This window comes from Variovorax paradoxus (assembly GCF_024734665.1).
Taxonomy (GTDB): Bacteria; Pseudomonadota; Gammaproteobacteria; order Burkholderiales; family Burkholderiaceae_C; genus Variovorax.
Map to the genome: position 1 here is coordinate 593,589 of NZ_CP102931.1, position 57,671 is coordinate 651,259.

At 64.8% G+C, this 57,671-nt stretch carries 50 protein-coding genes and 1 tRNA gene (2 of these 51 cut by a window edge); 36 read left to right on the forward strand and 15 right to left on the reverse strand.

Features of this window, described 5'->3' with window-relative positions; genetic code table 11:
* Positions 1-2,982 carry the 3' portion of an Hpt domain-containing protein gene (locus NWF24_RS02790; RefSeq protein ID WP_258352888.1) on the forward strand. The gene continues 3,150 nt to the left of window position 1, outside the view, so the window shows 2,982 of its 6,132 coding nt (coding positions 3,151-6,132); the start codon falls outside the window, past its left edge; it ends in the stop codon at positions 2,980-2,982.
* A gap of 49 nt (positions 2,983-3,031) precedes the next feature.
* Here the strand turns inward: NWF24_RS02790 and NWF24_RS02795 are convergent, their stop codons facing one another.
* Positions 3,032-4,531, reverse strand: coding sequence for a cryptochrome/photolyase family protein (locus NWF24_RS02795; RefSeq protein ID WP_258352889.1), 1,500 nt, complete (start codon positions 4,529-4,531; stop codon positions 3,032-3,034).
* On the opposite strand from NWF24_RS02795, the gene NWF24_RS02800 reads away from it, so the two are divergent.
* Genes NWF24_RS02800 through NWF24_RS02825 form a run of 6 tightly spaced genes read left to right on the forward strand, consistent with a single transcriptional unit; the run spans position 4,532 to position 9,105 of the window.
* Positions 4,532-5,131: a YqgE/AlgH family protein gene (locus NWF24_RS02800; RefSeq protein ID WP_258352890.1), complete on the forward strand. Its 600-nt coding sequence runs from the start codon at positions 4,532-4,534 to the stop codon at positions 5,129-5,131.
* An 11-nt stretch (positions 5,132-5,142) separates the two neighbouring features.
* Positions 5,143-5,595 (forward strand): Holliday junction resolvase RuvX, encoded by a 453-nt coding sequence (gene ruvX, locus NWF24_RS02805; protein WP_258352891.1) that lies wholly within the window; start codon positions 5,143-5,145, stop codon positions 5,593-5,595.
* On the forward strand, positions 5,592-6,089 hold the full coding sequence (gene pyrR / locus NWF24_RS02810) for a bifunctional pyr operon transcriptional regulator/uracil phosphoribosyltransferase PyrR (protein ID WP_258352892.1): 498 nt from the start codon (positions 5,592-5,594) through the stop codon (positions 6,087-6,089). The genes ruvX and pyrR overlap by 4 nt, the downstream gene beginning before the upstream one ends.
* Entirely contained in the window at positions 6,089-7,051 is a 963-nt protein-coding gene (locus NWF24_RS02815; RefSeq protein ID WP_258352893.1) for an aspartate carbamoyltransferase catalytic subunit, read from the forward strand. Before pyrR ends, NWF24_RS02815 begins: the two co-directional genes overlap by 1 nt.
* Positions 7,048-8,331, forward strand: coding sequence for a dihydroorotase (locus tag NWF24_RS02820; RefSeq protein ID WP_258352894.1), 1,284 nt, complete (start codon positions 7,048-7,050; stop codon positions 8,329-8,331). Before NWF24_RS02815 ends, NWF24_RS02820 begins: the two co-directional genes overlap by 4 nt.
* Before the next feature lie 27 nt (positions 8,332-8,358).
* Positions 8,359-9,105, forward strand: coding sequence for a lysophospholipid acyltransferase family protein (locus NWF24_RS02825; protein WP_093177416.1), 747 nt, complete (start codon positions 8,359-8,361; stop codon positions 9,103-9,105).
* Positions 9,106-9,285: 180 nt separating this feature from the next.
* Here NWF24_RS02825 and NWF24_RS02830 read toward each other — a convergent pair whose 3' ends face one another.
* Positions 9,286-12,312: a hypothetical protein gene (locus NWF24_RS02830; protein WP_258352895.1), complete on the reverse strand. Its 3,027-nt coding sequence runs from the start codon at positions 12,310-12,312 to the stop codon at positions 9,286-9,288.
* 408 nt (positions 12,313-12,720) lie between these two features.
* Between NWF24_RS02830 and NWF24_RS02835 the strand changes: the two genes are divergently transcribed.
* Positions 12,721-12,894: a hypothetical protein gene (locus tag NWF24_RS02835; RefSeq protein ID WP_258352896.1), complete on the forward strand. Its 174-nt coding sequence runs from the start codon at positions 12,721-12,723 to the stop codon at positions 12,892-12,894.
* A 33-nt stretch (positions 12,895-12,927) separates the two neighbouring features.
* Here NWF24_RS02835 and NWF24_RS02840 read toward each other — a convergent pair whose 3' ends face one another.
* Positions 12,928-13,836 carry a LysR family substrate-binding domain-containing protein gene (locus NWF24_RS02840; protein ID WP_258352897.1) on the reverse strand — a complete coding sequence of 303 codons (909 nt, stop codon included), beginning with the start codon at positions 13,834-13,836 and terminating at the stop codon, positions 12,928-12,930.
* Positions 13,833-14,738 carry a LysR family transcriptional regulator gene (locus NWF24_RS02845; RefSeq protein WP_258352898.1) on the reverse strand — a complete coding sequence of 302 codons (906 nt, stop codon included), beginning with the start codon at positions 14,736-14,738 and terminating at the stop codon, positions 13,833-13,835. Before NWF24_RS02845 ends, NWF24_RS02840 begins: the two co-directional genes overlap by 4 nt.
* Positions 14,739-14,885: 147 nt before the next feature.
* Here NWF24_RS02845 and NWF24_RS02850 point away from each other — a divergent pair, with 147 nt between their 5' ends.
* The 12 genes from NWF24_RS02850 to NWF24_RS02905 all read left to right on the forward strand — a co-directional run bounded on the left by NWF24_RS02850 (position 14,886) and on the right by NWF24_RS02905 (position 25,953).
* A complete protein-coding gene (locus NWF24_RS02850) occupies positions 14,886-15,314 on the forward strand; it encodes a nuclear transport factor 2 family protein (RefSeq protein WP_258352899.1) in 429 nt (142 codons plus the stop codon).
* Positions 15,315-15,358: 44 nt separating this feature from the next.
* Positions 15,359-16,513: an ABC transporter ATP-binding protein gene (locus NWF24_RS02855; protein WP_258352900.1), complete on the forward strand. Its 1,155-nt coding sequence runs from the start codon at positions 15,359-15,361 to the stop codon at positions 16,511-16,513.
* 24 nt (positions 16,514-16,537) lie between these two features.
* Positions 16,538-17,602: an ABC transporter substrate-binding protein gene (locus NWF24_RS02860; RefSeq protein WP_258352901.1), complete on the forward strand. Its 1,065-nt coding sequence runs from the start codon at positions 16,538-16,540 to the stop codon at positions 17,600-17,602.
* A gap of 24 nt (positions 17,603-17,626) precedes the next feature.
* Positions 17,627-19,411 carry an ABC transporter permease subunit gene (locus NWF24_RS02865; RefSeq protein WP_258352902.1) on the forward strand — a complete coding sequence of 595 codons (1,785 nt, stop codon included), beginning with the start codon at positions 17,627-17,629 and terminating at the stop codon, positions 19,409-19,411.
* A 246-nt stretch (positions 19,412-19,657) separates the two neighbouring features.
* On the forward strand, positions 19,658-20,983 hold the full coding sequence (gene fahA / locus NWF24_RS02870) for a fumarylacetoacetase (protein WP_258352903.1): 1,326 nt from the start codon (positions 19,658-19,660) through the stop codon (positions 20,981-20,983).
* A 51-nt stretch (positions 20,984-21,034) separates the two neighbouring features.
* Positions 21,035-21,976, forward strand: a complete 942-nt coding sequence (locus NWF24_RS02875) for a Bug family tripartite tricarboxylate transporter substrate binding protein (RefSeq protein ID WP_258352904.1) — start codon at positions 21,035-21,037, stop codon at positions 21,974-21,976.
* A gap of 23 nt (positions 21,977-21,999) precedes the next feature.
* A complete protein-coding gene (locus NWF24_RS02880) occupies positions 22,000-22,542 on the forward strand; it encodes a cupin domain-containing protein (protein ID WP_258352905.1) in 543 nt (180 codons plus the stop codon).
* Between the two features lie 381 nt (positions 22,543-22,923).
* The gene (locus NWF24_RS02885; RefSeq protein ID WP_258352906.1) at positions 22,924-23,376 is read left to right on the forward strand and encodes a hypothetical protein; all 453 of its coding nucleotides are present in this window, start codon (positions 22,924-22,926) and stop codon (positions 23,374-23,376) included.
* Between the two features lie 39 nt (positions 23,377-23,415).
* Positions 23,416-24,420: an AraC family transcriptional regulator gene (locus NWF24_RS02890; protein WP_258352907.1), complete on the forward strand. Its 1,005-nt coding sequence runs from the start codon at positions 23,416-23,418 to the stop codon at positions 24,418-24,420.
* Positions 24,417-25,157, forward strand: a complete 741-nt coding sequence (locus NWF24_RS02895) for an AzlC family ABC transporter permease (protein WP_258352908.1) — start codon at positions 24,417-24,419, stop codon at positions 25,155-25,157. The genes NWF24_RS02890 and NWF24_RS02895 overlap by 4 nt, the downstream gene beginning before the upstream one ends.
* Positions 25,154-25,477 carry an AzlD family protein gene (locus tag NWF24_RS02900; protein WP_258352909.1) on the forward strand — a complete coding sequence of 108 codons (324 nt, stop codon included), beginning with the start codon at positions 25,154-25,156 and terminating at the stop codon, positions 25,475-25,477. Before NWF24_RS02895 ends, NWF24_RS02900 begins: the two co-directional genes overlap by 4 nt.
* Positions 25,474-25,953, forward strand: a complete 480-nt coding sequence (locus tag NWF24_RS02905) for a YbaK/EbsC family protein (protein ID WP_258352910.1) — start codon at positions 25,474-25,476, stop codon at positions 25,951-25,953. The genes NWF24_RS02900 and NWF24_RS02905 overlap by 4 nt, the downstream gene beginning before the upstream one ends.
* Before the next feature lie 238 nt (positions 25,954-26,191).
* Here NWF24_RS02905 and NWF24_RS02910 read toward each other — a convergent pair whose 3' ends face one another.
* The 7 genes from NWF24_RS02910 to NWF24_RS02940 form a co-directional block, all read right to left on the reverse strand.
* Positions 26,192-29,638 carry an autotransporter outer membrane beta-barrel domain-containing protein gene (locus tag NWF24_RS02910; protein ID WP_258352911.1) on the reverse strand — a complete coding sequence of 1,149 codons (3,447 nt, stop codon included), beginning with the start codon at positions 29,636-29,638 and terminating at the stop codon, positions 26,192-26,194.
* A 329-nt stretch (positions 29,639-29,967) separates the two neighbouring features.
* A complete protein-coding gene (gene aroQ / locus NWF24_RS02915) occupies positions 29,968-30,411 on the reverse strand; it encodes a type II 3-dehydroquinate dehydratase (RefSeq protein ID WP_258352912.1) in 444 nt (147 codons plus the stop codon).
* 24 nt (positions 30,412-30,435) lie between these two features.
* A complete protein-coding gene (gene aroE, locus NWF24_RS02920; RefSeq protein WP_258352913.1) occupies positions 30,436-31,257 on the reverse strand; it encodes a shikimate dehydrogenase in 822 nt (273 codons plus the stop codon).
* A 10-nt stretch (positions 31,258-31,267) separates the two neighbouring features.
* A complete protein-coding gene (locus NWF24_RS02925) occupies positions 31,268-32,497 on the reverse strand; it encodes a CaiB/BaiF CoA transferase family protein (RefSeq protein WP_258352914.1) in 1,230 nt (409 codons plus the stop codon).
* Positions 32,494-32,946: a MaoC family dehydratase gene (locus NWF24_RS02930; protein ID WP_258355227.1), complete on the reverse strand. Its 453-nt coding sequence runs from the start codon at positions 32,944-32,946 to the stop codon at positions 32,494-32,496. The genes NWF24_RS02925 and NWF24_RS02930 overlap by 4 nt, the downstream gene beginning before the upstream one ends.
* Before the next feature lie 45 nt (positions 32,947-32,991).
* Positions 32,992-33,375, reverse strand: coding sequence for a VOC family protein (locus NWF24_RS02935; RefSeq protein WP_258352915.1), 384 nt, complete (start codon positions 33,373-33,375; stop codon positions 32,992-32,994).
* Positions 33,372-34,301 (reverse strand): ketopantoate reductase family protein, encoded by a 930-nt coding sequence (locus tag NWF24_RS02940; RefSeq protein ID WP_258352916.1) that lies wholly within the window; start codon positions 34,299-34,301, stop codon positions 33,372-33,374. Before NWF24_RS02940 ends, NWF24_RS02935 begins: the two co-directional genes overlap by 4 nt.
* A gap of 102 nt (positions 34,302-34,403) precedes the next feature.
* On the opposite strand from NWF24_RS02940, the gene NWF24_RS02945 reads away from it, so the two are divergent.
* The 4 genes from NWF24_RS02945 (at position 34,404) to NWF24_RS02960 (ending at position 38,153) form a co-directional block, all read left to right on the forward strand.
* Positions 34,404-35,348, forward strand: a complete 945-nt coding sequence (locus NWF24_RS02945) for a LysR family transcriptional regulator (RefSeq protein WP_258352917.1) — start codon at positions 34,404-34,406, stop codon at positions 35,346-35,348.
* A 183-nt stretch (positions 35,349-35,531) separates the two neighbouring features.
* Positions 35,532-35,891, forward strand: coding sequence for a hypothetical protein (locus NWF24_RS02950; RefSeq protein ID WP_258352918.1), 360 nt, complete (start codon positions 35,532-35,534; stop codon positions 35,889-35,891).
* Between the two features lie 481 nt (positions 35,892-36,372).
* Positions 36,373-37,617: a hypothetical protein gene (locus tag NWF24_RS02955; RefSeq protein WP_258352919.1), complete on the forward strand. Its 1,245-nt coding sequence runs from the start codon at positions 36,373-36,375 to the stop codon at positions 37,615-37,617.
* A gap of 191 nt (positions 37,618-37,808) precedes the next feature.
* Positions 37,809-38,153 (forward strand): hypothetical protein, encoded by a 345-nt coding sequence (locus tag NWF24_RS02960; protein WP_258352920.1) that lies wholly within the window; start codon positions 37,809-37,811, stop codon positions 38,151-38,153.
* A 555-nt stretch (positions 38,154-38,708) separates the two neighbouring features.
* Here the strand turns inward: NWF24_RS02960 and gspD are convergent.
* Complete coding sequence (gene gspD / locus NWF24_RS02965; RefSeq protein WP_258352921.1) at positions 38,709-41,282, reverse strand: type II secretion system secretin GspD; 2,574 nt, start codon at positions 41,280-41,282, stop codon at positions 38,709-38,711.
* A gap of 70 nt (positions 41,283-41,352) precedes the next feature.
* Positions 41,353-42,270, reverse strand: a complete 918-nt coding sequence (locus NWF24_RS02970) for an amino acid ABC transporter substrate-binding protein (RefSeq protein ID WP_258352922.1) — start codon at positions 42,268-42,270, stop codon at positions 41,353-41,355.
* Between the two features lie 607 nt (positions 42,271-42,877).
* Between NWF24_RS02970 and NWF24_RS02975 the strand changes: the two genes are divergently transcribed.
* The gene (locus tag NWF24_RS02975; RefSeq protein ID WP_258352923.1) at positions 42,878-44,740 is read left to right on the forward strand and encodes a tannase/feruloyl esterase family alpha/beta hydrolase; all 1,863 of its coding nucleotides are present in this window, start codon (positions 42,878-42,880) and stop codon (positions 44,738-44,740) included.
* Between the two features lie 429 nt (positions 44,741-45,169).
* Here NWF24_RS02975 and NWF24_RS02980 read toward each other — a convergent pair.
* A tRNA-Arg gene (locus NWF24_RS02980) sits at positions 45,170-45,244 on the reverse strand.
* Positions 45,245-45,474: 230 nt separating this feature from the next.
* On the opposite strand from NWF24_RS02980, the gene NWF24_RS02985 reads away from it, so the two are divergent.
* The 4 genes from NWF24_RS02985 (at position 45,475) to NWF24_RS03000 (ending at position 49,559) form a co-directional block, all read left to right on the forward strand.
* A complete protein-coding gene (locus tag NWF24_RS02985) occupies positions 45,475-46,494 on the forward strand; it encodes a Bug family tripartite tricarboxylate transporter substrate binding protein (protein ID WP_258352924.1) in 1,020 nt (339 codons plus the stop codon).
* A gap of 124 nt (positions 46,495-46,618) precedes the next feature.
* Positions 46,619-47,140, forward strand: a complete 522-nt coding sequence (locus NWF24_RS02990) for a tripartite tricarboxylate transporter TctB family protein (protein ID WP_093057508.1) — start codon at positions 46,619-46,621, stop codon at positions 47,138-47,140.
* Positions 47,141-47,164: 24 nt separating this feature from the next.
* A complete protein-coding gene (locus NWF24_RS02995; RefSeq protein ID WP_258352925.1) occupies positions 47,165-48,700 on the forward strand; it encodes a tripartite tricarboxylate transporter permease in 1,536 nt (511 codons plus the stop codon).
* 22 nt (positions 48,701-48,722) lie between these two features.
* A complete protein-coding gene (locus NWF24_RS03000) occupies positions 48,723-49,559 on the forward strand; it encodes a cytidylate kinase family protein (protein WP_258352926.1) in 837 nt (278 codons plus the stop codon).
* 72 nt (positions 49,560-49,631) lie between these two features.
* Here the strand turns inward: NWF24_RS03000 and NWF24_RS03005 are convergent, their stop codons facing one another.
* Complete coding sequence (locus tag NWF24_RS03005; protein WP_093057638.1) at positions 49,632-50,240, reverse strand: Crp/Fnr family transcriptional regulator; 609 nt, start codon at positions 50,238-50,240, stop codon at positions 49,632-49,634.
* 153 nt (positions 50,241-50,393) lie between these two features.
* Between NWF24_RS03005 and oxc the strand changes: the two genes are divergently transcribed.
* From oxc to sucD, 7 genes are all read left to right on the forward strand, one after another.
* Positions 50,394-52,220: an oxalyl-CoA decarboxylase gene (oxc, locus tag NWF24_RS03010; protein WP_258352927.1), complete on the forward strand. Its 1,827-nt coding sequence runs from the start codon at positions 50,394-50,396 to the stop codon at positions 52,218-52,220.
* Between the two features lie 31 nt (positions 52,221-52,251).
* Positions 52,252-53,514 carry a formyl-CoA transferase gene (frc, locus tag NWF24_RS03015; RefSeq protein ID WP_258352928.1) on the forward strand — a complete coding sequence of 421 codons (1,263 nt, stop codon included), beginning with the start codon at positions 52,252-52,254 and terminating at the stop codon, positions 53,512-53,514.
* A 74-nt stretch (positions 53,515-53,588) separates the two neighbouring features.
* On the forward strand, positions 53,589-54,035 hold the full coding sequence (locus tag NWF24_RS03020; RefSeq protein WP_093079768.1) for a PAS domain-containing protein: 447 nt from the start codon (positions 53,589-53,591) through the stop codon (positions 54,033-54,035).
* On the forward strand, positions 54,032-55,279 hold the full coding sequence (gene frc, locus NWF24_RS03025) for a formyl-CoA transferase (protein ID WP_093057514.1): 1,248 nt from the start codon (positions 54,032-54,034) through the stop codon (positions 55,277-55,279). Before NWF24_RS03020 ends, frc (NWF24_RS03025) begins: the two co-directional genes overlap by 4 nt.
* 235 nt (positions 55,280-55,514) lie before the next feature.
* On the forward strand, positions 55,515-55,832 hold the full coding sequence (locus tag NWF24_RS03030) for a hypothetical protein (RefSeq protein ID WP_258352929.1): 318 nt from the start codon (positions 55,515-55,517) through the stop codon (positions 55,830-55,832).
* A gap of 32 nt (positions 55,833-55,864) precedes the next feature.
* Entirely contained in the window at positions 55,865-57,037 is a 1,173-nt protein-coding gene (sucC, locus tag NWF24_RS03035) for an ADP-forming succinate--CoA ligase subunit beta (RefSeq protein ID WP_258352930.1), read from the forward strand.
* Between the two features lie 316 nt (positions 57,038-57,353).
* Positions 57,354-57,671 carry the start of a succinate--CoA ligase subunit alpha gene (gene sucD / locus NWF24_RS03040; protein ID WP_258352931.1) on the forward strand. Its footprint extends 582 nt past the window's final position, so only the first 318 of its 900 coding nucleotides appear in the window; it begins with the start codon at positions 57,354-57,356; the stop codon falls past the right edge of the window.

Here is a 57,671-nt window from a genome sequence, read left to right on the forward strand (position 1 = left end):
GTCGCGCCGCAGGAAAGCGCCGAAGACCAGGTCAAGGTCATCGGCCCGCTGCGCATCGGCATTCAGCTCTACAACGTCTACCTCAACGAGGCCGACGAGTGGTCGCGCCAGCTCGCCACCGACGTCGGTGAATGGGCGCTCGAATCGCACGAACGCCTGCCCGACTCGACCGTCGCGCTGGCCCACTCGCTGGCCGGCAGCTCGGCCACGGTCGGCTTCCACAGCCTGTCGGGCATGGCCCGCCTGTTCGAAGCCGCGCTGCAGCATCTGCAGATGCAGGGCAGCGGCACGCGTGAGCAGGGCATGGTGCTGGTGGCCGCGGCCGACGAGCTGCGCCGCCTGCTGCACCAGTTTGCCGTCGGCTTCCTGCGCGATCCGGCCGAAGGCACGCTGCAGGCGCTGCGCGACATCGCCAATTCGCCGATGCCGACCGAAGTTGCCATGCGCGCCGAAGTCCGGCCGCTACAGCAGGTGGTGGTCAGCGAATCTGTCGCCGACGTGGCGCTGGACGATTCCGAAGACGCCATCGACCTGGCCGACGCGGTCGACGTCGACCTGTTCCCGATCTTCGAGGAAGAGGCTGCCGAACTGCTGCCCCAGCTCGGCGAGGCGTTGCGCCAATGGGCGCATCACCCCGACGACAGCGCGCCGCGCGCCTCGGTGCTGCGCACGCTGCACACGCTCAAGGGCAGCGCGCGACTGGCTGGCGCCATGCGCCTGGGCGAGCGCGCGCACCGCATGGAGTCCGAGATCGAAGTCCTGGGCTCCCAGGGCGCGGAACGGGCCGACATCGAAAAGCTGCTGACGCGCCTCGACGCCCTGCAGGCCACCTTCGACGCGCTGCGCGCGGCCGACGATGCCACGCAGGTCGAGCTGGCCCAGATCGTGGCCGCGGCCACCGCGACCGCATCCGCCGCCCAGCTGCTGCAGGTGGCGCCCGAAGCCGGCGTGCCGGCGAACGACGAAACCGCCGCCCCCGTGGCGAGCCTGGAAGACGAAGAGTCCGTCGCTGCCGCACCGGCTGCACCCACGACGCTGCAACCGCGCCCCGCGCCCGCACTGCTCACGCCTCTGCGCGCGGCAACGGGCCAGGCCGTGCGCATTCGCACCCAGCTGCTCGACCGCCTGGTCGCGCAGACCGGCGAGGTCATCATCACGCGTTCGCGCCTGGAAGCCGAACTCGGCCAGCTGCGCGGATCGCTGTCCGACCTCACGGGCAATCTGGACCGCCTGCGCCAGCAACTGCGCGACATCGAAGTGCAGGCCGAAAGCCAGATGCAGTCCCGCCTGGCGCAAGCCAAGGACTCGCAGCAGGGCTTCGACCCGCTGGAGTTCGACCGCTTCACCCGCGTGCAGGAACTCACGCGCATGATGGCCGAGTCGGTGAACGACGTGGCCACCGTGCAGCGCACGCTGCAAAAGACGGTGCAGGCGACGGAAGACGACCTCAGCGTGCAGGCGCGCCAGACGCGCGAACTGCAGCGCGGCCTGCTGCGCACGCGCATGGTGGAGTTCGAAGGCATCTCCGACCGCCTCTATCGCGTGGTGCGCCAGGCCTCCAAGGACACCGGCAAGCAGGTGCGCCTGGACATCGTCGGCGGCTCCATCGAAATGGACCGCGGCGTGCTGGACCGCATGACGCCCGCCTTCGAGCACTTGCTGCGCAACTGCGTGGCCCACGGCATCGAAGATTCGGCTGTGCGGGAGAAGGCCGGCAAGGACGCCAGCGGCCTGATCGTCATCGACCTGCACCATGAAGGCAACGACGTCTCGGTGAGCTTCCGCGACGACGGCGCCGGCCTCGACAACAAGCGCATCGCCGAGCGCGCCCGCGCTCTCGGCCTGCTGGGCCACGACCAGGAACTGTCGGCCGAAGAAGCCACCGAGCTGATCTTCAAGCCCGGCTTCTCGACGGCGGGCCAGGTCTCCGAACTGGCCGGCCGCGGCATCGGCATGGACGTGGTGCGCGCGCAGATCGCGGCGCTCGGCGGCCGCATCGAAACGCACAGCAACCCGGGCCAGGGCACCACCTTCAAGCTGGTGCTGCCGCTGACCACCGCCGTGACGCACGTGGTGATGCTGCGCGCGGGCGAGGTGTCGGTCGGCGTGCCATCGAACCTGGTGGAACTGGTGCAACGCGTGGGAGGAACCGACCTCGAGGCCGCCTACCTGCACAACAGCCACCCCTTCGGCCACGAACAGGTGCCGTTCTATTGGGCCGGCGCGCTGCTGCAGGCCTCGACCCGCAGCGAACATGCGGGCGCCAAGAACAACACGATCGTGGTCGTGCGAAGCGCCGCGCAGCGCGTGGCCCTGCACGTGGACGAAGTGCTGGGCAACCAGGAAGTCGTGGTCAAGAACCTCGGCCCGCAGCTCGCGCGGCTGCCCGGTCTGGCCGGCATCTCTGTGCTGGCTTCGGGTGCGGTGGCGCTGATCTACAACCCGGTGGCGCTGGCCGCGGTGCACGGCGAGCAGGCGCGCCAGCGCCAGGCCGCCGCGCTGGTGGCGCCGGCGCATGCCGCATCGGCCACGGCCGAGCAGGGTGGCGCACCGCAGGAGCCGTTGCCGGTGCTGGCCCCGGTGGCGCCGCAGATTCCGTTGGTACTGGTGGTGGACGACTCCATCACCGTGCGTCGCGTCACGCAGCGTCTGCTGCAGCGCGAAGGCTATCGCGTGTCGCTCGCGGCCGACGGCCTGCAGGCGCTCGAACGGCTGCAGCAGGAACGTCCGGCGGTGGTGCTGTCGGACATCGAGATGCCGCGCATGGACGGCTTCGACCTGGCCCGCAACATCCGCGCCGACGCCGCACTGGCCGAGCTGCCGATCATCATGATCACCTCGCGCATCGCCGAGAAGCACCGCGACTATGCGCGCACGCTGGGCGTGAACCACTACCTCGGCAAGCCGTACTCGGAAGAGGAACTGCTGCGCCTGGTGCGTGCGTACACGAGCGAGTCGACAACGCTGGCGGCCGCCGCCTGACGCGCGGTTTTCAGGCAGCGATAAAGAAAAGGGCCTTCGGGCCCTTTTCTTATTTCTGCAGTGCCTTCGCCCGCGCCACCCCGTAGCGCTGCAGTGTCTTCTCGCGCGCCTCGGCGTGGTCCACCACCGGCTTCGGGTACGTCTCGCCGAGCTTGATGCCGGCCGCTTCCAACTCCACCGGCGACGCCAACCACGGCGCATGGATCGCCGCATTCGACAGCCCCGCCAGCTGCGGCAGGTAGCGGCGGATGAACTTGCCCTCGGGGTCGAAGCGCTCGCTCTGCGTCACCGGGTTGAAGATGCGGAAGTAGGGCTGCGCGTCGCAGCCGCTCGAACTGGCCCACTGCCAGCCGCCGTTGTTCGACGCCAGCTCGAAGTCGTTCAGGTGCAGCGCGAAGTAGGCCTCGCCGCGACGCCAGTCCAGCCCCAGGTCTTTGCACAGGAAGCTCGCCACCACCATGCGCAGGCGGTTGTGCATGTAGCCGCTCTGGTTGATCTGCAGCATGGCCGCGTCCACCAGCGGGTAGCCGGTGCGGCCCTGGCACCAGGCGTCGAACAGCTGGTCGGCGTGCTTGCCGTGGTGCCAGGCGATCTTGTCGTACTCGGGCCGGAAGCTCTTCGACTCGCCGCCCCTGTGCACGTGCGGAAAGTGCACCAGGATCTGGAAGTAGAACTCGCGCCAGATCAGCTCGCTCAGCCAGGTCGTCGCCCCGGCGTTGCCCTGCAGCGAGAGCTGGTGCGCCAGGCTGGCCATCTGCCGGATCGACACCGTGCCGAAGCGCAGGTGCACGCCCATGTAGCTGGGCCCGCGCACCGCAGGGAAGTCGCGCGCCTCGTGGTAGCGGTCGATGCGCTCGAAGAAATCCTCGAACAGCAGGCCCGCGCCGCGCGTGCCGGTGGGGATCTCCAGCGCCGAGAGGTTGCTCTTCTCGAAGCCGATCTCCCGCAGCGTCGGCACCGGCTCGCCATAGGCCTGCGGCGAGGGCGCCAGCGCATCGGCATGGCTGCGCACCGGATACGACTTGAGAAAGAACGCATCGACCTTCGCCAGCCAGGCCCGCTTGTAGGGGGTGAACACCGTGTAAGGCTGATCGGTCTTGGTCATGACCTCGTCGCGATCGAAGACGGTGGAGTCCTTGTAGGTGTGGAACGCCACGCCGGCATTGGCCAGCGCGCCGAACACCTTGGCGTCGCGCTCCAGCGCGTCGGGCTCGTCGTCGCGGTTGGCGAACACCGCCTGCACGCCGAGTTCGCGCGCCAGCGCGGGAATCTCCTGCACCGCCGCGGCATGCCGCACGACCAGCCCGCCGCCCAGCGCGCGCAGTTCGGCCTCGAGCTCCACCAGCGATTCGCGGATGAATTCGACCCGCCGGTCGACCGTGGGCAGGGCGTCGAGGATGGCCTTGTCGAAGACAAAAACGCAGACCACCTGGCGGCAGGCCCGCAGCGCGCGATACAGGGCCGCGTTGTCGTCCACCCGGAGGTCACGGCGGAACCACATGAGCCCTTTGGGATAGGTCTTGTCAACGGCCAGTAAAATCGGGGGCATATGGCCGCCGATTCTGCCCCGATGAACCTTACGCATCACTTTTTGATAGCGATGCCCGGGATGGAAGACAAAACTTTCAACCGCAGCGTCGTGTACCTCTGCGAACACAGCGAGCGCGGTGCGCTCGGCCTGGTAATCAACAAACCCAGCGACATCAACCTCAAGGTGCTGTTCGAGAAAATCGAGCTCCACCTGGCCCGCCCCGAGCTGGGCGAAGCCCCCGTCTTCCAGGGCGGCCCGGTGCAGACCGAACGCGGCTTCGTGCTGCACGAGCCGGTCTTCACCCAGGCCGAGAAGCCCGAGGAATCGGTCTACGCCTCGACCATGACCATTCCCGGCGGGCTCGAAATGACCACTTCCAAGGACGTGCTGGAGGCCCTGGCCACTGGCGCCGGCCCGCGCAAGGTACTGGTCTCGCTGGGCTACGCGGCCTGGGGCGAAGGCCAGCTCGAATCGGAACTGGCCGAAAACAGCTGGCTTACCGTGGGCGCCGACCCGGCCGTGATCTTCGACACCCCGATCGAGCAGCGCTACGACAGGGCGCTGCTGCTGCTGGGCCTCGAGGCGTGGAAGCTGTCGCCGGACGCCGGACACGCATGAGCGCAGCCGCCATGCCAGACGCTCCCGCTCCCTCCGCTTCTTCTCCCGTTCCCGCTGCTGCCGCTGTTCCCGTTCCCGCCCATTTCCAGACCTTCCTGGCCTTCGACTTCGGCCTGAAGCGCACGGGCGTGGCCAGCGGCAACCGGCTGCTGCAGACGGCCACCCCGCAGCCCACCATCAAGGCCGAGGGTGACGCCCGCTTTGCGCAGGTAGAGGCGCGCATCAAGGAATGGCAGCCCGACGCCCTGGTGATCGGCGTGCCCTACCACCCCGACGGCGCCCCGCACGAGAACACCCGCCGCGCGCAGAAGTTCGCGCGCCAGCTGCGCGGCCGTTTCAACCTCCAGGTGTTCGAGGTCGACGAGCGCTACAGCACCACCGAGGCTCTGTCATCGGGCGCGCGTGATGCCGACGCTGCTTCGGCCTGCATCATCCTGGAGCAATTTTTGAGGAGTCTCCCGTGAGTTCAATTCCCGATGCCGAAGCGCTCTACACGAAGCTGCTGGCCGGCGTGAAGGCGCTGATGCGCCCTGAGACGAAACTGGTGGGTATCACCTCCGGCGGCGCCTGGCTGGTCGAACGCCTGCAGAAAGACTTGGGACTGCCCGGCGCGCCCGGCATCATCTCGTCGGCCATGCACCGCGACGACTTCGCGCGCCGCGGCCTCTCGGCGAGTGCGCAGACCGTGCTGCCCTTCGATGTGAACGGCACCGACGTGCTGCTGCTCGACGACGTGCTCTACACGGGCCGCACCATCCGCGCGGTGCTCAACGAGCTGTTCGACTTCGGCCGCCCAGCCAGCGTGCGCCTCGCGGTGCTGGTGGATCGCGGTGGACGCGAACTGCCCGTTGCCGCCGACTTCGCCGCTACCACGCTCACATTGCCAAACACTCAACTGCTTGCCCTCGCGCGCGCCAACGATGGTGCCTTCAGCCTCAAGGTGGAGGAAAACAAGTAATGCTCTACAAGCGAAATCCGCAGCTCAACAAGAACGGCGAGCTGATCCATCTGCTGTCGATCGAAGGCCTGCCCAAGGACATCGTCACGCACATCCTCGACACCGCCGCCAACTTCACGAGCGTGAGCGACCGCGAGGTGAAGAAGGTGCCGCTGCTGCGCGGCAAGAGCGTGTTCAACCTGTTCTTCGAGAACAGCACCCGCACCCGCACCACCTTCGAGATCGCGGCCAAGCGCCTCTCGGCCGATGTCATCAACCTCGACATCGCGCGCTCCTCGGCCACCAAGGGCGAGTCGCTGCTCGACACCATCGCCAACCTGAGCGCCATGGCGGCCGACCTATTCGTGGTGCGCCACAGCGAGTCGGGCGCGCCCTACCTGATCGCGCAGCACGTGGCGCCGCACGTGCACGTGGTGAACGCCGGCGACGGCCGCCACGCGCACCCGACGCAGGGGCTGCTCGACATGTACACGATCCGCCACTACAAGAAAGACTTCACGAACCTCACGGTCGCCATCGTCGGCGACGTGCTGCATTCGCGCGTGGCGCGCTCCGACATCCATGCGCTCACCACGCTGGGCTGCGCCGAGGTGCGCGTGGTCGGCCCGAAGACGCTGGTGCCGAGCGACATGGCCGGCATGGGCGTGCGCGTGTGCCACACGCTCGAAGAGGGCATTAAGGACTGCGACGTCGTCATCATGCTGCGCCTGCAGAACGAGCGCATGAGCGGCGCGTTGCTGCCGTCGTCGCAGGAGTTCTTCAAGACCTTCGGCCTTACGCCCGAGAAGCTGCAGCTGGCCAAGCCGGACGCCATCGTGATGCACCCGGGCCCGATCAATCGCGGCGTTGAGATCGACTCCGCCGTGGTCGACGGCAAGCAGAGCGTGATCCTCCCGCAGGTCACTTTCGGCATCGCCGTGCGCATGGCGGTGATGAGCATCGTGGCAGGTAACGAAGCATGAACACACTGATCACCAACGGCCGCGTCGTCGACCCCGCATCGGGCATCGACAAGAAGGCCGACATCGCCATCGCCGACGGCAAGATCGCCGGCATCGGCAGCATCCCCGCCGGCTTCAAGGCCGAGCGCACCATCGACGCCGCGGACTGCATCGTCGCCCCTGGTCTCGTCGATCTTGCCGCGCGTCTGCGCGAACCAGGCTACGAGCACGAAGGCATGCTCGAAAGCGAAATGGCCGCGGCCATTGCCGGCGGCGTCACCAGCCTCGTGTGCCCGCCCGACACCGACCCCGTGCTCGACGAACCCGGCCTGGTCGAGATGCTCAAGTTTCGCGCCGAGAAGCTGCAGTGCGCGCGCCTGTTTCCGCTCGGCGCGCTCACGCGCAACCTCGCTGGCGGCGTACTGACCGAGATGGCCGAACTCACCGAGGCCGGCTGCATCGGCTTCAGCCAGGCCGACGTGCCGCTGGCCGACACGCAGGTGCTGCAGCGCGCGCTGTCGTACGCCAGCACCTTCGGCTACACCGTGTGGCTGCGTCCGCAGGACCGCGACCTCGGCAAGGGCGTTGCAGCCAGCGGCCCGCTCGCCACGCGGCTCGGCCTCGCGGGCGTGCCCGTGTCGGCCGAGACGATCGCCATCTTCACCATCGTCGAGCTGATGAAGGCCACCGGCGCGCGCGTGCACCTGTGCCGCATCTCCAGCGCCCGCGGCGTGGCGCTGGTGCGCGAAGCCAAGGCGCAGGGCCTGCCGCTCACCTGCGACGTCAGCATCAATTCGCTGCATCTTGTCGACACCGACATCGGCTACTTCGACAGCCGCGCGCGCCTGAACCCGCCGCTGCGCCAGCAGGGCGACCGCGAGGCGCTTTCTGCCGCGCTGGCCGACGGCACCATCGATGCGCTGGTGTCCGACCACACGCCGGTCGAGGCCGACGCCAAGACGCTGCCCTTCGCCGAGAGCGAAGCCGGCGCGACCGGGCTCGAACTGCTGCTGCCGCTCGCGCTGCAATGGGGCGAGCGCAGTGGCGCGGGCGTGGCGCGCGCCATCGAGGTCATCACCTCCGCGCCGGCACGCCTGCTGGCCGCCGAAGACGCGGGCACCGGCATCGGCCGCCTGGTGGAAGGCGGCGTGGCCGACCTGTGCATTGCCGACCCCGGGCTCGAATGGCAGGTGCTGCCCGATGCGCTCAAGAGCCAGGGCAAGCACACGCCGTTCGCCGGCTATCCGATGCAGGGCCGCGCGCGGCACACGCTGGTGGCAGGCCGGGTCGTGCACGGCTGACAGACAGAAAGAAAGAACGACGCCCCGATGGTTCATTCGTTGAAAGCCTGCTGGCGCCTGCTGCACGCGGTGGGGCATGCGCTGGTCGGCTGGTGGACGATTCGCTTCACCTTTCCCAGCCTCGAGCAGGCAGAGCGCAATGCGCGCGTGCAGGCGTGGTCGAAGCGCATGCTCGAGATCATGGGCATCACGCTCAAGGTGCAAGGCACTCCGCCGCCCGAGGGGCCGGTACTGCTCATTTGCAATCACCTCTCGTGGCTCGACATCACCTGCCTCCATGCGGCGCGCCATGTGCGCTTCGTGTCGAAGTCGGACGTCAAGAACTGGCCGCTGATCGGCACGCTTTCCAACGGCTCCGGCACGCTCTACATCGAGCGCGAACGCCGCCGCGACGCGCTGCGCGTGGTGCACCACATGACCGAGGCGCTGCGCAACGGCGATTTGATCGGCGTGTTTCCCGAAGGCACGACCAGCGACGGCCGCGGCCTGCTGCCGTTCCATGCCAACCTGCTGCAGGCAGCCATTTCCTCGGGTGCACCCGTGCTGCCCGCCGCGCTGCGCTTTGCCGATGCTGCTACCGGCGAGACCAGCCAGGCTCCGCGCTACATCGACGACGACAGCCTCGCCGCGTCGCTGTGGAACACCCTGCGCGCGCCGCCACTGCTGGCCATCGTGCGCTTCGGCGAGCCGCAGGACCCGCACGGCCGCGAGCGCCGCGCCTGGGCGCAGTCGCTGCATGAAGACGTGCAGCAGTTGCGCCGCGAAACACACTGAAGTCAAAAAAAAGCGCTCCTCGAGGGAGCGCTTAACGACGCAGGAATGCGCCGTGAGGAGGAACCGGGAGCCCTTCGGCAAATGCTGCCTGCCGAAGACCTTCAAGCCTCCACTTTGACCGCGTGCGCGGCCCGTGCCTGCGGGATAAGGCAGGCCGGGCGCGTCGGTGCTTGCCTACATTCAGCCCAGCAGGCCGTGCAGGATGTTGGTGACCGGGCTCACCACGTGGCTCACCGTCTGCTCGACCTGGCTGGTGATCGGCGTCACCACTTCGGTCAGGCCCGAGCCGACGGCATGGCCCGCGCCTTCGACCACGCTGGCCACCGTGTCGACCACCGGCGCCACGACACCCGTGGCCCCGGCCAGGATGTCCGTTGCCGGAGCCGCGGCGTGGGAGACCGTGCTGCCCGCGGTCTCGACTGCCGGAGCGACTGCGTCGCCCGCCGGCTGCAGGACGTTGGCCACGGCGCCGTCGCCGCCCAGTGCGCCGAGCAGACTGCCGACGAGACCGTCCGCGCCCAGCAAGCCGCCGACCAGGCCGTCGCCGCCCAGGAGGTTGCCCACGATGCCGTCTTCGCCGAGTACGCCGCCGAGCAGGCCGCCACCGCTGCCACTGCCGCCGCCAAGTACGCCGCCAAGGAGGCCATCGTCACCCAGGACACCGCCCAGGAGACCGCCGTCGCCGCCGGTCACGCCGCCGAGCACGCCACCCAGCAGGCCGTCGTCACCCAGGACACCGCCCAGGAGACCGCCGTCGCCGCCGGTCACACCGCCGAGTACGCCACCCAGCAGGCCGTCGTCGCCCAAGACACCGCCAAGGAGGCCACCGTCACCGCCGAGTACGCCGCCCAGCAGACCGCCTTCGCCCAAGACGCCACCGAGGAGGCCACCGTCGCCGCTGAGTACGCCACCCAACAGGCCGTCGTCACCAAGGACACCGCCGAGGAGACCACCGTCACCACCGAGTACGCCGCCCAGCAGACCGCCTTCGCCCAGGACACCGCCGAGGAGACCGCCGTCGCCGCCGAGCACTCCGCCCAGCAGGCCGCCATCACCCAGGACCCCGCCGAGGAGGCCGCCATCGCTGCCAAGCAGACCGCCCAACAGACCACCGTCGCCCAGCACGCCACCGAGCAAGCCGCCATCACCGCCCAGCAGGCTGCCGAGCGGGCCTTCGGCGCCGAGAAGGCCGTCGTCGGCCAGAACACCGCCCAGCAGGCCGTCGTCACCGAGAAGGCCGCCAAGCAAGCCGTTATCGCCCAGCACGCCGCTGAGCAGGCCGCCATCTCCTCCGAGCAAACCGGCCAGGGGTGTCTCGCTCAGCAGGTCGCCGACCACGCCGTCGGGTCCGAGCAGACTGTCGACCAGCCCGCCTCCGCCGAGCAGGCCGCCGGTGAGGCCGTCGCTGCCCAGCAAGCCGGCGAGCGAGCCGTCGCCGCCGAGCACGCCGCCCAACGGGCCATCGTCGCCGAGGAGGCCGCCAACACCACCGAGCACGCCGCCAAGCAAGCCACCGTCGCCGCCGAGCAGGCCACCCAGCAGACCGTCGTCACCCAGCACGCCGCCGAGCAGGCCGCCGTCGCCGCCGAGTACGCCGCCAAGCAGGCCATCATCGCCCAGGACGCCGCCGAGGAGACCACCGTCGCCGCCGAGCAGGCCACCCAGCAGACCGTCGTCACCCAGCACGCCGCCGAGGAGGCCGCTGTCACCGCCGAGCAGGCCACCCAACAGGCCGTTGTCACCCAGGACACCACCGAGCAGACCGCCGTCACCTCCAAGCAGACCGCCAAGGAGCCCGTCATCGCCCAGCAGTTGCCCGATCAGACCGTCTTCGCCGAGCACGTTGCCCAGCAGGCTGCCGTCGCCCAGCAGGCCTTCGAGCACCTGTCCGACCACGCCGTCGGTGCCGACCAGTTCGTCCACGAGGCCGTCGATGCCAAGGCCGGTGGTCACGCCGCCGAGCAGGCCTTCGCTGCCGAGCACGTTTTCGAGGATGTTGCTCAACGCATCGGTCAGGTAGTCGACCTGGCCGATCAGCGACCCGACGAGCGCGTCTGTCAGGCCATCGCCCAGCAGGCCGTCCACCACGGGGGTGAGCACGCCGCCGATGTTGACGGCCAGGTTGTCGACGGTGTTGTCCAGCGGATCGAAAGCGTTCGGGTCGTCCGGCCTGAACTCGTTGCCCGCGATCGGCGAGAGCACGTCGTCCAGCAGATCCGTGAGGCCGTCGGCCGCGGGCATCAGCGATGCCAATGTGCCGGAGGAACTGGCGGCGACGCTTCTTGCCGCGGCGGCGCTGCCACCTCCGAGGCCGAGGACGTTGTCCAGGGAGCCGAGCAGATGGCCGGCGAGGCTGTCGCCTGGATCGAGCAGGTGGTCTGCATCAGCGTCTGCATCGGCGTCCGCGTCCGCGTCGGCATCAGCGTCCGCATCGGCATCGGCATCGGCGTCTGCATCGGCGTCTGCATCCGCATCCGCATCCGCATCCGCATCCGCATCCGCATCCGCATCAGCGTCAGCGTCAGCGTCAGCGTCAGCGTCAGCATCACCGTCCGCATCCGAGTCTGCATCTGCATCCGCATCTGCGTCGGCATCGCTGTCGCCAACACCCGGAACGAAGAACGGAACCGCGCCGCCGTCGCTGCCGCCGCCACCGCTCAGCGCCGCGCCGAGCGCGACGGCACCCAGTGCGCCGAGCGCGAATTCACCCAGGCCGATGCCGCTGCCGGCGGCGGTCTTCTTGCTCACCGCAAGCGCTGCGGCTTCCGCGTCGCTGTCGGGCGAAGTCACTTCCAGGTCGCCCGAGGCCACGTCTACATTCACCTGCTCGAGGCCGCTGGCCAGCTTGGTCGTGCTGATGGTGGCGTCGGTGCCGCCCGTGAAGACGCCGGACAGCGGCGCCTTGTTGGTGGCCGATCCGGGAAAGAGAACGTTGGCGTGGCCGTCCTGCGGAACGATCACGCGGTCGCCGGCCATCAGCGCCTGGCTGCCGTCGACGGGAATCGAGACGCCGTCGCGCATGAGGACCGTGCCGGGCGTGGCATTCGAAAGCGATCCGATGCCGGCCGGTGCCGCGGGCTGAACTGCGGCGGCGCCAGTCCCCATGGGGGCAATCGGCTTCACTGTCGCCTGGGCGATGACCACCGGCGCAGCACCGTTGTCGGCGCCTCCGGCGATCGAAGAAATCGATGCATTGGCATCCGTCATGGCAGTCTCCTCGGTGGTGGGACTTACTGACGGGGCAACTTGCGTGCCGCATCTTCGTGATGCATCGAGCGCGCAGGCGCCGAACGTGCAAGCTATTGATTCATATGAATTTTTTGCCGGATCGGTGCCGCGACGGGTGTCGGCGAAAGCCCTTTGCTGAGCGCTCTTCGGCGCTTGTTACGTAGCGTTGTTACGCGCTGGGGTCGTAACGAATGCTCGCGTAATGGCAGGTGGCCGGGTTGCTTGCGGGTCCGGCTCATGCAAAGCCAATGCACCCGCCGAAGGCTTCGGCTGTGGATTGTGCTACCCGACCGGATCACACTGGAGATGCGCATGGGCGTGGCGCATTTCTTCACCATACGCTGCCGCGCCTCGTGAGTTCGGGCATCGATAACTAGCGCACACCGGATGATCGCCACCCTGGAGGAGCTGCAGTTTCTTCAGAAGATGCCGGTCAAGGGCAAGTACGCCGTCGCACCCAAGCTGGTTGGATTGGCGATCACGCTGGAGGACGTCGCGTCGATGGTGCGGACACTGACGACATATGCAAATCGCATCGAGTGGGCGATCCATCCCAGGTGAGATCTGGGCGGATGCAGCCCCTTGAGTCGATCCTCACGACTCACGTGCTCCCGTTGTTTTTGACTCGTTCCCGACGATGTCGCGAACGAGCTCCAGGAATCCGATCGCGATTCTGGGCGCATCAGGCAGGTAGACAGCAGTGATCAGCAGCGGCGGGGCTCGAAACGGGCGAAGCACATTGGAAGGGTGTGGTCGATGTGGGTTCCTGATCATCGACGCGGGGACGAATGTGCAGCCAATTCCGATAGCGCTCAAAACGAGCATGGTGGAGCGACTGAACACCAGCGCCCCGATCTTTGGTTCCATGCCCTGCAGACGGAAGGCTTCGCGAATGATGTCGTGGCCGTGCGATGACCACATCGGGTCGCCGAGCAGAAGTTCCTGGTCGGTGAAATCCTGGCAATCGAGCGTGTCTTTCTCCGCGAGCGGATGGCCGCTGCGCATCGCCGCCAGCCAACCGTCGGACCACAACACCTCCGTCAGCAGCGACTCCGACAGGTCGACGACCGGCAGAATCAGGGCCAAGTCGAGCTCCCGTCGCTGGAGCGCCGCTACCAGTGCGGAAGATGAGTCTTCGACCAGGTGCACCTGTGTTGCGGGATACCGCTCCTTGTGTGCGGCAAGAAAATGCGTGAGCCGGTTGGTGACGGCCTCTTCGCACACACCGAGCCGCAGCTCACCGCCTTGGCCACGCGCTGCGCTTGCGGCTTGCGTAATGGCGCTCTCATGCATCTGCAACATTCGTTTGGAAGCTGCCAGATATTCCACGCCCGCCGGCGTCAACCGGAAGGTCGCGTTGCCCTTCCGCTCGATCAGCCTTGTACCCAGCTCGCGCTCGATGACTCCGGCGTGAGACTTGAAGTGCGGCCAGGCTGATGGCGCGTCGCCTCTTTCGAGTGCCTGAGCAAACTCGATGAAGTAGTGGAGCTGGCGCAGATTCATGTGGACGAATCCGGTCGTTGCGAGGATGCCAGTCGGAGGCCGACCCTCTCGGAGGCCTCGTTCAACGGGTGATCTGCGGCGGGGGCCGGGGCAACCACGCCGATCTCGAGGCTGGGTGCAAGAAAGGGCACCATGCTCATGCCAGGCAGGTCGAGGAGCCGGAGTGATTCGGGCACGAAGGCAATTCCTCTGCCGGTTGCGGCAAGCACCATCATCGTCGAGCGATGCTTGGCGCGAACGACGCTGGGGGCCGGCATCCCGCTCTGACCGAACGCTTGCTCAATGAGTTGAAGGCCGGCGCCGGGCTCATCTCTTTCCCCGAGGATGAGCGACTCATTGGTCAAATCAGCCGGACTCAGTTGCGAGCGATTTGCGAGGCGATGCCCAGCGGGCAGCACCGCAAGCCAGGACTCGGCCCAACGATGTACGACTTGCAGCCCCTGAAGATCCATCATCAGCGGAACGAAGGCGAGATCGATCACTCCTGCACGGACAAACTGCACGAGCTCTGCGGGCGGCAACTCGACAAACCGCAGCATCAGGTGGTCCAGCTGTGCACACGCGCCAAGCGTATGCCACACCGGACTCCCAGTGGCTACATCCTCGCAAAGCCCGATCTTGACGACTGCTGTGTGCCCGTTTGCGACATCCAGTGCCGACTGCCGGGCCATGCGCAACTGGACGACCAGTTGCTGGGCTGCAGGCAGGTAGCAAGCGCCTGCAGCGGTCAAACCAACGATGCGGTTCTGATGACGCTGGAGGAGTTCGAAGCCGAGCTCCGTCTCCAGGACCTGGAGTTGCACGCTCACCGCAGGCTGCGTCACACCAAGGCGTTTGGCTGCCAAACGAATGTTCAATTCGGCGGCGACCACAACAAAGGTCTCGAGGCGGCGAAGCTCCATTTGCCATCCAGCAGGCGGGCGGGTCCGCCAGGTTATCGCGTCATAAGAATGCAGATGTTGCCCCCGGACGCCCCCCGCCCATAACCTTCGGCAGCTGGCTTTACCCCATGAGGCCGGCCATTCTAGTAACCACATTCAAGGAACCCAATGAGCCCCAAGGAAATCGTCGAGGCGTGGCACGTCACCTGGCGTACGGACGTGGCCGAAGCAAACAAGCTCTACCTCGCGGAGAACGTCAAGGTGCTGCTTCCGGGCGCGAAGGCCGTCGTCGGTTGGGAGGCGGCAAACGCGCATTTCCTGCGCGTCGCCGCAGGCCTGAATGCCCAGACCCTGATCATGGATCCCGCCTATATCGTTTCGATCAGCGAGGGCAACAAGGTCGCGCGCCGATTCTGGTTGGACATCGAATCGACGGACGGCAGGAAGTGCGAGATGTTCGTCTTCAACTTCTACATCGTCGAAGACGGAAAGATCGTTCATTTCGAGGAGCACTTCGACACCTACGCGCGTGCCGGCAGCACGGACCTGTCCGCGTACCGCAAGGACCATGACCCGAAGGCCTGGATCATCCACTGAGTCCCGCGTCTACCACGTCGAGCACCACGAGGCATTGAAAGCACATGAAGACAGCGCGCAATGAGCAGTCCCCCGGCCTGCAGGCCATGGAAGAGGGTCCGGCGGTGGGAAGCGTCGGACCCGGTGCCGTCGAATTTCGAGGTGTGAGCAAGATCTACGACGGCGTGCCGGCTGTCGAGAACGTGGACCTGAAAATCAACCCCGGGGAGTTCGTTTCGCTCCTCGGACCCAGCGGTTCGGGCAAGTCCACGCTGCTGATGATGTTGGCAGGATTCACGGATGTGACCTCCGGGACCATTCTGGTGGACGGCCAGCGTCTGGACCGGGTCCCTCCGAATCGTCGCAACCAGGGCATCGTGTTTCAGAGTTATGCGCTGTTCCCGCATATGTCGGTCCGGGAAAACGTGGAGTTCCCTCTCAAGGCGCGCGGCGTTGGCGTTGCTGCTGCGAAAAAGCTGGTCGATGCGGCGTTGGATCGGGTGCGCATGTCGACGTTTGCCAATCGGCGACCGGCGCAATTGAGTGGAGGTCAGCAGCAGCGCGTGGCCCTGGCGCGCGCGACCGTCTTCGACCCCCCGCTGATACTGATGGATGAGTCATTGAGTGCGCTTGATCGCAAGCTCCGGGAAGAAATGCGCGTCGAGATCAAGGACCTTCACCTCGAGCTCGGCAAGACGATCATCTACGTGACGCACGACCAGCAGGAAGCGCTCACCATGTCGGATCGCATCGTAGTTTTGCGAAACGGCAAGATCGCCCAGGTTGGCAAGCCGCTGGACGTCTACGAATCGCCCAGCGACTCGTATGTCGCGGGTTTTGTCGGAGATGCCAATTTCATCTCGGGCGTGGTCGGCCTGGCCAGCCGCGGTGTCGTCGATGTCGTCACGCAGTCGACGCGCATGCAAGTGCATTCGGACCTGAAGTGCGCGGAGGGGGACAAGGTTGTAGCCATGGTCCGCCCCGAAGCCATTCAGCTCGGCCCTCGCGGCATGCACGTTGGCGACAGGGAATGCACCACCTTGCCTGGGATCGTCGGGCAGGTTGCATTTCTGGGGGATGCCCACGAGTACCACGTCAAGGTCGACGACCAGGTGATCGTTGCCAAGATTCCTCGCTCTTTCAACAACGTTCTGCACCAGCGGGGTGCCGCGGTCGAAGTGAGCTTTGCCATGGACGATGTCCATCTGTTCAACGCCTGAAGCCCCATCAAGGAGAAGCCCCTCATGAACATCGTTGTCCGTTGGTCAGTGATTGCAATCGCAATTTCCACCCTGGCTGTATCTGCCCAAGCACTCACCGTGGTCGTCGGGGGAGGGCTGCAGGGAGACAGCGCCATCAAGGCCTTCGTCGAACCATTCGAAAAGGAAACCGGCATCAAGGTCAACGTGGTGCGCGACCAGGCGACAACCGCAAGCGTGAAGCTGAAGGCGCAAAGCGGCAACATGGACTTCGACGTGGCGGGCTTCTCACCGGCGGGAGGGACGATGCTGTCCAGGAGTGCGCTACTGGAACCCATCGACTACGCACGCTTCAACAAGGCCGTGATCGACAAATTGAGCCCGGAGTCCAGGAAGCCGTGGGGCGTGCAATTCATCTACTACTCCTGGGTCCTGGGGCTGGACGCATCCAGGTATCCCGCCGGCAAGCCTGCACCCGCCAGCTGGACGGATTTCTGGAACGTCGAGAAATTTCCGGGCACCCGCGTGCTGCAGAACGGGGAGCTGGGCAGTCAAGGCCCCTTCGAGGAGGCACTGCTCGCGGACGGCGTGCCCATGGACAAGCTCTATCCGCTCGATGCAGACCGAGCGTTCCGTAGCCTGGACAAGATCAAGCCGCACATCCGCAAGTACTGGAAGGTAGGCAGTGAACAGATGCAGATCTTCTCGAGTGGCGGTGCGGCGTTGGGCATGGGCTTCGACGGCCGTTTCACTGCGCTGTCTCAGTCGGGCAAGCCAATGAAGATCGTCTGGAACCAGGCAAAGATGACCGGCCTGTACTGGATCATTCCCAAAGGAGCCAAGAACGTTGGCGAGGCTCACAAGTTCATCGAGTTCACGCTGAATCCCGAGCGCCAGGCAGCGTACGTCACGTTGACCGGCTACAGCCCCGCCAATCCGGATGCGTTCAACTTCATCAGCAAGGAGATGGCGGACACGATGGTGACCAGTCCTCAGAACCGCAAGCACGCCTACATGGTGAATGACGCGTGGTACTCCGAAGTGGGACCCGATGGCAAGAGCAACGGGGAGCGTCTGGCGCAGCGCTGGAATGAATGGATCACGAAGTAATCGCGTTCTCTCGCGGACAACACCATGACGCTATCTCGCACCTCGATGCTTCGCCTGGCGGTAGCTCCTGCCGCCTTGTTGATGATCGGATTCTTCTTCTATCCGCTGCTGCGCATCGCTGGGTTGAGCGTGCACTTACCCGAATTTTCGCTGCGCGAGTACACAGCGGCGTTCAACCCGATCAACGTTGGCATTGCAGTCAAGACGTTCACCATCGCCGGGACTGTGACGCTTGCCTGCCTCGTGCTCGGTTATGCGCTAGCCGCTTGCCTGGCGCAAACCCGGGGCAGGGTGAAGCAGGTGGTTGCGCTTTGCATCATTGTTCCGTTCCTGACGAGTTTTCTTGTCCGCACTTATGCCTGGGTCGTCCTCCTGGGTGACCAAGGCGCATTGAACGGCGCGCTGCTCGGCATGGGCCTGATCAAGGAACCGTTCGAATTGCTCTACAGCCGAACCGGCATGTACATCGGCATGATCCACGTCATGCTGCCCCTGATGGTCCTGCCGATCTATTCGGCGATGCAGGCCATTGACCCGATGTTGTGGCGCGCCGCCCGGGGACTTGGCGGCGGCGGGCTGCGAACGTTTCTGACTGTCTATCTACCGCTGACCATGCACGGGGTCCGCAGCGGTTGCATCCTGGTCTTCGTCCTTTCGCTGGGCTTCTACATTACGCCGGCGATGTTGGGCGCTTCGCGCGACGTCATGTTGGGCAACCTGATCGCCACCAACGTGGAAACCACCCTGAATTTCGGCTTCGCCGCCGCATTGGCTTTGGTGCTGCTGGGTGCAACTTTGGTGATCTACGCCTTCCTGCGTCTCGTCGGCGCGGGAGCCGCTGCACCCGACGGTCGGCGGCCTGCGTTCTCGCGCTGGCTGGGTGACAGGGGTGAAGCAATCGGCGCACGCCTCTTTGGCGGCGGTACACCCGCCGTTGCATGGAGCGGGGCGGGCTGGCGGGCTGGTTCGGGCCGATCAGAGGGGCGGTGGAAGGGCGCGGGCCGCCTTGCTCTGTTCAGCTTCGGGTTCCTGGCCTGCGCCTATCTGGTGGCGCCGAGTGTGGTCGTGGCCATCGTTTCATTCAACGATGGCGACAATCTTGCGTTTCCTCCGACCCATTGGTCACTGCGCTGGTTCAGATTCCTGCTCGCCGACGCGCAATGGGCGGCGGCAGCGGTGACGAGCGTGAAGATTGCCTTTGCCAGCACGGTGCTCACGCTGGTTCTCGGAACCGCGGCAGCCTACGGCGTTGCGCGTCTGAACCACAGGAGGGAGGGGCGAGTCATCTACGCGCTGGCTCTGGCACCGATGGTGGTGCCCTCCGTGGTGACCGCGCTGGGCGCATTCGCCGTGTTGTCCGACATCGGCTTGTATGGAACGCTCACGGGCGTCATCACCATGCACGTGTGCCTCAGTATTCCCTTGGTGCTCGTCGTCATGGTGGCGTCCTTCTCGGGCTTCGATCCTCGGCTCGAGATGGCGGCGCAGAGCCTGGGCGCTTCCCGCATCCTCACATTCAGGCGTGTGATGCTGCCGATTCTCGCGCCCGGCCTGATGTCGGCCGCGATGCTGGCGTTCCTGCACTCGTTCGACGACGTGGTCATGACCAGCTTCATCGCCGGGACCAAGGTGGTGACCATTCCCCTCAAGATGTGGGAAAACATCCGCAACCAGGTCGACCCGGCTGTGGCCGCGTTGTCCACGCTGCTCATCCTGCTGCCCTTCATTGCGCTGGTGGTACGCCGAGGCACTCAGGCTGGCGATGTTCGTGCCGGGGCCGCATCAACGCCTGCCTCGGTCGCACACTGAAGCAGCGCCAACTGCGCAGGGCAACTCTTCAAGAGTGCCGCCCAGACATGTCATTTGTCGCAACCCCTTCGGCGCGCTGATTCGTCTGCCGGAGACACAAGCCGGACGCCAGTCGTTTCGGGGGATTTCGGCCGATTCCATCAATTTGAAAAACGGATTAATCGATCTAAACATTCGATTATGCGGATCACGATTCAAAAAATACATTAGCTCTGATGGTCACACCACACATCCGCGCCGAACCCCATGACTCAACTCAATGCCACTCATGATCCGGCGCGTCGCAGCTGGGTGGAAGCTGCGAACCTGCCTGCCCATGACTTCCCCGTGCAGAACTTGCCCTTGGGCGTTTTTGCGACGCCCGATCATCCGCCGCGCGTGGGGGTCGCGATAGGAGATCATCTGCTCGATCTTGCCGAGGCAAACAGGGCCGGGTTCTTCACGGGCGATGCCAGGGAGGCAGCGAACGCCACTGCGAGTGGTTCGCTCAACCAGCTCATGGCGCTGGGTTCAATTGCCAACTCGGCGCTACGCGCGCAAGTGTTCGAGATGCTGGCTGAAGGCGGCGCCCTGTCCGCGCGCGCGCAAGCTCAGGCTGGCAGGTTGTTGCTGCGCAATGACGCAGTGGCGATGCAGTTGCCTTGCACCATCGGAGGCTATACCGACTTCCTCACATCGTTCGATCACTTGTTTCGCGCGCGCCGAAGCACGCACCCCGAAAATCCGGTTCCCGACGCCTTCTTCCACTTGCCGCTTGCCTACAACGGCCGCGCGAGTTCGGTGAGGGCCAGCGGGCACGATGTTGTGCGTCCCAACGGACAGTCCAGAGGCGCTGACGGGACGATGTACTTCGGGCCGGCGAAAGCACTGGATTTCGAACTGGAACTCGGTGCGTTCGTCGGGCCGGGAAATGCCCTAAGCCACCCCGTTCCCGTGCATGCGGCGCAGGAGCAACTGTTCGGATACTGCCTGCTCAACGACTGGTCCGCGCGCGACATCCAGCGATGGGAAACGACACCACTGGGCCCTTTCCTGGGCAAGAGCTTTTGCTCGGTCATATCGCCCTGGGTTGTCTCTGCAGAAGCTCTTGCGCCTTTTCGTGTGCCGGCGCGGGCAAGGACTGCAGATGAGCCCGGCGTCATGCCCCATCTCCACGACTCCGTCGACGCCACGCGGGGCGGGCTCGACTTGCAACTCGAGGCGTGGCTGACGAGCGCGAACATGCGATCTGCCGGCTTGCCGCCGTTGAACGTCACTTGGACCAATGCCAAACATCTGTACTGGACCTTCGCGCAGATGGTCGCGCACCACACCTCGAATGGCTGTGATCTCAGGCCGGGCGATCTGATTGGCAGCGGGACCGTATCGGGGCCCGACCTGGCCAGCCGAGGATGCCTCGCGGAGTTCCAGGAGCCACTGCATCTGCCGGACGGAACGGCCCGGCAATGGCTGATCGATGGCGATGAGCTCGTCTTCAAAGCGCGTGCCAGCAAGGATGGATACGTGCCGATCGGATTCGGCGAATGCCGATCGCGGATCTTGCCTGCGGCTCCCTGGCCAGCAGCGCGCTAGTTCTCAGAAGTTTCGTTCTCAAATTCAAATTCAAATAGACAGGAGACAAGGATGAAATCAACAGTCGTATTTCTTGCGCTTTTTGCAAGCGCGATTCACGCTGGCGCCCAGAACTATCCGGCGCAACAACCGATCCAGGTGATCGTGCCGTTCTCCGCCGGAGGAGCGGTGGACGGCATGGCGCGAGTTTTCAGCCGGGCGATCGCCACGCAGCTCGGTGCCCAGGTGGTTGTCATCAACAAGGAGGGCGCGGGTGGGACGATCGGCTTCTGGCAGGTCGCCAGAGCGGCACCGACCGGCTACACCCTGGCTTTCGGTCCGTCCACACCGGTGACCAGCGGCTCGATCCTGTTGAAAGGACCCAAGTACGACACGCTGATGCCGGTCTGCCAGACGCATGAAAATGTCATGACGGTGGTCGTCAGCGCCGACTCGCCGATCAAGTCCATTCAGCAGTTGATCCAGATGGCCAAGGCCGATCCGGGAAAGATCGCCTATGGCGCCGCCGGGCAGGGCACTGTGCCGCATCTGTCCGCCGAGCATTTTGCGCAAGCGGCAGGCCTGAAATTCAACGCCATCGCGTATCGCGGAGACAGCCCCATGCTCGTGGACTTGATTGGCGGCGCCATCCAGTTTGGCGTGTCCTCTGCCGCGGCCGCCGGAGCAAACGACAAGCTGCGGGTGCTCGCAGTTTTTGCGGAGCAACGGCAAGACCGCTATCCCGATGCGCCGACCTTCAAGGAATTGGGCATCGCTTCGCTGGCACCGGGCCTGAACGGTCTGTGGGCCCCCAAGGGGACTTCTCCAGCCGTTGTCGAAACACTGGCCAAGGCTTGCGAGGTCGCCGTGCAGTCGAAGGAGTTTCGCGACACCGCCAGGACGCTGTCGCAACATCCTGCCTATCTCGGCAGCCAGCAATACCTTCAGCGCGTCAGTACCGACTTCCAGGCGCTGGAAAAGGTGATTCGATCGCTCCATCTCAAATCCGAATGACGAATGCCCAACCGGAAAATCACATGAACACGCCCCATCGCTCCATACGCCGGATCGTCACAGGCCATGACGCCGAAGGCCGCTCCTGCATCGCAGAAGACGCTTCAGCACTCAATGTGCGCACCGTGGAGTCCAGGCCGGGGTTTCAGGCAGTCAATCTGTGGTGTACGACGTCGTCGCCAACATCCATCGAAGCCGCGGACGGGTTGAACCACCTGCAGGGCATAGCGCCTCCACCACGAGGAACCGTCTTGAGGATCATCGACCTGCCGCCCGAATCGAAGGACCCGGAGGAAACGCGGCGGCGGATCCAGGCTACGTTCGGCAAGATGTTCGACGATGCGCATCAAGACGACGCCGGGACAAAGAAGCATCCAGGCATGCATCGGACAACAACGGTCGACTACGCGCTGATCCTCGAGGGTGAGGTTGTCGCGGTCCTGGATACGCAGGAAGCCACGCTTCGAGCTGGCGACGTTCTCATCCAGCGCGGCACGAACCATGCGTGGGCCAATCGCTCGGACGCTGTGGCCCGCATCGCTTTCATCCTCATCGACGGGGCCTGAGCCGTCGAGCAGACGGATCATGAAAGCAGCCCTGGCCGCCGAGGTCACGGCATTTGATTCCGGATGGTTGCACGCTCATGACTGGCGGCACGACGCCCTGAGACGCAGTTGCCCGCTTCCCCGTGAGGTTCCAAGCTGAGTTCGGTGAAGGGAGAGGGTTTGCCTTCTGAATAGCGCAGCACGATTGCAATTGCCGATCCGGCAACTAAGCATTCGAAATATTGCGCTGGTAGCACTAGCGCATCGCCCCTACGATGAATCGCCCCCCATGTCGGATGCATAAAGAACTCGCGCTGAGGAGACTTGTGGGTAGTCGGCGCATATTGAGCCTCCTCCTGCCGATTGCGACAGGGCAGGCCTTTCAAGGAGTCAAAGCACACGATGGTTTTCGGCGACGACAGTTTCGGCTTCGCGTTCTCCTGCAACGACGCGAAGATGTCCATTTGCGTCAGCACCTGGAGCAGGCGCCTGGCCCAGATCGGGCGCGTAGTCGGCCCCATCCTGATCATGTCCGGATCACTTCCGGGCCCGGACTACATCTCGCAGATTTTGGGAAAGCGCCCCAGGGACATATTCATCATCGCAAACGCCGATGCCAACAGGGAGGCGAGGATGCTCAAGCTCCGCTTTCCCGATGTACGCATCGCACTGCATCGCAACACTAACGCCAAGGTTGTGCTTGTGGCGCCGGACACAGTCTGGGTTTCCAGTGCTGACTTCGGCAAGACGACGCAGATCGAATCAGTCATCGGCCTGCATTCGAACAACGTGTTCGAAAGAACGCGGGAAACTATTTTCAAGAAAGTGTGGGTGGACGCCTGCGAAATCGCCTGAGATCGACGCCTTGTCGTGCCAGTTCGAACGTGTCCGCGAGTGCACAACTTCGGTAGCGTCTCACCCAGCCGCTTCTTCGCCACCGTTGCCGGGGCCCGGCATGTCAATTTTCTTCAAGACAGGCGTTTTCCGCGCTGCAAGAATGGCTTCATGCGAGAAGACGGACATCGTGAGGAAGTACCGAAGGCCGATGGCCCTCGATCCCGGAATGCGGCCCAGGACGACGCGCGCTTTTTCACTTCCGGGTGCATCACAGGCGAGGAGCGAGTGGATTGCCTGACCGCAACTTTCAGGAAGCACCGCTATGCGCTGCATGCGCACGAGACTTTCGTCATCGGGGCGATCACGTCGGGCTGCGGCACCCTGTGGCTTCAGGGCACACGGCAGCGCGCCGGCCCGGGAGACCTGACACTGCTCAACCCGGAGGATGTGCACGATGGGGCGCCACATGACGCCAAGGGCTACAGCTACCGGGTGACTTACCCTTCCGCGTCGCTCGTTCGGGGCCTCGCGGCCGAGATCGCGGGCCGCGAAGTCCAGCCGCATTTCCGATGCCGGGTGATCCGGGACCCCGCCGCGGCCACTCGCCTGGTGGCCGCGCACCGGGAACTGGAGACGTACGGCTGGTCGCTGGGCACGCAGGAGTCTCTCCTGCTGGCCTATGCCTGCTGCCTCGAACGACATGCCGAGGGCTTCAGCCCCGAAGCCCTGAGAGGGCGGGAGCAACGGCGAGTGTCCAGAATCAAGTCGCTGCTGAACGAGCAAGCCACGTCGAACGACGTGTGCCTGGCCGACCTCGCCGGTGAAGTCGGCGTGAGCCGGTTCCACCTGATCCGCATGTTCCGCAGTGAAGCAGGGACGACACCGCACGCCTATCTGGTCGGCCGCCGCATCGAGGCGGCAAAGCGTCGCTTGCGCCAGGGAGAAGCGCCGATCTCCGTTGCGTCGGCGACCGGCTTTGCGGACCAGGCCCACTTGACGCGCGTCTTCAAGGCCAGAGTGGGCGTGACCCCCGGCGCCTACAGGGACGGGGTGTCGAAATGAGGCAGCCCGTGGGCCCCGCGTCTTCGCTGGCCACCGCCGCCGAAGGCGCAAAGGACATCCTGCCTGCGGTGATGGTCGCGGTTCCGATCGGTCTGCTGCTCGGCGCCCTGTGCAGGTCCAAGGGCATTCCGGCGGCGGAGGCCGGATGGATGTCCCTCCTCGTCAACGCGGGCGCATCGCAGTTTGCGGCAGTGCAACTGTGGGCGAACGACGGGCCAAGGCTGGGGCCCATCCTGCTGTCCACTTTGCTGATCAATGTGCGCCACGCGCTGATGAGCCTGACCCTCGTTCCCAAGCTGGCGAAGGCCGGCATGACGCGCCTGCGCATGCTCGTCGCGCTGGCCTTTCTCACCGATCCGACGTGGGGATTCGCAGAGCAGCGTGCGCGCGCGGGCCTGCCCGTCACCTGGTCCTATTGGATGGGCCTGGCGCTCACCTTCACGGCGGCGTGGACTGGTGCGACCATTGCCGGCGCGTGGCTGGGCGCCTATCTCGGGGATCCGCGGCAGATCGGCGCGGACTTCGCGCTGGCGGCATTGTTCATCGGCATGACGGCCAGGTTCTGGGCGGGGTGGCGGCGCACCGGTCTTGCCATTGCCGCCAGTGGCCTGTCGTCGGCAGCCGTGTTCCATACCCTCGGTGCACCCTGGCACGTGATTGCCGGTGCCGTGGCCGGCATTGCGGCGGCGTACTTCACGGCGCAGCCGGAGGAACCTCGGGAGCAGAAGTTCGCATGACGTTCCACGTGACAACACTCGAGGCGATTGTTGCGATGGCCGTCGTCACCTATCTCACGCGAGTCGTAGGCATGCTGGTGATGCGTTGGGATCGATTCTCCGTCCGGGGCCGGGCGAGAGCGGCCCTGGATGCCATTCCGCCAGTCATGTTCGTGACGATCATCGCTCCGACCCTGCTTGTCACCGGCTGGCCTGAAACGTTGGCGGGCTTGCTGGCGGCTGCGGCCTCGGTCCGCCTTCCGCTCCTGGGAACGATCCTTGTGGGCGTCGTTGCGGTGGCTGTGTTGCGTCTTGGCCTTGGCGTGCCAGGTGTTCCATGAGCGAGGGCGTGATGAGTCCGGCCGTACTCTCCTTCCTGACATCGAACAATGCGATCTTCACCGTTCATGAGCATGGCCCTGTGGTCACTTTCCGGGAGGCGCAGTTATCGCTTCCCTTCGATCCCGACGCGATGGTCAAGAGCCTTGCCTTCCGTCTCCCGGGTGACCGATATGCGATTGCTGCGATGCGGGCGGCCGAGCGCGCGGATTACAAGAAGATCGCTGACGCGCTTGGCGTGAAGAGAGCAGACCTCCAGATGGCGACGGATGCGGAACTGGTGCAGGCCCTGGCGATGGTTCCGGGCGGAGTAGCCCCCTTGCCAATCAACAACGCGCAGGTGGTGATAGACCTCGGAGTTACGGCGATGGAAGCGATCTATTGCGGCACTGGGCGCAATGATTCGACGCTGGAGATCCGCAGCGCCGAACTCCTCCGGGTAAATCGTGGTGCGCTGCGTGACCTCGTAAAGCGGTGATCGTCTGCAGACGACGCGATCCGAAAGTCTCGTAGCGGCACGAGACCTCGGCGCACACGAAATCGCTGCGTGCCCAAGCTCTCAGCCTTGAACTGGACGGCGTGAGAACGTGAGGGAGTCCAAAGAACATCACGGCACTCACGATCGGCAAGCGAAGACCATCATTCGCCAGACTTGGGTAGCCGCTGCGGGCACCCGCGCCGCACCAGGAACCGATGATTCCTGGCGCGGCGTCCCTTTACCACTTCATGCGCAGCCCGATCGAGCCCTGCAGGGAGGTCTTCACATCCGTCGCGCCGCCCGAGGCCCACAGCTTGCCGATTTCGCCGTAGATGCTGGTGGTCTGGTTCAGCGCCAGGGTGAGACCCCCGGCCAGTTCGCTGACAGTGGAGCCGGTGCGGCTCGTGATGTCAGTCGTGGCGGCAGGTCCGATGAAGCGGGCGACGTCGGCGCCGCCGCTCGCCTTGTAGACGTTGAAGCGGCCATACGGCTGCAGCATGCCGAGGCTCGTAGCGATCTCGCCCTTCACGCGCACGCCGACGCGCGCGATCCAGCCGTCGTCGCTGTCCTGCCGCACGTTCGCACCGGAGATCGCGATGTCGTCCAGGCTGATGTGCTGGCGAATCAGCTGAAGTTGCGGCTCGATCTTCCAGCCGCTGTCGCCCATTGCGAATGCCTGGCCCACTTCGATGGATGCCGTCAGGCTGTCGCCCTTGCCCGAGCTGCGCTGAGTCGACAGCGGCTCGACGGTGTAACGGTGCCGCCCGGCCTGCAGCACGGCGTCGGCGTAGAAGCCCGAATCGGCGGTCCAGGTGCCGTAGGCGCCCAGGTACTGGCTGCGCAGGTCGTTGGAACCGACGGCCAGGTTGGCGATGCCGCTGGCGAAGCCGCTGACCCTGACGCTGCCGTCGAGCTGGCCGACGTACACGCCGGCGCGCCAGTTCGATGTGGCGAACAGATCGGTGCCGGCCTGGAAGCCCTTGACGTTGCCCTTGCTGTGCGGGTCGACGGTGCCTTGCTGGCGGATGTCGATGTCGGTGGCGATCACGCGGCCCCAGGCGCGGCGCTCGGTGTCGGTCGATGCGGCGGCGCCTGCCTTGACATCGTCGTCGCCGATGCGTTGATGCAGGTTGCCGATCATGGCCAGGTCCGCCTGGCGCACCTGGCTGGGCAGCGCGGAGAGCAACGGCACTTCGGCGCGGTAGGCCGGCACTTGCACGGCGCTCGTGCCTGCACCGCCCGTTGTGCCGCCTGTCGATCCGCCAGTGCCCGCGGTTGCCGTGGTGGTCGATCGCAGGTACCAGTTCTCGCCGGTGCCGCTGGCGTCGGCGGCATACAGGCGGTACTCGTAGGCACCCGCATCCACGTGGCCGCCCGCGAGCGAGAACGCGTCCTTGGTGGTCTGTGCGGTGGTGGTGGCGCCGTTGAGCGCCGAGACCACTTCGATGCCGTTGCCCACGGTCAGTGCGCCCAGGCCACCGAGCTGGGTGATCTGCACGCTGGTCCTGCCGCTGGCCGAGGCGCTTGCACCGTTGAGCACCAGCCGGTCGCTCACGCTGGTGCTGTCGCCCAGGAAGGTGCCCAGCCGCAGCACGCCGTTGTTGCCCACATAGGCGCCGTTGACGGTGAGGGTGGTGCCTGGTGTGGTGCCTACCAATGTGACAGTGCCGCTGTTGGCGAGCGAGGCAACCGTCTGGCTGAAGCCTGCAAGGTCGAGCGTGGCACCGCTTCGCACGGTATGCGCCGAGGCTGCGCTGAAGGTGTCGGCGACGCCGGCCTTCAGGGTGCCTTCGGCCACATCGGTCGCGCCGGTATAGCTGTTGGAGCCCGAGAGCGTGAGGGTGCCGCTGCCGATCTTGGTGATGAAGCCGCCGCCGGTGATGTTGCCGCTGAGCGTGGCGCTGAAGCCGCCGGTGTCGATCACCGGGTCGTTGTTGCCGGTCAGCACCACGGCGTTGGCGAGGTTCAGGCCGTCGGCAGCGAAGCCGAGCGTGGTGCCGTCGTCCATCGCCAGCGTGCCGGTGCCCAGCGCCAGGTTGTTGCCGACGTTCAGCCGGCCTTGCTTGAGCGCGGTGCCGCCGCCGTAGCTGTTGGCCGCGGTGAGCGTCGTGGTGCCGGCGCCTTCCTTGACGAGCGAGCCGGTGCCGCTGATCGTGCCCGACAGCGTGAGCGCGTCCGAGCGGTTGATGACCAGCGTCGCGTTGTTCAGGACGTTGCCCACGATGCTGCCTGTGGTGCCGCCGTTGCCGAGTTGCAGCGTGCCGGCACTGATGACGGTGCCGCCCTCGTAGCTGTTGTCGGCGGTGAGGATCGTCGTGCCCGTGCCGGCCTGCACAAGCGCGCCGGAACCGCTGATGGTGCCCGACAGCGTCAACGCGTTCGAGCGCTGGATGGTCAACGTCGCGTTGTCGACGATGTCGCCTTTTACCGAGCCGGTGGTGCCGCCGCTGCCGAGTTGCAGCACACCGGCGCTGATCGTGGTGGTGCCGGTGAAGGCCTGGTCCTGCGTCAGCGTGAGCGTGCCCGCACCGGTCTTCTCGATGCCGCCCGTGCCGCTCACGAGGCCGGCGTAGGTCGCGTTGTCGGGCTGGGCGAAACGCACCAGCCCGTTGTCGGTGATTGCTGCCGGCGCGAATTGCGCGCTGCTCTGCAACACGCCGCCCGAACCGACGGTCATGCTGCCTGTGTAGGTGCTGGCATCGGCGCCCAGGATCAGGGTGCCGCCATTGACGGTCGCGCTGGTGATGCCCGAGGACGGCAGCGCCACGTTGAAGGTCCAGACCCCGGCATTGCTCTGCAGCGTCTGGAACCCGGCCAGGGAAAGCGGTGCAAACGTCGAGGCGCCGCCGTTTTCGCTTTCGAGCGTGAGAAGGTTGGCGCCGCCTCCGCCGCTGATGTTGCCGGTGATCGAGGAGCCCGTGTAGGCATGCAGCGCATCGTTGCCGTTTGCGAAGTTGAGCGACCCGATGACGCTGCCCTTGTTGGTGAAATCGACAGCAGAGGTGCCGTTGGCACCGAACACCGTGGCGGTGCCGGGGTTGGTGCTGCCCGATACATAGCCCGCTTCCATCGTGCCGGTGTTGAGGATGGTGTTGTTGCCGGAGCTCGCCTGGAACCAGATCGCCGCATGGGTCGATCGCACGGTTCCGTGATTGATGATCGTGTTGCCGCTGCCGACGGGATTGATGGCCTCCGAATTGGTTGCGCTTCCATTCGCGAAGACGTTGGCGCCTTGCTCGATGGTGATGGTGCTGTTGCTGTTGAACTCGATCGTGTTGGCGCCGATGCCGCCTGGGTACGGACTGTTTCCGTTGGTGGAGCTGTTCTGCACCGTGGCACCGTTGCGAATCGTGATGGTGGCATTGTTGCCAAGGCTGATCGCGGAGTTGTTGACCGTGTCGATCAATGCACCCGACTGGACATCCACCGACGTGTTGGCAGCCGTGGTCGGTCCCGTCCCGACGGTCGTGCCTTGCGTTCCTCCTGCCGAACTGCAGGCGATGGCCGCACCCGTGGCCACACAATCCGCCGCGGCCGGCATTGACACCGTGGCCAGAGCCAGTGTCACCGCTGCGCCTGCCGCGCTCACAGTGGCGCGAGCTTTCGCATGACCACGACTCAACTCCGAAACTACGGTCCATGCTGCGAGAGCATCGTTCCAAACAATGCCAAATACCTTGTTCATGATGTTCCTGGTTGATTCCGCCGCCGCGGAGTAGCGACGCAATCCAAGCCAAGATCAGGCAGAGCGGCCCTTGCCGCACAAGCCCTCAGCACTGGAGCGTCTAGCGTGAGGGCGCGAGCATATGTAACAAGCGGTCGCTCGGGGGCGATGCTTTGTTAACTCTAGTTAACTTTTATTAACTAGTTCACACATATAACGGGATTTCGCTTCAAAACCTTGTTGCCTGGGCCCGACGGGGCTTGGAGGACGACGTCGATCATGGTCCTCAATACAACTCCGTCAGACGGAGCGGAGACAGGCGAAGGCCGACACACCAACCGACGTGAACATCATTGCGCGTGCGCGGCAACTGATGCCACGGCACGCAGACCGAGCAGGTAGCTGTCCACGCCAAAGCCGCAGATCTGTCCTTTCACGATCTCGGCGAACACCGAGTGATGGCGAAACGTCTCGCGCGCATGGATGTTCGACATGTGCAACTCGACCACAGGCACAGTGAGGATCGCCAGTGCGTCGCGAATGCCGTAGCTGTAGTGCGTCCATGCACCCGCGTTGATGAGGACCGCATCCACGCCCTCGGTGAAGCCGCGGTGGATGCGCTCGCACATCGCGCCTTCGCAATTGGTCTGGAAGCTCTCGACCTCGGTGCCGAGCTCCCTACCGAGTGCCTGCAGTTGCGCGTCGATCTCGGCCAGCGTCACCGTGCCGTACTGCTTCGGGTCGCGCTTGCCGAACATGTTGTGGTTGATGCCGTGCAGCATGAGGATCTTCATGGGGGTCGTCTCCTGGTCGTCGGGTCAGACCAAGGGAATGGTCATGCGGTCGATGAGGCTGCGCGTGTCGGGCCGCACGCCGCGCCACCACAGGAAGGCTTCCGCAGCCTGTTCCACGAGCATGCCGACGCCGTCGGCCAGCTTCGGCACGCCGGCGTTCTGCGCCAGGCGCAGGAAGGGCGTCAGGCCCTTGCCGTAGGCGAGCTCGTAGGCCAGCTTCGCACCCTGCAGCGCCTGCGCGGGCAGGGGCGGCAATTCGGCCCTGAGGCTCGCGGAGGTGCCGTTGATGACGATGTCGAATCGCTCGCCTGCCAGATCGCCGTAGCCGCAGCCTTGCACGCGGCCGTGCCCGGCGAACTGTTTCGCCAGGTCGACGGCCTTGGCCTGCGTGCGGTTCGCCAGCACCACCACGGCCGGTTTTTGCGCGAGAAACGGCTGCAGTGCGCCACGCACCGCACCGCCCGCGCCCAACACCAGCATGCGCGCGCCCTCGAACGGGAAGCCCAGGTTGCTCTGGATGTCGTTTGTCAGGCCCACGCCGTCGAAGTTGTCGGCAAGGATGCGGTCGCCTTCGAACTTGAGCGCGTTGGTGGCGCCGGCGAGTTCGGCGCGTTCGAGCCGCTCGGTGGCCAGTGCATAGGCCTGCAGCTTGAACGGTGCGGTGACGTTCATTCCGCGCCCGCCCGCCTTGCGGAATGCGTGCACGTCGTCGGTGAAGCGCTCCAGCGAGCCTTCGATCGCGCTGTAGTCGATGTCCTGGCCGGTCGCTTGCGCGAAGCTGCCGTGGATCATCGGCGACTTGGTGTGTCCTATCGGGTTGCCGATCACGGCGTACTTGTCGGTCATGACTGTCTCCTTACTTGCTGTAGAGCACGCCATCGGCTTGCATGTCTGCGATCTGTGCGGCGTCGAAGCCGAGGCTCGCCGCGATTTCCGCGTTGTGCTCGCCCAGTTCGGGCGCCACCTGCGTGATCGAGGTGTCGCAACCCGACATGTGGAAGGGCAGGTTCGGCAGGCGGATTTTTCCGAGCACCGGGTGCTCCTGCTCGATCACCATGCCGCGCGCACGGATCTGCGGATCGGCCAGTACTTCGTCGATGCGTTGAACCTTGGCTGCAGGTACGTCGATGCCGTCCAGCATCTTCAGCACCTGCGCGACCGGCCGCGCCGCAACCCACGGCTTCACCACTTCGAGAATCTCCGTGCGGTGGGCATTGCGCCCGGCCGAAGCGTGCAGCCGCGTGTCGCTGCCGAAACCCGCGGGGCCGCCGTTCTGCTCGACCAGCGCGGCAAAGCGCTTCCACGCGTCGTCCACCTGCGCGGCGATCACGAGGTCGCCGTCCTGCGCGCGGAACACGCCGTAGAGCGTGGAATTGGGCATGTCGTGCCCGGTCTGCACCGGCACCTCCTGTCCGTTGGAGAGCGTGTAGCACTGCACCGCGTACTCGTGCATGGACACCAGCGTGTCGTACAGCGCCATGTCGATGTGCTGTCCGCGGCCGGATTTCACCCGCCCCAGCAGCGCGGCGTTGATTGCGGCGACCGCGTGGATGCCGGTGTACATGTCGCCGAGCGAGATGCGCAGCAGCGGCGGTGCTTCGCCCGGGTTGCCGACCATCTGCATGATGCCGCTCTTGGCTTCCGCGATGAGGCCGAAGCCGGCGCGGTGCGAGTCGGGGCCGGTGTGGCCGTAGGCCGAGATCGAGCAGTACACCAGGCCGGGGTTGGTCTCGGCGAGTTCGGCATAGCCCAGGCCCAGCTTGTCGAGCGCGCCGGGGCGGTAGTTCTCGACGAACACGTCGGCGCTGTCGACCAGCTTTTTCATCAGTGCCCGGCCGCGTGGGTCCTTCGTGTTCACGCTGAGGCCCTTCTTGCCCATGTTCTGCTGCAGGAAATAGCCGCTGTGGTCGCCGACGAACCACGCATGCTGACGCCCTGCATCGCCCGTGCCGGGGCGCTCGACCTTGATGACTTCCGCGCCTAGCGCGGCGAGGCAGCGGCCGACATAGGGCCCGGCCAGGAAGTGGCTGTAGTCGACGACGCGGAAGCCGGCCAGCGGCAGCGCTTGTTTTGGCGACGTGCTCATGCCGGCTTCCTAGGGACCATCACGCGGTGCTCGCCCTTTTGCACGACCTCGTCGCGCTGGTTGATGAGCTCGGACGGCAGCACGAGGATGCCCCAGCCCGGCTTGCTCTTCGATTCACGCTTGCTGCCGACGTGGAATTTCACGCGCACCGTGTCGCCGAGCTTGATGGGGGCTACAAAGCTCCATTCCCAGCCGAGCGACATGCCCGGCATGAAGCGCATGTCGCTCTTCGTCTTGAGCCCGTCGGCCACCGACAGGCCGAACAGTCCGTGCGCCACGCGGGTGCCGAAGGGCGTGGTGCGCGCATAGGCTTCGTCGGTGTGAACGGGGGTGTGGTCGCCGGTGAGGTCTGCATACGCCATCACGCGGGCTTCTGTCACTTCATAGGGCGGGCTGATGCACTCCTGGCCGACGACGGCGTCGTCCCAGTACTTGTCTTCGATGGTCAAGGTGGTCATTGGTGTGTGTCTCTGTATTGGGGGAGCGGCTCTTCTTCAGGCACGGGGATCGATGGCGAGCGCGCGCGCCACGGCGCCGGCGCTGGCCTGGATGAATTCGACGGCCAGGCCGTCCGGCAGGCGCAGCCAGTTGCGGCCCTGCGGCATCTCGGTCACGCCGAAGGCCTGTGCGGCGGCGAGTGCGGCCTCGAGGTCTTCGCACATCACGCCGAGATGGCCGAGGCGGCCTTCAGGCCCTGCGTAGTCCGGCTTGGCCATGAACTGCATGCCGCCGAGGGTCCAGTACTGGACCGGCTCTTCGAGCGTGCCCTGCACTTCGCGCATCGTCATGCCGCAAACGTCGTGGAAGAACCTGATGTGCCAGTGGATGTCTTTCACCCAGATGGCGACGTGCTCCACATAGGCGCGCGGCGTGCTCATTTCGCCTCCAGCCGGCGTTCGATGCCCTTGATGGCCGCAACCAGTGTCTGGTTGACCGGCGTCGGCACGTTGTGCTCGCGCCCGGTGCGCACCACCGCGCCGTTGATGAAATCGATCTCGGTGATGGAGCCTTTCTCCAGGCTCTGCAGCATGGAGGTCTTGAACTCGTAGGGCAGGCCTTCGGCGGCCATCACCCATGCATCGCGCGGAGACTTGATCGACAGCTTCACGCCGATGGACCGCGCGACGGCCATGGCCTCGGCCACGGCGGCGACGGCCGTGGCCTCGATCTCGGGCACCGCGTAGAGGCTGCCGTACACCTGGCCCGTGATGCCGCTGAGCGCGCCGGTCGAGACGTTGATGAGCAGCTTGTCCCACATCACGCCCAGGATGTTGTCGCTGACCTCGCAAGGGAGTTGGGCGCGCTCGAATTCGGCCGCGATGGCCCTGGCGCGGTCGCTCACGCTGCCGTCGAGTTCGCCGATCACCGTGCGCTTGCCGCGCGTGCCGGCAATGATGCGGCCCGGGCCGAGCAGGACGCCGCCGACGTAGGTCTTGCCGGCCAGCACGTGCTTGCGGCCGGCGACGTCGGCCAGGATTTCCTCGTGGCCCATGCCGTTCTGCAGCGACATCAGCGCGGTGTCGGGTCCGACGATCGACATCGCGCCTTCGATGGCCGAGCGCGTGTGGAAGGACTTGACCAGCACGATCACCAGGTCGGCCGGCGGCAGGCCCTCGACGCTGGTCGATGCGCGCACCTTGACGCGGCGCTCCGAGTCGCCTTCCTTCATGAGGAGGCCGTCGCGCTGGATGGCGTCGACGTGCGCCTGGAACGGGTCGATGAGCGTGACGTCCGACCCGCCGGCGGCGAGCGTGCCGCCGATGGCGCAGCCGAGGGCGCCAGCGCCCAGGAAATAGATTCTCATGCCTGTCTCTTGAAGGAGTGTCTCGAAGGGATGCGTCGAAGATAGGTTTCGACGAACATTTCGTCCATGACATGGAGTGAATGATCTACATTCCGTTTTGAAATGAATGCCGACGACGACAACCTCGATGCAAGCGCGGGCCTGCTCAGCCTCAAGCTGCTGCGCCTGTTCGACCTGATCTACACCACGCAGAGCGTGACGCGCGCGGCCGACCAGCTCGGCCAGAGCCAGCCGACGGTGAGCAACTGGCTGGGCCGGCTGCGCAGGCACTTGGGTGACGAGCTGTTCGTGCGCACCGCGGCAGGCATGCAGCCGACACCGCGCGCGGAAGAACTGATCGTTCCGGCGCGCGAGGCCCTGGCGGCGCTGCGCCGCGTGGCCGCGCCGCCGGAAGTGTTCGACCCGTCGAGCGCGACGCGGCGCTTTCGTATCTGCATGACGGATGCCAGCCACATCACGTTGCTGCCGCAACTGTTGGCACACGTGCGCGCCGTGGGCCCCGGCATTCGCCTGGAGGCTGCGCGCATCGACGAGCAGACCGGGCAAGCGCTGCAGTCAGGCCAGGCCGACCTGGCGATCGGACTGGTCCCCTGGCTCGAATCAGGCTTCTACCAGCAGGTGCTGTATCCGCAGGATTGGGTATGCCTGGTGAATGCACGGCATCCGCGCGTCGGCTCGAAGGGCATGGGCCTGCGCGACTACAAGGCCGAGGCGCACATCGGCATCGTCGGCGGCACGGGCGTGCAACTGCTGGAGGCGGCACTGCTGCGGCACCGCGTCGAACGGCGCATCCTGCTGGAGCTACCCGGCTTCCTGGGACTGGCCGCCATCGTCTCGACCACAGATCTCGTGGCTACGGTGCCTCGCCAGATCGGCGAGACACTGGCCCGCACCAACGGGCTCGCTGTCTTTGATTGCCCGGTGCCTGTGCCACCCTTCACCGTCAAGCAACACTGGCATGCGCGTTACAACCAGGACCCGGCGAATCGCTGGCTGCGCGGTTTGTGCGAACGGCTTTTTGCCAAGAAGTCGAACGCGCGTAAATAGAGGATCGAGCCTGTCGACGGTCAGGGTGAAAAGCACGATGCGCTTTGAGCGCCTGCTCCGGGCGATAGCTTCAACCCGGAGCGCAGTGAACGAAGTGGCCTTGATGGTGCGGCCCGACGGCACGACCGAATGGCATTGCGAGACCGACCTGGGCCCGATCACCGTCGCCCCAAGAAAACCCGAGTGGCCGATCAAGCTCTTGAGCGCCATGACCGAGCGCGTTTCGACGACCACGTTGGGCAGCGCAAGGTTCTGCCGCGCTGCACGTTTCGCCGTTTCGGAGAAATCCAACCGTCGCTTGGGTGGCACACGCCACCGTTGGTCAAGGCAGAGCCGCATCACCTGATCAATGCATTCATGCGTTGTCAGGCGAGCACCCCTCGCGAGACATCGAGCGAATCAGCTTCGCGCTTCCGGGGATGTCAGGTGCCGTTCGGCGTGTTGCGTGAGCGGCTCGCCGACATGGCTGTGGAGAAGCTCAGTCATCAGGATTGGGTGCCAGCATCCGGTGCATGGCGTTCAAAGGCTCTGCGCACGCCGTGAGAGAACAATGCCATTCCACTGAAAAATGAGTGAGTGAATCTCGATTTTCGATGCAGTCAAAAAACAAGGGATGAAGTCTTGGTTGCTCTACTCCGTCGATCGCTGCATCGTGAATGGAACGCCTTGTAATGCACAAGTGTTGGTTGATGTTAGGCCTGATGCGCCGGTATTTCCTTTTTTGTCGGACTCCACTTAAGAGCTGGCCATAACTTGTCACACGGTGAATCCGAAGCGACGCTCCGCGTCACTTTCCGGGATCAATTGGCGCGTTCTTCTCCGGCGGGGTCTGAGGCATGAATCGTGCGCCGCATGGCTTGGTCGGCGAGTGGATCCGGGCCCGAGCCTGCGACATGCCGCTGGCCATGCACGATGAAAGTATTCCCCGCATGCGAAGTACGCAACGCGTGCGGCGGCTGGTTCTCTTCAATCTAAAAAAATCATTCCCATGATGATGTTTCCCCGAGGATGCGTTTCCGCACTGATGCTTTCGGTGCTCCTGTCTGGCTGCGGCGGTGGAGGTGGAGGTGGCGGCAACCAGGGCAGTGGCCTGGCCGGCCTGTCCGGTCTGGGCAGTGGAAGTCAAGGCAGCAATGGCACCGGCCAAAGTGGCGGTGGCACAGGCGGCACGAGCGGCACGGGTGGCACGGGTGGCACGGGTGGCGGCACAGAAGGGGGCACTTCGCCCGTCGCAGCGACCACAGCACTGGTGACCAGGCTCGGCAAGCCCGCCCGGGTGCTGTTCGGGCTCGGCTCCGGTTCCATCGACGAGATGAAGAAACAGGACATTCATCCGGACATCGTGGACACCTACCTGGTAGGCACTGGCGCAGGCGCCTGGCCCACCTGGAACAGTCCCGACGGCGCGTACCTCACATACACCGCGCAGGCCAACCAGGCCTACGGCGCGATTCCGATGTTCACGCTCTACCAGATGCAGGGCGATCTGAGCGGCATCAACGACGCGACCTTCATGAACAAATACTGGGGGCAGACGCGGCTGATGTACCAGCACATTGCGGACCTGCGCGGGCCCGTTCTGATCAACCTGGAGCCTGACTTCTGGGGGTTCCTTGCGGCGAAGAGGCCCGATCACGATGCGACGCAAATTCCGGCCGTCGTGAACAACCAGCCGGAATGCGCCGGCTTGCCGAACACCGCCGCGGGCCTCGGCCAATGCCTCGTGCAGATGGGCAGGCAGATCGCGCCCAAGGCGCTGGTGGGATTCCCGCCCTCCTTCTGGAGCGGCACCGCTGCCGAGATCGGCGCGCAGATGCGCGTGGTCGGGGCAGACAAGGCGGACTTCATCGTCGCCCAGACCAGCGACCGCGACGCGGGCTGCTGGGAAGCTGCATCGCCGCCCGACGAATGCACGGGGCGAAGCCCACCGTTCTACTGGGACGCAAGCAACAAGACCAGCCCGAACTTCCACGACTCCCAGAAGCAGATTTCGGACTACCGTGCAGCACTGGGCAATGACCTCCCGATCCTGTGGTGGCAGACGCCTATGGGCGTGCCGTCCGATACGCCCGGCGGCACGGACCAGCACTACCGCGACAACCATGTCGACTACATGCTGCGCAACGCCCAGGAGTACGGCGACATCCACACGTTCGCGATCGTCTTCAGCCCAGGAGGCGGCCACCAGACCTCCATCACCACCGATGGTGGCCAATTCGCCCGCCTGTCGGGCCAGTACCTTGCGCGAGGCGGTGCGGCCTTGAAGTAGCGATCGGACGCCGGGATCGCACTTGATCCGGCTGCGACATCTTCTTGGATGAACGCCAGGATTCGCCCGCCTCGCGAGCCGAAAAGCCTTCAAGGCGGATCGCGGGCTGATCAATGAAATCAGCGCCTCCAGGAAAGCTGGCGGCCCGTGTCGGCCTCCGCGACTTTTCTGCGCATTAACCAACGGCTCCCATGTTTGATAAAACCGATTTTGCTGCTGCGTTGCTCGTGTTGAGCGCGGTCGTGCTCCCGGGTTGTGGGAGCGGAGAATCGGGAAGTTTCCAGGCGGACGCTACGGTCCCCGCCGCCCCGGGAGACACCCCGGTGGCCCGCGTCATCAAGCACCCCGATGTTGGGGTCACCCTCTCGCACGACATGATCGATCTTGAACCCGATTTTTTTGGTTTCGCGCGAGGGTACGGCCTTCTGGACCAGGTCCCGGCGCAGGTGACGGCTGCGAATCCGACCGACTGCGCAGACCAGGCGAACACTGTGGCGGGTCTGGCTCACTGCCTGATCGCAATGACCCGCAAGTAAGCTCCCAACACGGCCGTCGGCCTGCACAGGTCGCGAGCGCCCATGCCGGAGCTCTGATGTTCGGCCAAGGATCGGACCTGTCGACCACGGCTGAAACCGACTGCGGCAACCTGTACAAGAAGACGGCCGCCTATCTAAATGCAGGGGGCACACCGCTCAAATAGCGTGTCCCTGCGTGCTGTCGCATAGCCACCCTGGCGCCGGCCTGACAGCCGGCGCTTGAACTCGCCATCGCTGAGTTCCAGCTCACTTGCTTCGCGCCAGTTGTCGGTCATCGCTTCCAACAGACCTCGAGCCGCACATTCTGTCGCAGCCGTGAGCCATGTTTCCTGTTCGCGCCAGAGTGCGTGCAAGTGCGTGACTCCGAGTCGAAGCGCCTCGATGTGACACGGCAACTCCCTCAAGGTCTGGATCAAGGTCGACGCATGTCAGCATCTCTGTTAGCGCCGATGCAATCTTGACCAGCTGAACCGCAAAGGCCGATTGATTACGTAGGCTCCAGTTTCCCGAGGCGCTCGAACAGAACGCTCAGTCCGCGGTGAAGCCGCTGGCGCCCTATGGCATTTCCCGTGCGCTGACCGGATCGGCCGTAGGCGGCAGCGCCCCACGCAGCGGGCCGGGCGCCAGCTTGCGCGTATCGACCAGCGGCTGCGACGGCGGAATGAGCTGCGTGCCTTCCATGCGGGTGCTGCCCGCACCCCGGTTGTTCGAGCGCTGCAGCAGCGTATCGGGCAGCACCGGCGCGGCGTTCGCCCCGCGCAGCATGATGTTGTCGGTGCTGGGCTGCGTCTGCAGCTGCTGGCCGCGGATCTCGTCGTAGCGGTCGTAGGCGAAGGCCTCGGTCGAGGCGCCATCGCGCATCACCGCCGGGCGCAGGAACATCATCAGATTGCTCTTGGTGCGCGTGCGGTTCTCGCTCTTGAACAGGTTGCCGACCACCGGGATGTCGCCGGCGAAGGGCACCTTTTCAGTGTTGGTGCCGTAGGTGTCCGACAGCAGGCCGCCGAGCATGACGAGCCCGCCGTCTTCCACCAGCACGCTGGATTCGAGCGAGCGCTTGTTGGTGGTGGGGCCGTTGGGGTCGGTGGTTGTGCCGGGCGCGACGTTCGAGATCTCCTGGAAGATCGTCATCTTCACGGTGCCGTTCTCGTTGATGGTCGGACGCACGCGCAGGGTGAGGCCGACGTCCTTGCGCTCGACGGTGGTGAACGGGTTCACGCCCACCGAGCCCGAGGTGCTGGCGTAGGAGCCGGTCGGGAACGGCACGTTCTGGCCGATGACGATCTTGGCTTCTTCGTTGTCCAGCGTCAGCAGGTTGGGCGTCGAGAGCACGTTGGCGTCGTTGTCGTTGCTGAAGAAATTCGCCACCGCGCCCAGGATGTACTGGCCGCCGATCTTGCCGGCAATGCCGAGATTCAGGCCAGACTGGACCGACGTTGCCAGGCCGGAGGCATCCTTGGTGGCCAGCGCCTGGGTCAGCGCCAGGATGTTGCCGCCGTTGAGGGAGGAGTTGGTGCCGATGACGGCGTTGTTGCCCAGCGCGCTTTGCCACTGCACGCCGAACTTGGCGGCCTTGGTGGCGTTGACCTCGACGATCAGCGCCTCGATCATGACCTGCGCGCGCCGGCCGTCGAGCTTGTCGATCACGGCGCGCATCTGGCGGTATTGCGGCTCGGGCGCCGTGATGATCAGCGAATTGGTCGTCGGGTCGGCCTGGATCTGGCCGCCGGTGGAGGGCTGGTTGGCGGCTGGCGAGCCGCTTTGACCGCCCGTGCTGTTCTGCGTGGCCTGCTGTGGCACGGCGCTGCTGCCGTCAGCCGCACCCGCACCCGCGCCCGTGGTGCCCGATGGCCGGTTCGCTGCCATCGCGGCGCGCAGCGTGGCCGCCAGACGTACCGCATCGGCGTTCTTCAGGTAGACCACATAGATGTTGCCGGCCGCGCCGTTGCTGCTTTCCGCGGGCGGGCGGTCGAGCTTCTCGACCAGCGTGCGCACGAGCTGCGCGCGCGCCGGGTTGGCCGCGCGCATGAGCACCGAGTTGCTGCGCGGATCGGCCAGCAGCGTAGTGCGGAACGATGCGTCGGCACCACCTGGTGCTTCGCTGACGCTCGATGCGCCCGGCGCACCGCCATCGATGAGCCGCTGCACCAGCGGAATCAGGTCGGTGGCGATCGAGTGCTTCAGCTGGATGACCTCGACATCGGATGCATTCGGCACATCGAGCGCCGCGATGATGCGCGCGAGCCGGCGCATGTTGTCGGCGTAGTCGGTGATCACGAGCGAGTTGCTGCCCGGGTTCACGTTGATGGTGTTGTTCGGTGGAATCAGCGGACGCAGCACTGGCATCAGGGCGTTGGGCGACTCGTGGTTGAGCCTGAAGATCTGGGTGATGACCTGGTTGCTTGCCGACGCTGGTACGGCTCCGATGGAGGTGTTCACGGCGACGCTCTGCAGCTTGGCGTTGGCTTCGAGCACCACCTTGTAGAGGCCGTCGGCCTCCACCACTGCAAAGCCCTGCAAACGCAGCGCAGCGGCGAACTGGTTGAAGGCCGCGGCCGGCTGCACGGCGCGGTCGGTCACGAGGTCCATCGTGCCCTTCACGCGCGGATCGACCACCACATTGCGCCCGGTGACCACCGCCATGGTGCGCGCCACGGCCTCGATGTCGGCGTTGGAGAAATTGAGCGTGATCGGGCTGCTGCGAACAACAGGCGCTGGCGCGGCCTCGGCCGGCGCGGACGTTTCCACCGTCCGTGTCTCGGCAGCGGCAACCGCCTGCAGCGTGACCCGCACCGAATTGCCTTGCAGCTCTGCCGTGTACGGCACCGGCTGCCGCAGATTCAACACCACCCGGCTGCGCTCGCCTGCCTGCACCACATTGATAGAGCGCAGGTTGGGCTGATTCACTTCGATGGCTGCGCGCCCGACATCGTTGGTGGCGCCAAGGAAGTCCAGCGCGATGCGCGCGGGGCTCGCGACCGAAAAACTGCCGGGCACGGCGGCGAGGGGTCGTGCCAGGTCGATCTGGATCACCTCCACACCCTGTTGCATGGCGCTTGCGACCGCCTTGATCGCGTTCTGCGCGCAGGCGGTGCCGACCGCGCCGGCCGCAAGCAGACCCAGGCACACGGCCCGGAGGCGGAACCGGGACCGGAGAGCGCCCCGTGCGCCGAGGTCTTTCACTGGCGGGCGGTTCGTCTCAGATCGAATGGCCGAGCACCATCGCGACGCCGGGTTGCTTGTTCGGCCGAACGAAGCTGTCGCGTGTCAGGCGCCCCATCTTGATGGTGAGCGTGTGGGTGTTGAACCACTTGTCATAGAGCGCATTGATCTCGCCGCTGGCGTACAGCTGCGAGAGGCTCAGATCGACCGCCGCGAGCAACGCGGTGTCGCCCTTGCGCACCATCACGGCGTACGGTTCGACCGACAGCGCAAGCCTGCTCAGGCTGAGCGTATCGATCCCCTTGTCGTTCGACACGAGGCCCTGCAGCAGCGAGTCATCCTGCGCAAATGCGCGCACCTTGCCTTCCTTCAGGGCCTTGTAGGCCTCGCCGTTGTTGTCGTAGGTGGTTAACTTCGCGTCACGCAGCTCACCGTCGGCGAGTTGCTTGAAAAGCTTCTCCGAGGTCGAACCCTTGGCCAGCGCGATCGGCATGTTCTTCAGGTCCTTCACCGTCTCCACGTGAAGGCTCTTGTTCGTCAGCACGCGCATCCCGGCGACGAAGAAGGTGTAGCTGAAGTCCACCTTCTCCTGGCGCGCCATCGTGTTGGTGGTCGAGCCGCACTCGAGGTCGATTTCGCCTGCGAGCAACTTCGGAATGCGCTCGGGGCCGGCCACGAGCTTGTACTGGACCTTGATGTCGGGAAGCTTGAGCTCGCGCTTGATCTCTTCGACCGCGTGCAGGCACAGATCGATCGAATAGCCGACTGGCTGCTTCTGCGCATCGACGAACGAAAAGGGCGGCACGGCTTCGCGCACGCCGAGCACGATCGTGTGCGTTTCGCGGATCTTGCTCATCGTGTCGGCGGCCTGCGCCGGCAGTGCCGCCAGCGCCATCAGCACGGGGACCAGGGGAATCATTGCGGCATGCAGCAGCCGCAGGGGAAAAGGGAACATGGGGTACGACGCCAACGGCGGTTTGAATTTCGATGTCGATCACACGCCGTTGCTGTCTCGCCGACCCTCGGGGGTCGCGTTCGCATCCACCGCCCGGCATCGCTCGCAAGAGATTCGGTTCTTGCGAGCGATGCGGACCCCATGTGTCATTCGGTAACCTTGCGCGCTGATTGTTTACTGAAACGTGTACCTTCCATTGGCATGAAAAATGGAATTCAGACGCTCGTTTTTCGAGTCAATCGCCACGTTCTGCCGGCGCTCGAGGGAGCCATGGTCGTTTCAGCTTTGTCCTGGACTTGCGACAACTCGCCCATCGGGTCAAAGACGCTCACGTTCCAGTAGGTCGGAACGTAGTCGTGCCCTGCCAGCGCAAGGGCATTGCCGATAACGATGTGCACTATATTTCTGAACGCTGATGACGAAAAAGGCCGAATCCAGACTGCTTTGTTGAGCCACTTCACTCGCAGCCACTGCACGGCGTATTCCCTGGCAGCGGGATAACCCGTACAAGCGAAGTTTGTGAAAGCTGCCTAATAGTTCATGTTGCATTTGAAGGTGGGCAAAAAAGTGCACTTTCTTGCAGCTGACCCTAACTTGAAGGAGACACATGAAAACTCATCAGCCTTTGGCAGTTTCCGCGATCGTCGCAGCCGTTCTCGCCAGTGGGTGCGGTGGCGGCAGCAACAACAACGCATTTCCTTTCATCGGAGTCAGCAACCCGCCTGTAGCCACCGTGCCGCCCCCTTCAGGCTCTGCGGCGCTGACATGTGATGACACGCTAAAGGCGAATTTCAAGCCTGATGCCAGCACGAGCGTTGTTGCGGTCAAGTCTTTCAAGAAGGGAGACGCTCTCGTCCTGGGTGGTGCGGCGACGGCGACGACGCCGGTGGCTGCCAGTGACGTCTGCATGGTCAAGCTCAATGTGGGGCCCGGAAATCCTGGACCCGAGGGCGCTCCTTCGACGTCGCCCGGCATCGGCATCGAGATCTGGCTGCCATCGAAAGCGGCCTGGAACTCGCGCGTTCATGCGTTGGGAGGCGGCGGCTGGCAAGGAGGCGCCGCCGGAAGTGCAACGGCGATTGCGAGTGCCGCAGCGGCCGACGTGGCGGGCAAAGAGGGCGCCGTTTCGTCGACCACGGATACCGGGCATTCCTCGCTCGCGGGCGGCTCGTTCGCAATGAACCCGGATGGCACCATCAACAAGACGTTGTGGACCGACTTCGCCAGCCGAGGCATTCACGAACAGGCCGTCAAGACGAAAGCGTTGGCAGCGGCCTACTACGGAACGCCGGCCAGGTACGCCTACTGGGAGGGCGGCTCGACGGGTGGACGCCAGGGGCTGAACCTGGCGCAGAACAACCCCACCGACTTCGACGGCATCATCGCCAACTATCCTGCCATCAACTGGAGCAGGTTCATCACTGCGGAGCTCTATCCGCAGATCGTCTTCCAGCGTGACCTGGGTGGTGTTGCACCGACCCAGGCTCAGCAGGATCTGGTTTCCAACGCCGCCATTGCCGCATGCGATGTGGTGGCCGGCCAGCACCTGGGCTATGTGCTCGACCCCGCTTCTTGTACGTATGACCCGACGACAGATCTCACGGTTCTCTGCACATCCGACGGTGGAACGAACGCAACGAGCGCGTGCGTCACGAAAGCACAAGCCACGGCCATCAACAAGGTCTGGTACGGCATGACCGCCGATGGCTCGGCACCGTCGCCGTCGACCGACAACGGCTGGTCTGCGGCTTCGTCCTCCACGCTGCTTGGCTCCGCAAACCAGCGCTGGTACGGACTGAACCGCGGGGCTTCGCTGTATGGCGCCATGTTCGCTTCTTTTGGTCTGAACGGCCTGACCAGCCCGAATGGCGCATTCCCCATCGCGTCTGACCAGGTGGCGCTCGAGTTGCAGAACTCGACCATCGGCGACCCTTCGTTCGTGAATGCGACCGGCAACGGCCAATCGCTTTGGAAGCAACTGAGCTACGCGCAGTTGAGCAATGCCTACGATCGCGGCGTGACGCTGCAGCCGCAGTTCGGAAACATCAACACCGACAACCCGGACCTCTCCGCGTTCAAGAATCGCGGCGGCAAGATGCTGACCTGGCATGGTCTGGCCGACGAGCTCATCATGGCGCAGGGGACGGTCAACTACTACAACAGCGTGGTCGCCAGGATCGGCGGGTTGAGCGATGTCCAAGGCTTCTATCGGCTCTATCTGGTGCCAGGTGCCGGCCACGGCGATCCGAACGGAACGTCCAACCCGACAGCGGAAGTTCCCTACTTCACGCCGACCCAGTTCTACGACGCGCTGACGGCGTGGGTGGAAAAAGGCACCGCTCCGGATGCCCTGACCCTGCAGGCCCTTGGCGGTGCAACATCGAAAACTCGTCCCATCTGCGTGTACCCGAAGAAAATCACTTACACCAGTGGCGACATCGGTTCAGCGGCAAGCTACACCTGCTCGTAGTTGCGGCCACGGCCGGCGATTGTGGTGTGGCAGCCCGTGCGCGAACTTCGAGGCGCAGGGTGGTGGCTCCGACAGCGCCGACGAAGGTCGTCTCCACAGCGGGTGGTCCGCCGGCGGGGGGCGGCCGGTTGCCAGGCTGCCGCACGCAATGGCCTCCTGCCAGCGCACCGCCGTGCGGCTCGCGGCCTGTGCGGGCGGACGCGCGGTCGCGTCGGGATGCGGAATTCAGAGGATGCCGGTGACTGTTGGCAGCTCCCGCAGGATCTTGTCCAGCGCGCCGTGGCGATCGAATGGCTTCTCTCGCGAGCTCTCGACGTGGTTTACGCGCGATTCAGGCCCGAATTGGCAAAGCGTGGCGCGACTGGAACGCCCGAATAGGGTGCTTCGGCTGGAAGAATTCCGGCAACGGGTATCTGAACAGGGGCTTTCTGGTGCCTTCGACAGGAATCGAACCTGTATCTGAGTCTTAGGAGGACCCCGTTCTATCCATTGAACTACGAAGACGGATGAGGGCGCAGGGAGGCAGGACCCCACTGCGCGCCGCGATTTTATAGGCTTAGCGATGACAGGACGCGCAGGGCCCGCCAGCGCGGGCTAACCCGGATACGAAATCTTCGAAAAGTTGACCGCGATCAAGCAGGCGTGAATCAGTGGCGCGCACCATCGTGCCGGTCCGTATCTCTGCTCAGATCCAAGAACAAAAAAGAGCGAAACACTACACAGGAGACAACCTGATGAAGAAGATCGCTTCGCTCGTTCTGGGTCGTACGAAGGTCGTTGCCGCGGCCGTTCTGGCGCTGGCAGCCACCACGCCCGCCCTCGCATGGGAACCCACCAAGCCGGTGGAGTTCGTGATACCCGCCGGCACCGGCGGCGGCGCCGACCAGATGGGGCGCCTGCTGCAGGGCATCGTCATCAAATACAAGCTGATGAAGGAGCCGCTGATCGTCGTCAACAAGTCGGGCGGCGCGGGCGCCGAGGGCTTTCTGGCGGTGAAGGAAGCCAAGGGCGACCCGCACAAGATCGTCATCTCGCTGTCGAACCTGTTCACCACGCCGATGGCTACGGGCGTGCCTTTCAACTGGAAGGACATGACGCCTGTCGCCATGCTGGCGCTCGACCAGTTCGTGCTGTGGACCAACGCGACCGAGCCCTACAAGAACGCCGGCGAGTACATCACCGCGGTGAAGACCGCGGGGCCGAGCAAGTTCAAGATGGCCGGCACGGGCTCGAAGCAGGAAGACCAGATCATCACCGTCGCGCTCGAGAAAGCCACCGGCACCAAGTTCATCTACGTGCCGTTCAAGGGCGGCGGCGAGGTGGCGGTGCAGCTGGTGGGCGGCCATGTGAATTCGACGGTGAACAACCCGATCGAGGCGGTGGCGCAGTGGCGCGCGGGCAAGCTGCGCGCGCTGTGCGTGTTCGACGACGAGCGCATGCCGTTCAAGGCCAAGGTCACGGACACGCAGTCGTGGAACGACATCCCCACCTGCAAGGAAGCGGGCGTGCCGACCAAGTACACGATGCTGCGCGGCATCTTCATGCCGCCCGGCGTGACGCCCGATCAGCTCGCGTTCTACAAGGACCTGCTGGTCAAGGTGGCCGCCACGCCGGAGTGGAAGGAGTACATGGAGAAGGGCGCCTTCAACCCGACCTTCATGACCGGCGACGCTTTCGCGAAATGGCTCACGGAGGCCGAGGCCACGCACCGCACGCTGATGGCTGACGCGGGCTTCCTCGCGAGCAACAAGTAGCCGACAGGCCGCGACGGCGGCACGCGCCGCGCGGCGCCGCCGGAATGTCGGCGGCCCGACGGACGGCGTGCGCGCCGCATCCGTCCCTTCTTTCTTTCTCACACACAACCACGATGGGGGCTCCATGGAGCACGACGAAACATCCGAGGGCCCGGCGCGTTCGGGCATCTCCACCCACCTGGTCGAAGCGGCGGTGGCATTGGCGCTGCTGGTGATCGGCCTGGTGGTGGTCTTCGAGGCGCGCAAGTTGGGCGCGGGCTGGACCACCGACGGCCCCGGCGCAGGCTACTTTCCGTTCTTCATCGGCGTGATCATCACGATCTCGGGCGCCGGCATCCTCTACCAGGCACTCCTCGGCAAGAGCCGCAACACCGCAGTGTTCGTCGATTCGGTGCAGCTCAAGCGCGTGCTGTCGGTGCTGGTGCCGGCCACGGTCTACGTGCTGGCGATCACCTTCCTCGGCATCTACCTGGCTTCGGCGATCTACATCGCGCTGTTCATGGTGGTGCTGGGCAAGTACGCGTGGTTCAAGAGCGTGCTTGCCGCGCTGGCGGTCAACACGCTGTTCTTCTTCATGTTCGAGGTCTGGTTCAAGGTGCCGCTGTTCAAGGGCACTCTCGATCCGCTTCGATTCCTCGGCTACTGAACCTACTCACGGAGCACAAGCGAAATGGAAGAAATCAGTGCCCTGATGCAGGGCTTTTCAGTGATCCTCACGCCGATGAACATCGGCCTGATGTTCGTCGGCATCATCCTCGGCGTGTTGATCGGCGTGCTGCCTGGCCTCGGCGGTGCCAACGGCGTGGCGATCCTGCTGCCGCTCACCTTCACGATGTCGCCGACCTCGGCCATCATCATGCTGTCGTGCATCTACTGGGGTGCACTGTTCGGCGGGGCCATCACCTCGATCCTGTTCAACATCCCGGGCGAGCCATGGTCGGTGGCCACCACCTTCGACGGCTATCCAATGGCGCAGAACGGGCAGGCCGGCGCGGCACTCACGACGGCCTTCACATCGTCGTTCGTGGGCGCCTTTCTCGCGGTGGTGATGATCACCTTCCTCGCGCCGCTGGTCGCCAGGTTCGCGCTCAAGTTCGGCTCGCCCGAATTCTTCGCGGTGTACTTGCTGACCTTCTGCAGCTTCGTCGGCATGGGCAAAGGGTCGCCCTTCAAGATCCTGGCGTCGATGGCACTGGGCTTCGCACTTGCGAGCGTGGGCATGGACACCGTCACCGGCCAGCTGCGCCTGACCTTCGGCCAGCCCGAGCTGATGCGCGGCTTCGACTTTCTGATTGCGGTGATTGGCCTGTTCGGTATCGGCGAAATTCTCCTGTCGATGGAAGAGGGCCTCAAGTTCTCCGGCAAGAGCGCGAAGATCGATCCCAAGGTCGTGTGGCAAACGTGGAAGCAGCTGCCCAAATACTGGGTGACCTCCATCCGCAGCTCGCTCATCGGCATCTGGATGGGCATCACGCCCGGCGGCGCGACACCAGCCTCGTTCATGAGCTACGGACTTGCCAAGAAGATGTCGAAGAAGGGCGCCAAGTTCGGCACCGGCGAAATGGAAGGCGTGGTCGCACCCGAGACCGCCGCGCACGCCGCCGGCACCAGCGCGCTGCTGCCGATGCTGGCGCTGGGCATTCCCGGCTCGCCAACTGCTGCCGTGCTGCTGGGCGGCCTGCTGATCTGGGGCCTGCAGCCCGGTCCGCTGCTGTTCGTCGAGCAGAAAGACTTCGTCTGGGGCCTGATCGCCAGCATGTACCTCGGCAACATCGTCGGCCTGATCGTGGTGCTCAGCACCGTGCCGCTGTTCGCGTCGATCCTGCGCATTCCGTTTTCGATCATTGCGCCGGTGATCATCGTGATCTGCGCGATCGGCGCCTACACCGTGCACAACGCGATGCTCGACATCTGGTTCATGCTCGGCTTCGGCGTGATGGGCTATCTCTTCAAGAAGCTCGACTTTCCGCTCGCGCCGCTGGTGCTTGCACTGGTGCTCGGCGACAAGGCCGAAGACTCGTTCCGCCAGGCCATGCTGGTGTCGCAGGGCGACGTCATGGTGATGTTCTCGAATCCGCTGGTCGGCGGCATCACCACGCTGGCGCTGGTGCTGCTGTTCTGGCCGCTGATCTCCAAGGCGCTGGCGCTGCTCAACAGAAAGCCGAAGAAGCCCGACGAGTTCGCGGTCGAACGGCCGGTGGACTGAAACACAACGAGGAGCCAAAGACATGCCTGTGATCGCACTGACCCAGGAGATGGGTTCCCTCGCGAAAGACGTTTCGCTCAAACTTGCCGAAACGCTCGGCCTCGCCGTGATGCGCCACGAAGTCATCGAGCACGTGGCAGACCGCATGCAGGTCTCCACGAGCCTGATAGGCCGGCTGCGCGGCGGCAAGGCCGGCCTGGTGGAGCGCCTGACCACCGACTCGCGCAGCGTGGCGCTCTACACCGCCGAGGAGCTGTTCGCGCTGGCCGACCGTGGCAATGTGGTGCTGCGCGGCTGGGGTGCCACCTGCCTGCTGCGGCCGGTGCCGCACGTGGTGTGCGTGCGCATCACGCGCTCGTTGAAGAAGCGCGTCGAGTGGCTGATGGGCGACCTCGAAACCGACGACGCCGAATTCGCCGAAGCCGAGATCCGCCGCAGCGACCAAGCGCACGCCGCCCGCATGCACGCGCAGTTCGGCGTGACCTGGGGCGACCCGGTGCTCTACGACCTGGTGCTCAACACCGATCGTCTGTCGGTCGAGAGCTGTGTCGAGCAGATCCGGCTGATGGTGAGCCGCCCCGAGTTCGCAGAAACGCCCGCATCGCGTGCGCTGCTTGCCAACATGGCGCTGGAAGCACGTGTGCGCGCTGCGTTGAAGGAGCATGAGGCAACGCGCGACATCAACGTGACGATCACGGCGAACCAGGGCGAGGTGATGTTGCGCGGCATCGTGCTCAACAGTGACGAGCGGGCGCAGACCGAGGCAGTTGCGGCGGAGGTGTCTGGTGTCAGCGGGGTCCACAACCAGTTGAGGCTGATGGCCAGCACGCGGCGCTTTGCTTCGGCGAAGCAGACCTGAGCGCGAGGCTCCGAATTCCCGATTTGCTCCCTCTCCCGCAAGCGGGAGAGGGAACCAATCCCTCAGCCGTGCCTAAATCTTCCCCCGCTTCCTCAATCGACTAAGGGTTTCTGCTGAGAGATTCAGATACGAAGCCAGCTCCTTGCTCGGAATCCTGTCCTCAAGCTCCGGATGCTTTCGGATGAACCGATGCACGCGCCCCGCCGCATCGAGCAAATGCAGCGTGATCGTGTGCGCCATGATCTCGCTCATGCCCCGCATCACCAGGAACTCGAACAGTTCCTTGGTTTCCGCATGTCGGTTCAAAAAGGCGATCCATTCCTTCAGCGGAAGGCTCGCCACCCGCGCCTTCGTCACGCAGACGATGCCGTAGGGCGTCGGCGTGCCCAGCCGCAGCGCGGCATAGCTCGTTTCCATGTCGTTCTCGTCGGCGAAGCGAAGGATCATTTCCTTGCCCTCCGGGTTGCTCACTACCCGCTTGAGGATGCCGTCGAGGATGAAGTATTGCTCCATCTCCCGCACCCCCTGGTGCAGCAGGAACTCGCCCTTGTTGCCGTCCACGATGACGAGATGGGTTTCCAGTTCGGCGCGGTCGGCTTCGCTCAGGTCCTTGAGAAGGATGTTCTGCCGGAGCTGGGCACGAATGATGTTTTTCTCCGGGTGGTTTTCCAACAACGTCATGGTCACCGTCTTGCTCGATTTTTTCGCTGCCGGCGCCATTCATCGGGGCGCGCCGTTTTCGGGAAAGTTGACCGAGGTCAACGGCCGAAAGCTTGAGCCCGAATCATAGTCTTGGCTCGGGCCTTGGCCATTCACCCATGCAGAAGGAGAGACATGTCTTCAGTCAGAACAGAGAAAGAGGCAACCACCACGCTGGACGATGCCCTCAAGCCCGTGAAAACCCGCGATGCCGATGGCGAACAAGTGGTTCGCGCCCTCAAGAGCTTGACGGAAGACACGCCGGCCGCCGAGACCATCGACGGCTTCCATCTTGTCATCGATGCGCTCAAGCTCAACGACATCGACACCATCTTCGGCCTGCCCGGCATCCCGATCACCGACCTCACGCGCATGGCACAGGCCGAAGGCCTGCGTGTCATCTCGTTCCGCCACGAGCAGCATGCCGGCAACGCAGCGGCAGCAGCTGGCTTCCTCACGCAGAAGCCCGGCATCTGCCTCACGGTGTCGGCCCCCGGCTTCCTCAACGGCCTCACAGCGCTGGCCAACGCCACCACCAACTGCTTTCCGATGATCCTCATCAGCGGCTCCAGCGAGCGCGAGATCGTCGACCTGCAGCAAGGCGACTACGAGGAAATGGACCAGCTCGCCATCGCCAAGCCGCTGTGCAAGGCCGCCTTCCGCGTGCTGCACGCAGAAGACATCGGCGTGGGCATTGCACGCGCCATCCGTGCTGCACTGTCGGGCCGCCCGGGCGGCGTGTACCTCGACCTGCCCGCCAAGCTGTTCGCCCAGACCATGGACGCAGCGGCCGGCAAGAAGTCGCTCATCAAGGTGGTCGACCCCGCGCCGCGCCAGATCCCCGCACCTGACGCCGTCAAGCGCGCGCTCGACCTGCTCAAGGGCGCAAAGCGTCCGCTGATCCTGCTCGGCAAGGGCGCCGCCTATGCGCAGGCCGACGCCGACATCCGCGCATTCGTCGAGAAGACGGGTATTCCCTACCTGCCGATGTCGATGGCCAAGGGCCTGCTGCCCGACACCCATGTGCAGTCGGCCGCCGCTGCGCGCTCCTACGTGCTGCAGGAAGCCGATGTGGTGCTGCTGGTCGGCGCGCGCCTCAACTGGCTGCTCTCGCACGGCAAGGGCAAGACCTGGGCGCAGGAAAAGGGCGCCAAGCAATTCATCCAGATCGACATCGCACCGACCGAGATCGACAGCAACGTTGCCATCGAAGCGCCGGTGATCGGCGACATCGGCTCCTGCGTTGCCGCGCTGCTGGCCGGCATCGATGCCAAGTGGGCCAAGCCGCCGGCCGAATGGACCGGCGCGATTGCCGAGCGCAAGGACAAGAACCTGTCGAAGATGGCCGTCACGCTGGCCGCACGGCCTTCGCCGATGAACTTCCACAGCGCGCTCAGCGTGATCCGCGACCAGGTGAAGGCGCGGCCCGATGCCATCGTCGTCAACGAAGGCGCCAACACGCTCGACTTCGCGCGCAGCATCGTCGACATGTACGAGCCGCGCAAGCGCCTGGACGTGGGCACCTGGGGGATCATGGGCATCGGCATGGGCTTCTCGGTGGCCGCGGCCGTGGTCACCGGCAAGCCGGTGATTGCCATCGAGGGTGACAGCGCCTTCGGCTTCAGCGGCATGGAGGTGGAAACCATCTGCCGCTACAACCTGCCCATTTGCGTCATCGTCTTCAACAACAACGGCGTGTATCGCGGCACCGACGTGAACGCCAGCGGCACACCCGACGTGGCGCCCACCGTGTTCGTCAAGAACGCGCGCTACGACAAGCTGATGGAAGCCTTCGGCGGCGTCGGCGTGCATGCCACCACTGCCGATGAACTTCAAAAGGCCCTGGCCGAGGCGGTTGCCTCAGGCCGGCCGACCCTGATCAACGCCGTCATCGACGAGACCGCCGGCACCGAAAGCGGCCGCATCACGAGCCTGAACCCCAGCACGGCGAAGAAGAAGTAACCCGAGTTCCATCATTCAAGGAGATATCCAAATGAGCAGCAGCAACAACAAACCACTCAGCGGCATCAAGATCATCGACTTCACGCACGTGCAAGCCGGTCCCGCCTGCACGCAGATGCTGGCCTGGTTCGGCGCCGACGTCATCAAGGTCGAGCGCCCCGGCGCTGGCGACGTCACGCGTTCGCAGCTGCGCGACATTCCCGATGTCGATGCGCTGTACTTCACCATGCTCAACAGCAACAAGCGCTCGCTGACGCTGGACACCAAGCAGCCCGAAGGCAAGGTCGTGCTGGAGAAGCTGATCCGCGAATCCGACGTGCTGGTCGAGAACTTCGGCCCCGGCGCACTCGACCGCATGGGCTTCACCTGGGAGCGCATCCAGGAACTCAACCCCAAGATGATCGTCGCCTCGGTCAAGGGCTTCAGCGACGGCCACCACTACGACGACCTGAAGGTGTACGAGAACGTTGCGCAGTGCGCCGGCGGCGCCGCCTCGACCACCGGCTTCTGGGACGGCCCGCCCACCGTGAGCGCCGCGGCGCTCGGCGACAGCAACACCGGCATGCACCTGGCCATCGGCATCCTTACGGCCATCATCGGCCGCCAGCAGACTGGCAAGGGCCAGCGCGTGGCCTGCGCGATGCAGGACGCGGTGCTCAACCTCTGCCGCGTGAAGATGCGCGACCAGCTGCGCCTGGACAAGCTCGGCTACCTGGAGGAATACCCGCAGTACCCGCACGGCACCTTCAGCGACGTGGTGCCGCGCGGCGGCAATGCCGGCGGCGGCGGCCAGCCGGGCTGGGTGCTCAAGTGCAAGGGCTGGGAGACCGACCCGAACGCCTACATCTACTTCACGGTGCAGGGCCATGCCTGGGCCCCGATCTGCGACGCCATCGGCAAGCCGGAGTGGAAGACCGACCCCGACTACACGACCCCGAAGGCACGTCAGCCGCACATCACCGACATCTTCGCGACCATCGAGGGCTGGCTGGCCGACAAGACCAAGTTCGAGGCGGTCGACATCCTGCGCAAGTTCGACATTCCCTGCGCACCGGTGCTGACGATGAAGGAACTGCTGCACGACCCGTCGCTGCGCGCCAGCGGCTCCATTGTCGAAGTGCCGCACAAGGAGCGCGGCAGCTACTTCACCGTGGGCAGCCCGATCAAGTTCTCGGACCTCAAGCCCGAGATCACCGGCTCGCCGCTTCTGGGTGAGCACACCGAGGAAGTGCTGGCGGAGCTGGGCTACAGCAAGGACCAGATCTCCAACCTGCGCGAAGCCAAGGCTGTGTAGGCCGGGTTCACTGCGGGGGCTTCACCCCCTGCAGTGAACGACGACATGTAGACAGGTAGCGCCGGGAGGCACGTATGCAAACGAACCTGGATTTCAAGCAGCTCGTCGAAGGCGCCGGCGACGCGATCATGGTGTGCGATGCGGCAGGCGCGATCACGTTGTGGAACCGCGCCTCCGAGCGCATCTTCGGCTTCACCGAAGCCGAGGCGCTCGGCAAGTCGCTCGACCTGATCATTCCCCAGCGGCAACGCCAGCGGCACTGGGACGGCTACAACAAGACGATGGAAACCGGCGTCACCAAATACGGCGCCGACCTGCTGCGCGTACCGGCGCTGCACAAGGACGGGCACACGCTTTCGATCGCCTTCACGGTGTCGATGCTGTTCTCCGCCGATCACGAGGTCACGGGCATCGTTGCCATCGTTCGCGACGAGACCGCCCGCTTTGCCGAGGAGCGCAAATTGCGCGCCCGTCTGGTAGAAGTCGAAGCCACGATGATCAAAGAAGGAGACAGTCAATGAGCAAAGCACTCGAGGGCGTTCGAATCCTCGATTTCACCCATGTGCAGTCCGGCCCCACCTGCACCCAACTGCTGGCCTGGTTCGGCGCCGACGTGATCAAGGTCGAGCGTGCAGGCGAAGGCGACGCAACGCGCGGCCAGTTGCGCGACATTCCCGGTGCGGACAGCCTCTACTTCACGATGCTGAACCACAACAAGCGCTCGATCACGCTGGACACCAAGAAGCCCAAGGGCAAGGAAGTTCTCGACAGCCTGATCAAGACCTGCGACGTGCTGGTCGAGAACTTCGCGCCCGGCGCACTCGACCGCATGGGCATTACCTGGGCCCACATCCAGAAGCTCAATCCGCGAATGATCGTAGCCTCGGTCAAGGGCTTCGGCCCCGGCAAGTACGAGCACTGCAAGGTCTACGAGAACGTGGCCCAGTGCGCCGGCGGCGCGGCATCGACCACCGGCTTCGAGGACGGCCCGCCGCTCGTGACCGGCGCGCAGATCGGCGACAGCGGCACCGGCCTGCACCTGGCGCTCGGCATCCTTGCCGCGCTGTTCCAGCGCAACAGCACCGGGCGTGGCCAGCAGGTGCTCGCGCCGATGCAGGACGCCGTGCTCAACCTCTGCCGCGTGAAGATGCGCGACCAGCAGCGCCTGGAACGCACCGGCACCATGCACGAGTACCCGCAGTACCCGGACGGCAAGTTCGGCGATGCAGTGCCGCGCGCCGGCAATGCATCGGGCGGCGGCCAGCCCGGCTCGATTCTCAAGTGCAAGGGCTGGGAGACCGACCCCAACGCGTACATCTACTTCATCACGCAGGCCGCAGTGTGGCCGGCGGTGTGCAAGGTCATCGGCGAAGAAGGCTGGATCAACGACGAGGCCTACGCCACGCCGGCAGCGCGCCTGCTGCACCTGAAGCCGATCTTCGCGCGCATCGAGCAATGGACCATGACCAAGACCAAGTTCGAGGCCATGGACATCCTCAACGAGTACGACATTCCCTGCGGGCCGATCCTCTCGATGAAGGAGATCGCCGCGGACGAATCGCTGCGCGAGACCGGCACCATCGTCGAGGTCGACCACCCGGTGCGCGGCAAGTACCTGACGGTGGGCAACCCCATCAAGATGTCCGACAGCCCGACGGTGGTGACGCGTTCGCCGTTGCTCGGCGAACACACCGAGGAAGTGCTGCGGCAACTCGGCTATGGCGCGGACGAGCTGGAGACATTGCGCGCCGAACGCGTGATCTGAGAAAGCGCGGCGGGCTCAGGCCCGTTGCCACCATGAGTTGAAAAGAAAGCGCTGCCTGCGGGTGGCGCGGAAGGCTCTTGGGCGCGTGGATTTGGCGCCTTCCATCCATAACTCATGGTGAATGGTTTTTATAAATTCATTTAATTTTTATTTATTGTCCGTCGACCCTACATTTTGAACTCGCCGGGATTTTTCATCCGATTTACCCATTCGGCATTCATTCAAGGAGAAGGTCATGGAAAACCATTCACCCATTCAGTACTGGCGCGACGAAATCGAGCGCAATGCCTATAACGCAGCATTCTTCGAATTGGGCCTGCGCTGGCATTGGGACGGCGAAACCTACGACCGTCTGATGGACCTGAGCCAGAGCGCCAACGAGCGAATCGGCCACTACCTGAAGACCCATCAGCCGCATCTGCTGAAGGCCTACGACGCCGAATTCCTGGCCGAGGCAATCGAGCAGAAGAAGGAATTGCACAGAAAGCGTGAAATGGCTTCGTCGAGCTATTTCAATTGGGCGGAAAGCCACGGCGTCGAGCTCGGTGCCTGAAATTCCTTGCAAATAAGCAATCTGCTCCGACCATGAACATCCACGAATACCAGGGCAAGGACGTGTTGCGCCAATACGGCGTGGCGACACCCCGTGGATTCGTCTGCCGTTCGTCCGACGAGGCGGCAGACGCCGCCACCCGTCTCGGTGGCCGGGCCTGGGTGGTCAAGGCGCAGATCCACGCGGGTGGCCGCGGCAAGGGCGGCGGCGTGAAGCCCGCGTGGTCCGTCGCCGAAGTGCGGCGGCACGCGGACCAGATGCTCGGCATGACGCTGAAGACGCCGCAGACAGGCCCCGAAGGCCGTGTGGTGAAGCAGCTGCTGGTCGAAGAGAGCGTCGAGATCGACAAGGAGCTGTACCTCGGCTTCGTGGTCGACCGCAATTCGCAGCGCGTGGCGCTGATGGCGTCGAGCGAGGGCGGCATGGACATCGAGGAGGTGGCCGCGCGCACGCCCGAGAAGATCCACAAGCTCTTCATCGACCCGGATACCGGCCTGCGGATTGCCGATGCAGACGGCATCGCGCGCCGCATCGGCATTTCCGAGCGATCGGTGGTGCAGGCGCGCGTGTTCATGCAGAACCTCTATCAAGCCTTCGATGGCAGCGACGCTTCGCTGGCCGAGATCAATCCGCTGGTGCTCACACGCGACGGCCGAGTGATTGCGCTCGACGCGAAGTTCGACTTCGACGCCAACGCGCTGTTCCGCCAGCCGGAGATTGCCGCGATGCGCGACTTCGATGAAGAGGATCCGGTGGAAGTCGAGGCCTCGAAGTTCGATCTTTCGTACATCGCGCTCGACGGCGACATCGGCTGCCTGGTCAATGGCGCGGGCCTTGCGATGGCGACGATGGACGCAATCAAGCTCTACGGCGGCTCGCCAGCAAACTTCCTCGACGTAGGCGGCGGGGCAACGGCCGAGAAGGTGACCGAGGCCTTCAAGCTGATGCTGCGCAACCCGAAGCTCAAGGCAGTGCTCGTCAACATCTTCGGCGGCATCATGAAGTGCGACGTGATCGCGCACGGTGTCGTTACAGCAGCGCGAGAGACCGGTCTCACCGTGCCGCTCATCGTGCGCATGAAGGGCACCAATGAGGACCTGGGGCGGACCATCCTCGCGCAGTCCGGACTGTCGATCATCAACACAGACGACATGGCCGAGGCTGCGCAGCGGGCCATTGGTGCGGCTCGGAACTGGATGCGCTAGGTATGAAAGCCTGCTCCCTCATTCGCTGTTTTTCGGGATGCGCTCACGCCGACGGGGTACCTTGCTCCGCGAATGTCCCCCGGCCTGCGGCCTCCTCCTTTATTTCGCTGCGCAAGGCACCCCATCGGCGTGATCGTTCAGAGCACTGGTTGATCGGCCAGCACCAGAGCCGCGCTTCTTGTGCACAGGGCATCGGGTACTCCCCGCAGCGAAATAAAGGAGGAGGCCGCAGGCCGGGGGACATTCGCGGAGGGGAGTACCCGGTGTCCTGTGCACGCACCCCGAAGCCAAGCAACCACAAGATGGAGCAAGTGAAATGTCCATCCTGATCAACAAGCACACCTGCGTCATCACGCAGGGCATCACCGGCAAGACTGGCAGCTTCCATACACAGGCCTGCCTTGAATACGGCAACGGCAAACACTGCTTCGTAGCAGGCGTGAACCCGTTGAAAGCAGGCGGCTCGCTGGCCGGCATCCCGATCTTCGGCACCGTGAAAGAAGCAAAGGCCGAGACAGGTGCCACCGTCTCCGTGATCTACGTGCCGCCAGCCTTCGCAGCAGCGGCAATCGACGAAGCAGTCGACGCCGAACTCGACCTCGTCATCTGCATCACCGAAGGCATCCCCGTGCGC

Bases quoted from the DNA above. Each gene is read 5' to 3' on its own strand.
- frc (WP_258352928.1), top strand. From the start codon at position 52,252: ATGAGCAGCAGCAACAACAAACCACTCAGCGGCATCAAGATCATCGAC.
- NWF24_RS02940 (WP_258352916.1), bottom strand. From the start codon at position 34,301: ATGAGAATCTATTTCCTGGGCGCTGGCGCCCTCGGCTGCGCCATCGGC.
- NWF24_RS02815 (WP_258352893.1), top strand. From the start codon at position 6,089: ATGCTCTACAAGCGAAATCCGCAGCTCAACAAGAACGGCGAGCTGATC.
- NWF24_RS02880 (WP_258352905.1), top strand. From the start codon at position 22,000: ATGAACACGCCCCATCGCTCCATACGCCGGATCGTCACAGGCCATGAC.
- NWF24_RS03020 (WP_093079768.1), top strand. From the start codon at position 53,589: ATGCAAACGAACCTGGATTTCAAGCAGCTCGTCGAAGGCGCCGGCGAC.
- oxc (WP_258352927.1), top strand. From the start codon at position 50,394: ATGTCTTCAGTCAGAACAGAGAAAGAGGCAACCACCACGCTGGACGAT.
- NWF24_RS02910 (WP_258352911.1), bottom strand. From the start codon at position 29,638: ATGAACAAGGTATTTGGCATTGTTTGGAACGATGCTCTCGCAGCATGG.
- aroE (WP_258352913.1), bottom strand. From the start codon at position 31,257: ATGACCGACAAGTACGCCGTGATCGGCAACCCGATAGGACACACCAAG.
- NWF24_RS02985 (WP_258352924.1), top strand. From the start codon at position 45,475: ATGAAGAAGATCGCTTCGCTCGTTCTGGGTCGTACGAAGGTCGTTGCC.
- NWF24_RS02865 (WP_258352902.1), top strand. From the start codon at position 17,627: ATGACGCTATCTCGCACCTCGATGCTTCGCCTGGCGGTAGCTCCTGCC.
- sucC (WP_258352930.1), top strand. From the start codon at position 55,865: ATGAACATCCACGAATACCAGGGCAAGGACGTGTTGCGCCAATACGGC.
- NWF24_RS02925 (WP_258352914.1), bottom strand. From the start codon at position 32,497: ATGAGCACGTCGCCAAAACAAGCGCTGCCGCTGGCCGGCTTCCGCGTC.
- ruvX (WP_258352891.1), top strand. From the start codon at position 5,143: ATGCCAGACGCTCCCGCTCCCTCCGCTTCTTCTCCCGTTCCCGCTGCT.
- NWF24_RS02825 (WP_093177416.1), top strand. From the start codon at position 8,359: ATGGTTCATTCGTTGAAAGCCTGCTGGCGCCTGCTGCACGCGGTGGGG.
- aroQ (WP_258352912.1), bottom strand. From the start codon at position 30,411: ATGAAGATCCTCATGCTGCACGGCATCAACCACAACATGTTCGGCAAG.
- NWF24_RS02905 (WP_258352910.1), top strand. From the start codon at position 25,474: ATGAGCGAGGGCGTGATGAGTCCGGCCGTACTCTCCTTCCTGACATCG.
- NWF24_RS02860 (WP_258352901.1), top strand. From the start codon at position 16,538: ATGAACATCGTTGTCCGTTGGTCAGTGATTGCAATCGCAATTTCCACC.
- NWF24_RS02845 (WP_258352898.1), bottom strand. From the start codon at position 14,738: ATGGAGCTTCGCCGCCTCGAGACCTTTGTTGTGGTCGCCGCCGAATTG.
- NWF24_RS02840 (WP_258352897.1), bottom strand. From the start codon at position 13,836: ATGAATCTGCGCCAGCTCCACTACTTCATCGAGTTTGCTCAGGCACTC.
- NWF24_RS02855 (WP_258352900.1), top strand. From the start codon at position 15,359: ATGAAGACAGCGCGCAATGAGCAGTCCCCCGGCCTGCAGGCCATGGAA.
- NWF24_RS02995 (WP_258352925.1), top strand. From the start codon at position 47,165: ATGGAAGAAATCAGTGCCCTGATGCAGGGCTTTTCAGTGATCCTCACG.
- NWF24_RS03005 (WP_093057638.1), bottom strand. From the start codon at position 50,240: ATGACGTTGTTGGAAAACCACCCGGAGAAAAACATCATTCGTGCCCAG.
- NWF24_RS03000 (WP_258352926.1), top strand. From the start codon at position 48,723: ATGCCTGTGATCGCACTGACCCAGGAGATGGGTTCCCTCGCGAAAGAC.
- NWF24_RS03030 (WP_258352929.1), top strand. From the start codon at position 55,515: ATGGAAAACCATTCACCCATTCAGTACTGGCGCGACGAAATCGAGCGC.
- NWF24_RS02960 (WP_258352920.1), top strand. From the start codon at position 37,809: ATGTTTGATAAAACCGATTTTGCTGCTGCGTTGCTCGTGTTGAGCGCG.
- NWF24_RS02830 (WP_258352895.1), bottom strand. From the start codon at position 12,312: ATGACGGATGCCAATGCATCGATTTCTTCGATCGCCGGAGGCGCCGAC.
- NWF24_RS02955 (WP_258352919.1), top strand. From the start codon at position 36,373: ATGCTTTCGGTGCTCCTGTCTGGCTGCGGCGGTGGAGGTGGAGGTGGC.
- NWF24_RS02875 (WP_258352904.1), top strand. From the start codon at position 21,035: ATGAAATCAACAGTCGTATTTCTTGCGCTTTTTGCAAGCGCGATTCAC.
- NWF24_RS02900 (WP_258352909.1), top strand. From the start codon at position 25,154: ATGACGTTCCACGTGACAACACTCGAGGCGATTGTTGCGATGGCCGTC.
- NWF24_RS02850 (WP_258352899.1), top strand. From the start codon at position 14,886: ATGAGCCCCAAGGAAATCGTCGAGGCGTGGCACGTCACCTGGCGTACG.
- NWF24_RS02975 (WP_258352923.1), top strand. From the start codon at position 42,878: ATGAAAACTCATCAGCCTTTGGCAGTTTCCGCGATCGTCGCAGCCGTT.
- NWF24_RS02990 (WP_093057508.1), top strand. From the start codon at position 46,619: ATGGAGCACGACGAAACATCCGAGGGCCCGGCGCGTTCGGGCATCTCC.
- NWF24_RS02895 (WP_258352908.1), top strand. From the start codon at position 24,417: ATGAGGCAGCCCGTGGGCCCCGCGTCTTCGCTGGCCACCGCCGCCGAA.
- NWF24_RS02795 (WP_258352889.1), bottom strand. From the start codon at position 4,531: ATGCCCCCGATTTTACTGGCCGTTGACAAGACCTATCCCAAAGGGCTC.
- NWF24_RS02885 (WP_258352906.1), top strand. From the start codon at position 22,924: ATGGTTTTCGGCGACGACAGTTTCGGCTTCGCGTTCTCCTGCAACGAC.
- NWF24_RS02935 (WP_258352915.1), bottom strand. From the start codon at position 33,375: ATGAGCACGCCGCGCGCCTATGTGGAGCACGTCGCCATCTGGGTGAAA.
- frc (WP_093057514.1), top strand. From the start codon at position 54,032: ATGAGCAAAGCACTCGAGGGCGTTCGAATCCTCGATTTCACCCATGTG.
- NWF24_RS02970 (WP_258352922.1), bottom strand. From the start codon at position 42,270: ATGTTCCCTTTTCCCCTGCGGCTGCTGCATGCCGCAATGATTCCCCTG.
- NWF24_RS02835 (WP_258352896.1), top strand. From the start codon at position 12,721: ATGATCGCCACCCTGGAGGAGCTGCAGTTTCTTCAGAAGATGCCGGTC.
- NWF24_RS02800 (WP_258352890.1), top strand. From the start codon at position 4,532: ATGGCCGCCGATTCTGCCCCGATGAACCTTACGCATCACTTTTTGATA.
- NWF24_RS02945 (WP_258352917.1), top strand. From the start codon at position 34,404: ATGAATGCCGACGACGACAACCTCGATGCAAGCGCGGGCCTGCTCAGC.
- fahA (WP_258352903.1), top strand. From the start codon at position 19,658: ATGACTCAACTCAATGCCACTCATGATCCGGCGCGTCGCAGCTGGGTG.
- NWF24_RS02820 (WP_258352894.1), top strand. From the start codon at position 7,048: ATGAACACACTGATCACCAACGGCCGCGTCGTCGACCCCGCATCGGGC.